General features: G+C 70.1%; 55 protein-coding genes and 1 pseudogene (1 of these 56 cut by a window edge). 41 read left to right on the top strand and 15 right to left on the bottom strand.

The window, feature by feature from the left end:
- Positions 1-12: 12 nt before the first annotated feature.
- From fliD to I6N91_RS06310, 3 genes are read left to right on the top strand one after another with little or no spacing between them, the layout of a single operon-like run.
- Complete coding sequence (fliD, locus tag I6N91_RS06320) at positions 13-1341, top strand: flagellar filament capping protein FliD (RefSeq protein WP_198811658.1); 1329 nt, start codon at positions 13-15, stop codon at positions 1339-1341.
- 2 nt (positions 1342-1343) lie between these two features.
- Entirely contained in the window at positions 1344-1772 is a 429-nt protein-coding gene (gene fliS, locus I6N91_RS06315; RefSeq protein WP_133404159.1) for a flagellar export chaperone FliS, read from the top strand.
- Complete coding sequence (locus I6N91_RS06310; protein WP_198811656.1) at positions 1762-2100, top strand: hypothetical protein; 339 nt, start codon at positions 1762-1764, stop codon at positions 2098-2100. The genes fliS and I6N91_RS06310 overlap by 11 nt, the downstream gene beginning before the upstream one ends.
- A gap of 86 nt (positions 2101-2186) precedes the next feature.
- On the opposite strand, the gene I6N91_RS06305 is transcribed toward I6N91_RS06310, so the two are convergent.
- The gene (locus I6N91_RS06305; RefSeq protein ID WP_198811654.1) at positions 2187-2495 is read right to left on the bottom strand and encodes an MmcQ/YjbR family DNA-binding protein; all 309 of its coding nucleotides are present in this window, start codon (positions 2493-2495) and stop codon (positions 2187-2189) included.
- 203 nt (positions 2496-2698) lie between these two features.
- Between I6N91_RS06305 and flgB the strand changes: the two genes are divergently transcribed.
- The 25 genes from flgB to csrA all read left to right on the top strand — a co-directional run bounded on the left by flgB (position 2699) and on the right by csrA (position 23692).
- On the top strand, positions 2699-3040 hold the full coding sequence (gene flgB / locus I6N91_RS06300; protein ID WP_159617569.1) for a flagellar basal body rod protein FlgB: 342 nt from the start codon (positions 2699-2701) through the stop codon (positions 3038-3040).
- A complete protein-coding gene (locus tag I6N91_RS06295) occupies positions 3040-3432 on the top strand; it encodes a flagellar basal body rod protein FlgC (RefSeq protein ID WP_198811652.1) in 393 nt (130 codons plus the stop codon). Before flgB ends, I6N91_RS06295 begins: the two co-directional genes overlap by 1 nt.
- Positions 3432-3737 (top strand): flagellar hook-basal body complex protein FliE, encoded by a 306-nt coding sequence (gene fliE, locus I6N91_RS06290; RefSeq protein ID WP_198811650.1) that lies wholly within the window; start codon positions 3432-3434, stop codon positions 3735-3737. The genes I6N91_RS06295 and fliE overlap by 1 nt, the downstream gene beginning before the upstream one ends.
- The gene (fliF, locus tag I6N91_RS06285) at positions 3737-5350 is read left to right on the top strand and encodes a flagellar basal-body MS-ring/collar protein FliF (protein WP_198811648.1); all 1614 of its coding nucleotides are present in this window, start codon (positions 3737-3739) and stop codon (positions 5348-5350) included. Before fliE ends, fliF begins: the two co-directional genes overlap by 1 nt.
- Complete coding sequence (fliG, locus tag I6N91_RS06280; protein ID WP_120164896.1) at positions 5347-6366, top strand: flagellar motor switch protein FliG; 1020 nt, start codon at positions 5347-5349, stop codon at positions 6364-6366. The genes fliF and fliG overlap by 4 nt, the downstream gene beginning before the upstream one ends.
- Complete coding sequence (locus tag I6N91_RS06275) at positions 6356-6964, top strand: FliH/SctL family protein (RefSeq protein WP_198811646.1); 609 nt, start codon at positions 6356-6358, stop codon at positions 6962-6964. The genes fliG and I6N91_RS06275 overlap by 11 nt, the downstream gene beginning before the upstream one ends.
- Entirely contained in the window at positions 6961-8295 is a 1335-nt protein-coding gene (locus I6N91_RS06270) for a FliI/YscN family ATPase (protein ID WP_198811644.1), read from the top strand. Before I6N91_RS06275 ends, I6N91_RS06270 begins: the two co-directional genes overlap by 4 nt.
- On the top strand, positions 8292-8723 hold the full coding sequence (locus I6N91_RS06265) for a hypothetical protein (RefSeq protein WP_198811642.1): 432 nt from the start codon (positions 8292-8294) through the stop codon (positions 8721-8723). Before I6N91_RS06270 ends, I6N91_RS06265 begins: the two co-directional genes overlap by 4 nt.
- On the top strand, positions 8720-9406 hold the full coding sequence (locus tag I6N91_RS06260; protein ID WP_198811640.1) for a C40 family peptidase: 687 nt from the start codon (positions 8720-8722) through the stop codon (positions 9404-9406). The genes I6N91_RS06265 and I6N91_RS06260 overlap by 4 nt, the downstream gene beginning before the upstream one ends.
- Entirely contained in the window at positions 9403-11118 is a 1716-nt protein-coding gene (locus I6N91_RS17355; RefSeq protein ID WP_198811638.1) for a flagellar hook-length control protein FliK, read from the top strand. Before I6N91_RS06260 ends, I6N91_RS17355 begins: the two co-directional genes overlap by 4 nt.
- 14 nt (positions 11119-11132) lie before the next feature.
- The gene (locus I6N91_RS06250) at positions 11133-11546 is read left to right on the top strand and encodes a flagellar hook assembly protein FlgD (protein WP_198811636.1); all 414 of its coding nucleotides are present in this window, start codon (positions 11133-11135) and stop codon (positions 11544-11546) included.
- A 41-nt stretch (positions 11547-11587) separates the two neighbouring features.
- On the top strand, positions 11588-12760 hold the full coding sequence (locus I6N91_RS06245) for a flagellar hook protein FlgE (protein ID WP_198811634.1): 1173 nt from the start codon (positions 11588-11590) through the stop codon (positions 12758-12760).
- 394 nt (positions 12761-13154) lie between these two features.
- The gene (locus I6N91_RS06240) at positions 13155-13502 is read left to right on the top strand and encodes a flagellar FlbD family protein (protein ID WP_198811632.1); all 348 of its coding nucleotides are present in this window, start codon (positions 13155-13157) and stop codon (positions 13500-13502) included.
- 4 nt (positions 13503-13506) lie between these two features.
- On the top strand, positions 13507-14313 hold the full coding sequence (locus I6N91_RS06235) for a motility protein A (protein WP_198811631.1): 807 nt from the start codon (positions 13507-13509) through the stop codon (positions 14311-14313).
- Complete coding sequence (locus tag I6N91_RS06230; RefSeq protein WP_307843260.1) at positions 14310-15113, top strand: flagellar motor protein MotB; 804 nt, start codon at positions 14310-14312, stop codon at positions 15111-15113. Before I6N91_RS06235 ends, I6N91_RS06230 begins: the two co-directional genes overlap by 4 nt.
- A 196-nt stretch (positions 15114-15309) precedes the next feature.
- On the top strand, positions 15310-16215 hold the full coding sequence (locus tag I6N91_RS06225; RefSeq protein ID WP_307843259.1) for a flagellar motor switch protein FliM: 906 nt from the start codon (positions 15310-15312) through the stop codon (positions 16213-16215).
- The gene (gene fliN / locus I6N91_RS06220) at positions 16212-16919 is read left to right on the top strand and encodes a flagellar motor switch protein FliN (protein WP_198811629.1); all 708 of its coding nucleotides are present in this window, start codon (positions 16212-16214) and stop codon (positions 16917-16919) included. Before I6N91_RS06225 ends, fliN begins: the two co-directional genes overlap by 4 nt.
- 2 nt (positions 16920-16921) lie before the next feature.
- The gene (locus tag I6N91_RS06215; RefSeq protein WP_120164883.1) at positions 16922-17329 is read left to right on the top strand and encodes a flagellar biosynthetic protein FliO; all 408 of its coding nucleotides are present in this window, start codon (positions 16922-16924) and stop codon (positions 17327-17329) included.
- A 218-nt stretch (positions 17330-17547) separates the two neighbouring features.
- Positions 17548-18276 (top strand): flagellar type III secretion system pore protein FliP, encoded by a 729-nt coding sequence (fliP, locus tag I6N91_RS06210; protein ID WP_233091560.1) that lies wholly within the window; start codon positions 17548-17550, stop codon positions 18274-18276.
- Between the two features lie 3 nt (positions 18277-18279).
- Positions 18280-18555 carry a flagellar biosynthesis protein FliQ gene (fliQ, locus tag I6N91_RS06205; protein ID WP_120164881.1) on the top strand — a complete coding sequence of 92 codons (276 nt, stop codon included), beginning with the start codon at positions 18280-18282 and terminating at the stop codon, positions 18553-18555.
- Entirely contained in the window at positions 18556-19314 is a 759-nt protein-coding gene (locus I6N91_RS06200) for a flagellar biosynthetic protein FliR (RefSeq protein WP_198811627.1), read from the top strand.
- Positions 19315-20412, top strand: a complete 1098-nt coding sequence (locus I6N91_RS06195; RefSeq protein WP_198811625.1) for an EscU/YscU/HrcU family type III secretion system export apparatus switch protein — start codon at positions 19315-19317, stop codon at positions 20410-20412. It abuts the gene before it with no gap.
- A 51-nt stretch (positions 20413-20463) separates the two neighbouring features.
- Positions 20464-22512, top strand: a complete 2049-nt coding sequence (locus I6N91_RS06190) for a flagellar biosynthesis protein FlhA (protein WP_198811623.1) — start codon at positions 20464-20466, stop codon at positions 22510-22512.
- Positions 22487-23428 (top strand): hypothetical protein, encoded by a 942-nt coding sequence (locus I6N91_RS06185; RefSeq protein ID WP_198811622.1) that lies wholly within the window; start codon positions 22487-22489, stop codon positions 23426-23428. The genes I6N91_RS06190 and I6N91_RS06185 overlap by 26 nt, the downstream gene beginning before the upstream one ends.
- A gap of 9 nt (positions 23429-23437) precedes the next feature.
- Positions 23438-23692: a carbon storage regulator CsrA gene (gene csrA, locus I6N91_RS06180; RefSeq protein ID WP_198811620.1), complete on the top strand. Its 255-nt coding sequence runs from the start codon at positions 23438-23440 to the stop codon at positions 23690-23692.
- A 61-nt stretch (positions 23693-23753) separates the two neighbouring features.
- Here csrA and I6N91_RS06175 read toward each other — a convergent pair whose 3' ends face one another.
- A complete protein-coding gene (locus I6N91_RS06175; protein ID WP_198811818.1) occupies positions 23754-24575 on the bottom strand; it encodes a sigma-70 family RNA polymerase sigma factor in 822 nt (273 codons plus the stop codon).
- 307 nt (positions 24576-24882) lie between these two features.
- Between I6N91_RS06175 and I6N91_RS06170 the strand changes: the two genes are divergently transcribed.
- Together I6N91_RS06170 and I6N91_RS06165 are read left to right on the top strand one after the other, a co-directional pair.
- A complete protein-coding gene (locus I6N91_RS06170; protein ID WP_198811618.1) occupies positions 24883-26604 on the top strand; it encodes an ABC transporter ATP-binding protein in 1722 nt (573 codons plus the stop codon).
- The gene (locus I6N91_RS06165) at positions 26597-28387 is read left to right on the top strand and encodes an ABC transporter ATP-binding protein (RefSeq protein WP_198811616.1); all 1791 of its coding nucleotides are present in this window, start codon (positions 26597-26599) and stop codon (positions 28385-28387) included. The genes I6N91_RS06170 and I6N91_RS06165 overlap by 8 nt, the downstream gene beginning before the upstream one ends.
- A 102-nt stretch (positions 28388-28489) precedes the next feature.
- Here the strand turns inward: I6N91_RS06165 and I6N91_RS06160 are convergent, their stop codons facing one another.
- From I6N91_RS06160 to I6N91_RS06150, 3 genes are all read right to left on the bottom strand, one after another.
- A complete protein-coding gene (locus I6N91_RS06160) occupies positions 28490-28981 on the bottom strand; it encodes a PTS sugar transporter subunit IIA (RefSeq protein WP_198811614.1) in 492 nt (163 codons plus the stop codon).
- Between the two features lie 69 nt (positions 28982-29050).
- Positions 29051-30775, bottom strand: coding sequence for a glycerol-3-phosphate dehydrogenase/oxidase (locus I6N91_RS06155; RefSeq protein ID WP_198811612.1), 1725 nt, complete (start codon positions 30773-30775; stop codon positions 29051-29053).
- A gap of 69 nt (positions 30776-30844) precedes the next feature.
- Entirely contained in the window at positions 30845-31984 is a 1140-nt protein-coding gene (locus I6N91_RS06150) for a GuaB3 family IMP dehydrogenase-related protein (protein ID WP_198811610.1), read from the bottom strand.
- 447 nt (positions 31985-32431) lie between these two features.
- Between I6N91_RS06150 and I6N91_RS06145 the strand changes: the two genes are divergently transcribed.
- Both I6N91_RS06145 and I6N91_RS06140 read left to right on the top strand, forming a co-directional pair.
- Positions 32432-34075: a ribonuclease J gene (locus I6N91_RS06145; RefSeq protein WP_198811816.1), complete on the top strand. Its 1644-nt coding sequence runs from the start codon at positions 32432-32434 to the stop codon at positions 34073-34075.
- A 282-nt stretch (positions 34076-34357) separates the two neighbouring features.
- Positions 34358-35212: a VanW family protein gene (locus I6N91_RS06140; protein WP_198811608.1), complete on the top strand. Its 855-nt coding sequence runs from the start codon at positions 34358-34360 to the stop codon at positions 35210-35212.
- 20 nt (positions 35213-35232) lie between these two features.
- On the opposite strand, the gene I6N91_RS06135 is transcribed toward I6N91_RS06140, so the two are convergent.
- Genes I6N91_RS06135 through ubiG form a run of 3 tightly spaced genes read right to left on the bottom strand, consistent with a single transcriptional unit; the run spans position 35233 to position 39597 of the window.
- A complete protein-coding gene (locus tag I6N91_RS06135; protein ID WP_198811606.1) occupies positions 35233-37050 on the bottom strand; it encodes an ABC transporter ATP-binding protein in 1818 nt (605 codons plus the stop codon).
- 27 nt (positions 37051-37077) lie between these two features.
- Complete coding sequence (locus tag I6N91_RS06130) at positions 37078-38787, bottom strand: nucleotide disphospho-sugar-binding domain-containing protein (RefSeq protein WP_198811604.1); 1710 nt, start codon at positions 38785-38787, stop codon at positions 37078-37080.
- A gap of 18 nt (positions 38788-38805) precedes the next feature.
- Positions 38806-39597 (bottom strand): bifunctional 2-polyprenyl-6-hydroxyphenol methylase/3-demethylubiquinol 3-O-methyltransferase UbiG, encoded by a 792-nt coding sequence (gene ubiG / locus I6N91_RS06125; RefSeq protein ID WP_198811602.1) that lies wholly within the window; start codon positions 39595-39597, stop codon positions 38806-38808.
- Positions 39598-39822: 225 nt separating this feature from the next.
- On the opposite strand from ubiG, the gene I6N91_RS06120 reads away from it, so the two are divergent.
- Entirely contained in the window at positions 39823-40668 is an 846-nt protein-coding gene (locus tag I6N91_RS06120; RefSeq protein WP_198811600.1) for a phosphatidylinositol-specific phospholipase C/glycerophosphodiester phosphodiesterase family protein, read from the top strand.
- A 147-nt stretch (positions 40669-40815) separates the two neighbouring features.
- The gene (locus I6N91_RS06115; protein ID WP_198811598.1) at positions 40816-41652 is read left to right on the top strand and encodes a PhzF family phenazine biosynthesis isomerase; all 837 of its coding nucleotides are present in this window, start codon (positions 40816-40818) and stop codon (positions 41650-41652) included.
- Between the two features lie 255 nt (positions 41653-41907).
- Here I6N91_RS06115 and guaB read toward each other — a convergent pair whose 3' ends face one another.
- The 4 genes from guaB to groES all read right to left on the bottom strand — a co-directional run bounded on the left by guaB (position 41908) and on the right by groES (position 47904).
- Positions 41908-43431: an IMP dehydrogenase gene (guaB, locus tag I6N91_RS06110; RefSeq protein ID WP_307843257.1), complete on the bottom strand. Its 1524-nt coding sequence runs from the start codon at positions 43429-43431 to the stop codon at positions 41908-41910.
- A 155-nt stretch (positions 43432-43586) separates the two neighbouring features.
- Positions 43587-45629: an acyltransferase family protein gene (locus I6N91_RS06105; RefSeq protein ID WP_307843256.1), complete on the bottom strand. Its 2043-nt coding sequence runs from the start codon at positions 45627-45629 to the stop codon at positions 43587-43589.
- 291 nt (positions 45630-45920) lie between these two features.
- A complete protein-coding gene (gene groL, locus I6N91_RS06100; RefSeq protein WP_198811596.1) occupies positions 45921-47534 on the bottom strand; it encodes a chaperonin GroEL in 1614 nt (537 codons plus the stop codon).
- Between the two features lie 73 nt (positions 47535-47607).
- Positions 47608-47904, bottom strand: coding sequence for a co-chaperone GroES (gene groES / locus I6N91_RS06095; protein WP_055768411.1), 297 nt, complete (start codon positions 47902-47904; stop codon positions 47608-47610).
- A gap of 243 nt (positions 47905-48147) precedes the next feature.
- Between groES and I6N91_RS06090 the strand changes: the two genes are divergently transcribed.
- Positions 48148-49395, top strand: coding sequence for a class I SAM-dependent methyltransferase (locus tag I6N91_RS06090; protein ID WP_198811594.1), 1248 nt, complete (start codon positions 48148-48150; stop codon positions 49393-49395).
- On the opposite strand, the gene I6N91_RS06085 is transcribed toward I6N91_RS06090, so the two are convergent.
- Positions 49392-50600: an MFS transporter gene (locus I6N91_RS06085; protein ID WP_198811592.1), complete on the bottom strand. Its 1209-nt coding sequence runs from the start codon at positions 50598-50600 to the stop codon at positions 49392-49394. The two genes, I6N91_RS06090 and I6N91_RS06085, sit on opposite strands and share 4 nt — an antisense overlap.
- Positions 50601-50839: 239 nt before the next feature.
- On the opposite strand from I6N91_RS06085, the gene I6N91_RS06080 reads away from it, so the two are divergent.
- Together I6N91_RS06080 and I6N91_RS06075 are read left to right on the top strand one after the other, a co-directional pair.
- Positions 50840-51634, top strand: a complete 795-nt coding sequence (locus I6N91_RS06080; protein ID WP_198811591.1) for an alpha/beta fold hydrolase — start codon at positions 50840-50842, stop codon at positions 51632-51634.
- A 226-nt stretch (positions 51635-51860) separates the two neighbouring features.
- The gene (locus tag I6N91_RS06075; RefSeq protein WP_198811589.1) at positions 51861-52550 is read left to right on the top strand and encodes an HAD family hydrolase; all 690 of its coding nucleotides are present in this window, start codon (positions 51861-51863) and stop codon (positions 52548-52550) included.
- A gap of 12 nt (positions 52551-52562) precedes the next feature.
- Here the strand turns inward: I6N91_RS06075 and I6N91_RS06070 are convergent, their stop codons facing one another.
- Positions 52563-53357: a shikimate 5-dehydrogenase gene (locus I6N91_RS06070; protein WP_198811811.1), complete on the bottom strand. Its 795-nt coding sequence runs from the start codon at positions 53355-53357 to the stop codon at positions 52563-52565.
- 156 nt (positions 53358-53513) lie between these two features.
- Between I6N91_RS06070 and I6N91_RS06065 the strand changes: the two genes are divergently transcribed.
- From I6N91_RS06065 to I6N91_RS06050, 4 genes are all read left to right on the top strand, one after another.
- Positions 53514-54653, top strand: a complete 1140-nt coding sequence (locus tag I6N91_RS06065) for a glutamate--cysteine ligase (protein WP_198811587.1) — start codon at positions 53514-53516, stop codon at positions 54651-54653.
- Between the two features lie 114 nt (positions 54654-54767).
- On the top strand, positions 54768-55007 hold the full coding sequence (locus tag I6N91_RS06060) for a hypothetical protein (RefSeq protein ID WP_198811586.1): 240 nt from the start codon (positions 54768-54770) through the stop codon (positions 55005-55007).
- 82 nt (positions 55008-55089) lie between these two features.
- Positions 55090-55611: a GNAT family N-acetyltransferase gene (locus I6N91_RS06055; RefSeq protein ID WP_198811584.1), complete on the top strand. Its 522-nt coding sequence runs from the start codon at positions 55090-55092 to the stop codon at positions 55609-55611.
- A complete protein-coding gene (locus I6N91_RS06050; RefSeq protein WP_198811582.1) occupies positions 55608-56387 on the top strand; it encodes an alpha/beta fold hydrolase in 780 nt (259 codons plus the stop codon). The genes I6N91_RS06055 and I6N91_RS06050 overlap by 4 nt, the downstream gene beginning before the upstream one ends.
- A gap of 160 nt (positions 56388-56547) precedes the next feature.
- On the opposite strand, the pseudogene I6N91_RS06045 reads toward I6N91_RS06050, so the two are convergent.
- Positions 56548-56792: pseudogene (locus tag I6N91_RS06045) on the bottom strand (DUF4386 family protein); its annotated part runs 64 nt beyond the window's last position; the annotation flags it as partial.

Genomic DNA, 56792 nt, shown 5'->3' with positions numbered 1-56792 from the left:
AGGAGAACACTCGTGGGACTTTCACTGGACGGGCTGGCCAGCGGGCTGGATACGACGGCGCTCATCAAGGCCATGATGGACATCGAACGCATCCCGCAGAACATCCTCTACAACAAATCGGTGCGCACCCAGGCCACCGTCGACGCCCTGAAGGCGCTCAACACCCGGGTCGCGGACCTCTCCGCGCTCTCGGCCGGCGCGGCCAAGCCGGGGGCCCTTTCCCTGTTCACCGCCACGTCCTCCTCGACCGCGGCGACGGCCGCCGCAGGCACCGGCGCCGCCGCAGGTTCGGTGGACTTCACGATCGACCGGCTCGCCACCAAGCAGAGCTCGGTCTCGGCCCCCCTCACCCAGTGGCCCGACACTTCCCTGACCATCACCGGCGCCAACGGCACCGCCGTCACCGTCACCGCCGCATCGACGAGCCTCGACGACGTCGTCAAGGCCGTCAACGCCTCAACCGCCAACGTCACCGCCACCAAGATCTCCACCGGTGACGGCAACTACCGGCTCCAGCTGACCTCCAAGGCCACCGGCGCGGCCGGCGCCTTCACCCTCTCCGGGACCGCGGGAACCTTCACCCAGATCCAGTCCGCCCAGGACGCGCAGATCACCCTGTGGAAGGGAACGGCCGCGGAACAGCCGGTCACCTCGGGCACCAACACCTTCGCGAACCTGCAGACCGGCCTCTCCGTCACCGTCGCGGCGGTCTCGGCCACGCCCGTCACCATCAGCGTCGCCCAGGACGCCGACGGCATCGCGGCCAAGGCCGAAGCCCTGGTCAAGGGCCTCAACGACGTGCTCGCCTACATCTCCAGCAAGCAGAAGACCTCGACCGCGCCCGACGCAAACGGCAAGCCGGTCACCACCCTCGGCGTGTTCACCACCGACAGTGCGGTCCGGAGCATCGGTCAGAGCCTGCTCACGGCGGCGTCGGCCCCCATCGGCGGTGTTTCGCCGTCCGAATACGGCATCAGCATCACCAAGAACGGCACCATGGAGTTCGACGCCGCCAAGTTCAAGGCCGCCCTGGCGAAGGACCCCGCGGCGGTGGACGCAGCCGTGCGCACCATCGGCTCGCGCCTCGAAGCGGCGGGGAAGACCGCGTCGGACAAGTACGGCGGCGTGATCGCCTCGAAGATCACCAGCGGCGAGGGCCAGGTCCGGGAACTCAACGACCAGGTGGCGAACTGGGACATCCGGCTCGCCTCGCGCGAGGCACGCCTGAAGAGCACCTACGCGGCGCTTGAAGTGGCGATGCAGGCAATGAACGCGCAGTCCAGCTGGCTCACCGCACAGCTCGCCACGCTGCCGACCCAGGGAAGTGACGGAAAGAAATGATGATGAACACCTCCACCGACCAGCGCCGGAAGTACCTGCGGGAATCGGTCCTCTCCGCGACACCGGCACGGCTGCTCACTATGCTCTACGACCGGCTCCTGCTCGATCTTGCCCGTGCCGAACAGGCTCAGGCGGCCGAGAACTGGCAGGCCGCGTCGGCGCAGCTGCTCCATGCGCAGGAGATCATCGCCGAGCTGTCCTCGTCCCTGAAGAAGGACGCGTGGGACGGAGCGGAGAACCTCTTCGGGCTCTACACCTACGTGTCGAACGCCTTGATGGCGGCCAACATGCACCGCGACATCAAGGCCACCCGGGAGTGCATCGCCCTGCTTGAGCCGCTGCGCGAGGCCTGGCACGAGGCATCGGCATCCCTGCCGGCCCAGAACTCGTGGGATCCGGCCCGATCCGCCGGGAGCCTCGGTGTGGCCTGACGCTGCGGGGGCCGAGGGGGCCGGCGCCCTGGGGCGAGCAGGCTGGACCGCGGCGCTGGCCCAGCTCGAGGACGTCGTCTTCGAGGCCCAGCGTGCCGCGTCCGACCCACAGCTTCCCGCTCCCGCCATCGCAGCCTGGGAACCACCGCAGGACCTGGGCCCGATTCCGGCTGACCTCCGCGAGCATGCCCGCCACGTGAACGAGGCCCAGCTGGCTGCCCTGTCCGCACTGGGTCAGGCCCGGGCCACCGTGTCCCGTCACCTCGGGGCCGTGGAGTCGGCCTCGGCCAATCTGGCCAGGACGGGAAGCCTCGACGTCACGGGCTGAGCCCTCGACGACCCGCATCCGCAACACGCCGGGAGCGGTCCGGCCAGGGGACGGCGGAGGCCGGCCCGCCTGGCGCCGGCCGCTGATCAGGAGGGCCTGCCTCCTCCGATCCGGTAGGACTCCTCGAGCAGCTCCTCCAGTTCGCGGACGTCAACGCGGGCGAGGCGGACCAGGACCAGTTCAGGCGAACGCCGGTGATGCGGCGTGATGTAGTACGTGTCCGGATCGGCCGCGAGCAGCGCATCGCGTTCCTGCGTCTTCACCGTCAGCACGCCCTCGGCCCACATCCGGGCGATCAGGGTGCGCGCGAACCAGGCCGGCTGGTTCCAGCTCGACCGTTCGGTGACTCCCGGCAGAGAAAGGCACTTGCGCCGCACGTCGTCCTCGGTTGCCACGTTTCCAAGGGTGTCAGGGACCGGGGGCGCCGTCCAGCGTCAGGGTTCCGGGTGCAGCTGCGTCGTGCCCGGGCGGAACCCGGATTCTTTCGCGAAGTTTCCTTACCGATCCGCAGCGGACGCCGATAGGTATTGGTGAGCAGCCGTTGCTCATACTCCCAGGCCGCCGACCGGTCTGCACCTCCACCTCAAGGCAGGCCGCCGTGTTCGAATCCATCACCTCCCTGGGACTTCACAGTGCGCTCGACGGGCTGGCGCTGCGCCAAAAGGCCATCGCCAGCAACATCGCCAACGTGAACACCCCCGGCTACACCGCCCGCCGCGTCAAGTTCGAAGAGGCCCTGACCGCCTCCGTCCGCGCCGGCAGCGGCGCGGCCCAGAGCGAGATGCAGCGGTCGCTGGAGCCGACGAAGCTGAACGGGAACAACGTGAACCTCGATACCGAAACCCTCTCGAACATCGACACGGTGCTGCGCTACCAGTTCGCGGCACGCGCCGTCGAAGGGACCTTCAACAATGTCCGCACGGCAATGAGGACCCACTGATGACCTTCGACGCGATCGGCATCGCCGGAACCTCCCTCACCGTGCACCGCAAGTGGCTCGACGCCGTTTCGGACAACCTCGCCAACATCAACACGGCCACCAGTACCGACGGCGCCGCCTTCCAGGCCCGCTACATCGTCGCGCAGGAGGGCGCCGGCGTCGGCGGGGTGTACGTCCGCGGGGCGGAGTTTGGCGACGCCGAGGGGCGGATGGTCCACGAACCCGACCACCCCCTGGCCGACGAGGACGGCTACGTCCGCTACCCCGACATCGACATGGGCGAACAGATGTCGATGCTCATCATGGCCCAGCGCGGCTACGAGGCCAACGCCGCCGTCGTCGACCGCGCCAAAACCACCTACGAAGCCGCACTGCAGATTGGAAGGTCCTGATGGCCCCCGCACCGCTGACCCCCGTCCAGGCGGTCACCGCCACGGGCTATGTGCCCGCCACCGCCCCGGCCCCCTCCACCGACGGGTCGGCCTTCGCCTCGGTCCTCACCGCGGCCGTAGACAACGTGCAGGCACTCTCGGGCGCATCCGACACCCTGTCGCTGAAGGCCGCCAGCGGGAACCTCGACGACATCCACGACGCCACCATCGCCTCCACGCGGGCCGCGGTGTCCCTTGAGCTCGTCGCCGCCGTCCGCAACAAGGGCGTCGACGCGTTCAACGAGATCATGCGGATGCAGGCCTGATGGCCTCCCTCCTGCCGGCCTCGATGTCGCGCGTGGCCGGGACTATGAAGGAATTCTCCCTGGCCCAGAAGACCCTGGCCCTGCTCGGCGTCGCCGTCCTCGTCCTCGGCTCCGTCCTGCTCACCTCCTGGCTCACCAAGCCCGCCTACACCCCCCTGTTCTCGGGGCTCCAGGCTGAGGACGCAAGCATCATCGTGGAGCAGCTGCGCACCGACGGGGTGCCCTACGAAATCACCAGCGGCGGCTCCACCATCCTCGTGCCCGAGGCGAACGTGTACGACCAGCGGCTGAAGGCCGCCTCCGCGGGGCTCCCTTCCGAATCTACCGGCGGCTACTCGCTGCTCGACGACATGGGCGTGACCTCCTCCGAGTTTCAGCAGTCCGTCACCTACAAGCGGGCCCTCGAAGGGGAACTCGCCGCCACCATCGAGGGGATGGAGGGCGTCAAGACCGCCTCCGTGCAGCTGGCCATTCCCGAGGCCACGGTGTTCACCAAGGAGAAGGCCGACCCCACCGCCTCGGTGTTCGTCGAGACCCGCAGCGCCGCCGAACTCAGCGACGACCAGGTGCAGGCCATCGTCCACCTGACCTCGGCCTCCCTCGAGGGGATGCAGGCCAAGAACGTGGCCGTCATTGACTCGCGCGGCACCGTCCTGTCTGCCGTGGGCGTCGGCGCCACCGGCTCCTCCGACAAGCAGGCCTCCAACTACGAACAGCGCGTCTCCGGCGCCGTCCAAGCGATGCTCGACCGGGTGGTCGGCCCGGGCAACGCGACGGTCGCCGTCGCCGCGGACATGAACAACGAGTCCGGGGAGCGGCTCGAGGAAACCTTCACCACCCCCGAGGACGCCCCGGCGCTCAACGAGTCCACGACCACCGAGACCTACACCGGAACCGGCGGCGGCGGAGCCGGTGTGCTGGGCCCTGACAATATCGCCGTGCCCGACGGCGGCAACGGCGACGGCACCTTCGACTCCGAAACCAGCACCCGCAACAACGCGCTCAACAAGACGACCGAGACAACCGCGATCCCCGCAGGCTCCCTCAACCGGCAGACCGTCTCGGTGGCCCTTGACGCCGAGGCCGCCCGCGGCCTCGACCTTGCCGCACTGACCGGGCTGGTGAACACAGCCGCCGGCATCGACGAAGAGCGCGGGGACGCCGTCGCTGTCGAGGTCCTGCCGTTCAACACCGCAGGAGCCGACGAGGCCGCCGCCGCCCTGGCCGAGGCCAAGGCCGCCGAGGCGGACGCCCGGAACGCCGAGCTGCTGCGCACCGGGTTCTACGCCATCGGCGCCGTGCTGCTGGTGCTCGTCCTCGTGATCGTCTTCGCCGTGCGGAACCGCCGCCAGCGCCGTGAGCTGATCGACCTGGGCGAGCGGCCGCTCGCGGCGCCGTTCGAGCTTGACCTGCCGGCCGTCACCCCGATCGAGCCGGCGCCCACGACGTCGTCGATCGGCGTGGTGCTGCCGTCGGCCCCGGCCCCGGTCGCGCCGGCCGAACCGGCCGCGGCCGAACTGGCCCGCAACGAGATCGAATCCCTCGCCGCCCGCGACCCGAAGAAGACGGCCGACTACCTGCGTGACCTGATGGACGAAAAGGTCCCGGTATGAGCGAAACGGATATCGACCTCACCGGCATCCAGAAGGCCGCCGTCATCCTGATGCAGATGTCCCAGGAGCGGGCGGTGCAGGTGATGCAGCACTTCACGGAAGCCGAGGCCGAGGACGTCGCCTCGGAGATCGTGAAGCTGCGCTCGGTGAACCCCGACACCGCCGAGAAGGTCATCATCGACTTCCACGAGGTGACGGTCCAGGGCAAGCGCCCCGCCCGGGGCGGGCGGGACTTCGCCGCCGGCCTGCTCCAGGCGTCCTTCGGGCAGGAGAAGGCCGCCGGGCTGATGACCCGGATGGCCTCCACCATGGCCGGGAAGTCCTTCGAGTTCCTCGCCAACGCCGAACCCGGCCAGCTGCTGGGCATCCTCGACGGCGAACTCCCCCAGACCATCGCCCTCGTGCTCGCCCACCTCCGGCCCGACACAGCGTCGGCGGTCCTGGCGGGCCTGGGCGAGTCCCAGCGCGCCGACGTCGCCCAGTGCCTCGCCACCATGGGCGCGGCGTCCCCCGAGGCGCTCACGATCGTCGCCGACATCCTCAAGCTCCGGGCCGGTGCGATCCTCGCGCCGCGGAAGACCTTTGAGGCCGTCGGCGGCATCCAGCCCCTTGTGGACATCATCAACCGCTCCGACGTCGCCATCGAGAAGGCCCTGCTCCAGGAGCTCGAGGAGCGCGACCCGGAACTGGCCGAGGAGGTGCGCTCCCGGATGCTCACCTTCGCCGACATCGTCAAGCTCGAACGCCGCGACATCCAGGCCATCCTGCGCGGCATCGATCCGGCGCTGCTCGCCGTGGCGATGCGCGGGGCCCCCGCCGCCGTCGTCGAGACCATCCAGAAGAACGTGTCCGAGCGCAACAAGGAAATGCTCCAGGCCGAGATGAACGCCACCGGGCCGGTGCGCGCCTCCCAGGTCGAGGAGGCCCGCGCCGACATCGTGCGCGCCATCCGCGCCCTCGAGGCAGAGGGCTCCATCACCGTGCGCCGCGGCGAGGAGGACGACCTTGTCTACTGAGCCGGCGTTCTCCCCTCTCGCCTACCCTTCGCTGCGCGATCCCGAGCGCGAACGCCTCGAGGCCGAAAGCCGCGTCCGCGGCCACGCCGCAGGCTACGCCGCCGGCCTCCGGGAGGCGGCGGTCCATGCCGCCGCGGCAGCGGAGCAGGCCGAGGAGGAACGGCTCGCTGCGGCCCGCTCGACGGCCGCGCGCATCGACGCGGCCCTCGCGGTGCTGCGCTCGGCGGCCTCCGCCCTCACCGCCGCCTCCGTCCCGGTGATCCACTCCGTCGAGGACGCCCTCACCGCTGCGGCGTTCGAGCTGGCCGAGGCGGTGATCGGCTACGAACTGGCCGACGGCGGGAACTCCACCCGGTCAATCGTGGCCCGGGCGCTGAACGCACCCCTGCCCTTCGCCGTCCACACCGTGCGGCTTCACCCGTCCGACCTGGCGCGGCTGACCGCGGCCGGGGTATGCCCGCCGGAGGTGCAGCTGGTCGCCGACCCCGCCCTGGCCGCGGGGGACGCCGTGGCCGAATACCCCGAGGGGTTCCTCGACGCGCGCATCGGCACCGCGGTCGCCCGGGTCCGCGCCGCCCTCGCCGGCGGTGCCGCATGAGTACGACGGCGTGGCGGCCACACGCCGGACGCTTCGCCACCGCAGTGCGCGTGGGCGCCCCCGAACAGGTCGGCACCGTCACCTCCGTCGTCGGGCTCGGCCTCGAGGTGTCCGGGCTGGCCGGCGCCGTCGGGGACCTGCTGACCGTCGGCGACGGCGGCCGGGAGGTCATCACCGAGGTCGTCGCCGCCGAGGGGCCCCGGCTGCGCTGCATGCCGCTCGCCCCGGTCAGCGGCCTCGGCACCGGCCTGCCCGTGCGCGCCGCCACGGCGGCCGTCCTCGTGCCCACCGGCGCCGGGCTCTTCGGCCGGGTGCTCGACGGGCTGGGCCGGCCCATCGACGGCCGCGGCCCGGTGGACGCCGACGGCTTCGTGGCACTCGACAAGGAATCCCCAAGCGCCATGGGACGGGCCCGGATCACCGACGTCCTCGCCACCGGCGTGCGCGCGGTCGACACCCTGACCACCATCGGCAAGGGCCAGCGGATGGGCCTGTTCGCCGGCTCCGGCGTCGGCAAGTCCTCGCTGCTGTCGATGATCGCCCGCGGCACCGACGCCGAGGTCTCGGTGATCGCGCTCGTCGGCGAGCGCGGCCGGGAGGTGCGCGAATTCCTTGAGGACGACCTGGGCGCCGAGGGCCTGGCCCGCTCCATCGTCGTCGTCGCGACCTCGGACGAACCCGCGCTGATGCGCCTGCGGGCGGCGTTCACGGCAACCCGCATCGCCGAATCCTTCCGCGACCGCGGGGCCGACGTCGTGCTGCTGATGGATTCTCTCACCCGGGTGGCCATGGCCCAGCGCGAGATCGGCCTGTCCGTCGGGGAGCCTCCCGCCACCCGCGGGTATCCGCCGTCCACCTTCTCCGTGCTCTCCCGGCTGCTCGAACGCGCCGGCACTGACACCTCGGGCTCGGTCACCGGCATGTACACGGTGCTGGTGGACGGCGACGACCACAACGAACCCATCGCCGACGCCGCACGCTCCATCCTCGACGGCCACCTCGTCCTCGACCGCCGGCTGGCCGTGGCCGGGCACTTCCCCTCGATCGACGTCCTCGGGTCGATCTCCCGCGTCGCCTCGAAGGTCAACCCGAAGGAATACAGCAGCCTCGCCCTGACCCTGCGGAAGGTCCTCGCCGCCCGGCGCCAGGCCCAGGACCTGATCGACGTCGGCGCCTACCGCAGCGGCTCCAACCCGCTCGTCGACGCGGCCCTGGCCAACGAAAACCAGATCAACGCCTTCCTTCAGCAGGGCATGGACGACCAGACGCCGACGGCGGATGCCTGGAACCGACTCGCCCTCCTCGCCCAATCCCTCGGAGGTATCCAATGACTCAGACCTTCCGGCTCGCCGGGCTGCTCCGCCTGCGCCAGCTCGAACAGGATGAAGCCGCCGGCGACCTCGCCGCGGCGAACGCACGGGTCGCCGAAACCGCCGACCGGCAGGCGAAGGCACGCACGGACCTCGAGACCACCGGGTCGGAGCCCACGAGCCCCGAGACCCTCGCGGCGATCGCCGCATCCCGGGCCGCGGCGCGCACCCTGCTCGCGGATCTTGAGACGCTCGAACGCACCCGCCGGGAATCGGCCGAGCAGGCACAGGCCGCGTTTTCCACTGCCCGGGCACGCTCGATCGGGCTGGAAAAACTCGAGGCGAAGCACACGGTGCGCGAGGCCGCGGCCGATCTGCGCGCCGAGCAGCTGTTCCTCGATGAACTCACCTCGTCGGCCCGGCATGCGGCGCGGGGGGCCGGGCGATGAGCATGGCCGCCGCCCTTGAGCGGATCCAGCAGATCCAGGGCACCCTCGGTACCCTCAATTCCTCAATGGGAGCCCCGGCCTCCGCCGAGGCCCCGGGCCGCACCGGGCAGGTCTCCCCCGCGGCGGCCGCGGAGGCGGCGGCCAACGCGTCAGTGTTCGCGGAGGCGCTGTCGAACGCCGGGGTAACCGCCGGTGGCACCGATGCGTCCGCGGTCCCCGGCGTGCCCGGCCTCGCCGGTCCGGCCGCTCCGGCCGCTCCGGCCGCGGGAGGCGCAGGCGGCGGGTCGGCGTCCTCGGTGGAGGCCGCGGCCCGGAAATACCTCGGCCTGCCCTACATCTGGGGCGGCAACGACCCGGCGGCCGGGCTCGACTGCTCAAGCTTCGTCCAGCACGTCTTCCGGGACCTCGGCTACGAGCTGCCCCGCACCACCTGGGACCAGGTCAACCAGGGCACGCCCGTGGCCTCGATGGCCGAGGCCCGCCCCGGGGACCTGCTGTTCACCTTCAACACCGGGCACGTGTCGATCTACCTGGGCAACGGCAAGGCCGTCGACGCCCCCCAGCCCGGCTCGACCATCCAGATCCGGGACGCGTGGGAGAACGACGGGAACGTCACGGCCATCCGGCGCATCCTTCCCGCCGGCTCCTCCTTCGGCGCGGCCGCCGCGGGAGCCGCACGATGAGCGGCTCGGCGCTGGGCCTGCGCGGGACGGCCGGGGCGTCCGCACCCGCGTCGGCCCCCGCGGCCCGGCCGCGCAGCGGATCGGATGCCGGCGAGGCCGGGGCCTTCGCCTCGGCCCTCGGCGAGGCGCTGGCCCGCCCTGCCGGGCGTCCGGGGTCCGCGTCCGACCGCAGTGCCGGGGCCGCCCATCCCTCGGACGACCGCAATGCCCAAGCCGACCGCAGTGCCACCGACCGCGCCGCGGGCGACCGCAGATCCGGACGTCCGGATCCTGCCGGAGCGCGCCGCCCGGCCGACTTCCCCGCACCTGCCGATCCCCGCACCGGCCCAACCGGCACAACGTCGGGTGAGGCAGTTGTGGGCGGACCCGGTGCGGGCCCGCAGGCGTCCGGCACGGTCGATGGCACCGCACAGACCGGTGCACCTGCCGGCGCGGCCGAACCCACCGACGGCACCTCCGGGCACACGGCACAGGACACCGCCGCGGCAGCCGAAACCGCCGGCACGGTAGCTGCCGACCCGGTTCCCGGCGGCGTCGGGCTCGGCGCCCCGGGTCTCGTATCCTCTGGCGGTTCCGCTCCGGAAGGGACCACGGCCACCGGAACCACCGGCACCGACACAGTTCTGTCTTCAGCCGGCACCCAGGCACCCGGCACGGACGGCCCGCCCACCGCGGGGACGACCGGAGGGGACACCGTGCCCTCCGCCCACCGCGGGGCGCCCATGGAGGTCCTGCCCGGTGCCGGGACGGCGGCCTCAGCAGGAACTCCATCCGGCCCGGCCGGGGCAGTTACCTCCGCACCCGCCGGTGCTGGAGCGGGCGCAGGGCCCGGGGTCCCGACGTCTGCAGCACCGCCACCGGTGCTGGCCGGGCAGGCACCCGCCACGGCATCCCCTGCCGCCGCGTCAGGAGCGGGCACCGCTTCCGGTGCACCTGCCGCTCAGCCGTCCGGTGCCCCCGGGCCGGTGCCGGCCGCAGGCCCGCAGCCCGTGGCTGCGGCCGGCGCCGCCATGCCTTCCGATCCCGCTGCGCCGGCCTCCGCCGGTGCGGCGTTCCACCCCGGCCCCGCGGAGGCCGACACCGCAGGTACCGCCACCGGCGCGTCCGCATCTGCTGCACCGGCCCCCGGCGCCCCCGCGCCCGCCGGCCAGGCTCCGGCCGCCCCGGCGGGACCCCCGCCGCACCTGCAGGGGCCGGTCCCGGGACTCCAACCTGGCGCCGGCGGCCTCCAGGCGCCGACGGTATCTCCAGTGCCGGGTGCCGGGACCACTGCTGCTCCCGCCCCGCCGCCGGCCGCCCTCGCCGCCCAGCTGTCCCGGCCGGTGACGGCCCTGGCGGGCAAGGCCCCGGGCGAGCACGTTCTGGTGCTGAAGGTCACCCCCGAGGACCTCGGCCCGGTGACGGTCCGCGCAATGATCGGTGCGGACAGCAGCGTCCGGGTCGAGCTCTTCGCTCCCACCGATGGAGGCAGGGACGCCCTGAAGGCGGTGCTCGCCGAGCTCAAGCGGGACCTGGCCGGCTCCGGCCTCAACGCCAGCCTCGACCTGTCCTCCCGCAACCAGCCCGGCGAACCGGGCGCGGAGGGCTCGCGGCGCGGTCCCTCCCAGCAGCACCCGGGCCGGTCCCCTGCAGGCCGGGACGACGACACCCCACAGCCCGACCGCCGCCCCCGCCTTTCCGACGACGCGCCTTCACTGAACGTGATGGCCTGAGAAATGGAGAACTCGTGCCGATCGACCCAGTAACAGCGCCGGCCCCGGGCGGGATGTACGCCACGGCGCCGTCCCGCGTGCCGCAGCAGCAGATGGACAGCAAGGTCTTCATGACCCTGCTCGTCACGCAGCTGCAGCACCAGGACCCCGGCTCCCCCATGGACACCAACGCCATGATCGGCCAGACCACGCAGCTGGCCATGATGGAGCGGCTCACCGAACTCTCCGCCCAGGGCGAGGAGGCCTTCGGCCTGCAGATGAGAGCGGCCGCGGCCGCGCTCATCGGCAAGAAGGTCAGCTATGCCAAGGAGGACGGCACGGAGGTCACCGGCATCGCGTCCTCGGTGTCCTTCGAAGGCGCCGTTCCCCGCGTCAAGGTCGGTGACGCGACGGTCCCCCTGGACCAGATCTCCGGCATCGTCTCCTAGCACCATCCACCCGCACTCCACCCCTTTCGGAAGGAAGCACCATGCTCCGCTCACTCTTCTCCGGCATCTCCGGCATGCGTTCCCACCAGACGATGCTCGATGTCACCGGCAACAACATCGCGAACGTCAACACCAACGGCTTCAAGGCCTCCTCCGTGCAGTTCCAGGACACCCTCTCGCAGCTGCAGCAGGCGGCCGGCGGCGGTGACGACAACCGTGGCGGCACCAACCCCGCCCAAATCGGCCTGGGCGTGCAGGTCGCCGGGATCTCGACCAACTTCGCCCAGGGCTCCGCCCAGGCCACCGGCAAGGCAACGGACCTGATGATCTCCGGCGACGGCTTCTTCGTCCTGAACTCCGGCGGCCAGCAGGTCTACAGCCGGGCCGGCTCCTTCGACGCCGACTTCGACGAGCGCGGGCGCCTGGTCACCCCCGACGGAGCCTTCCTCCAGGGCTGGCCCGCCGTCAACGGCGTCGTGCAGAAGGGCGGAGCCGTCAGCAACATCGTGCTGGGCCAGAACACCGCCCCGGCCGTGGCGACCAGCAGCGCGACCATCGACGGCAACCTGCCGGCCGAATCCGCCGTCGGGTCCTCCCTGGTGCGCGACGTGAAGGTCTACGACGCCTCGGGCAATGTACGCACCCTGTCCCTGACCTTCACCCGCACCGCCGGCGGATGGAACGTCAACGGCGCCGACGGCGCCGCCACGGGCACCACCGCCCTCACCTTCACGGACGGCAAGCTCACCGGAGGCGGTGCGCTGACGGTTGGCGGCGTCGACGTCGACCTCACCGGCGTGACCGGCTTCGCGGGCCTGAGCACGGTCAAGGTCTCGGCGCAGGACGGCCGCGCCGCTGGCACCCTCGAGTCCTTCGCCCTGGGCAAGGACGGAAGCATCACCGGGGCGTTCAGCAACGGCAGCCGGATCGTCATCGGCCAGATCGCCCTGGCCACCTTCACCAACCCCGGCGGGCTGGAGAAGGCCGGCGGTTCCACCTTCCGGGCCACCGCCAACTCCGGCAACCCGACGCTCGGCACCGCCGGCTCGCCCGGATTCGGCACCATCGCCAGCGGCTTCCTGGAGATGTCCAATGTGGACCTGTCGCAGGAGTTCACGAACCTCATCGTGGCCCAGCGCGGTTTCCAGTCGAACGCGCGCGTCATCACCACCTCCGACGAGGTCCTCCAGGAGCTGACGAACCTCAAGCGGTAGTCCCCGCACCCGCCGTCGGGATCCTTCCCGGCGGCGCCGCCGGCTTCCCGCCGAGACTGCAGGTAACCACGCTTCGGGGACGCGTATGCGTGGTGAGCTGCAGTTTCGGCGGAGGGCGGGGCGCACGCCAAAGGCTCCACCCCGCCATGTCCCGCCGAGACTGCAGACAACCACCCTTCGGGGCCGGGAAAGCGTGGTTAGGTGCCAAATCGGCGGGTGGGCTCCCGCAGGGCCGACCCGTGGAGGCGACCCGTGGAGGCTACCCGTGGAGGCGACGGCCGCCGTCCGGCCTGGCCAGGGCCCCTGCACCTTACGAAACCACCCCGGCTGCCGACTGTTACAAAGGAGCAGCCCGTCCGGGCCGCCGACACGAGAACGCGCGGAAACGGAACCCATGATTGTCCTGACCCGGCTGAACGGCACCGACCGGTTCGGCATCAACCCCGATCTCGTGGAGCGCATCCATGCCAGCCCCGACACCACGCTCGTCATGGTCAACGGGATGCGGCACATCGTCACCGAGTCCCTCGATGAGGTGATCACGCTCGTCGTCGAATTCCGCGCCCGGGTCCTCACCTACGCCCACCGCCTGGCCGACGCCGGCGACGCCGGGGGAAGCTTCACCGGGCCGGGAACCGGCACGGAGGCCCGCGCCGAGAGCGGGCGGGAACCGACGCACCTGAGCATTGTCCACCCGCACGACGTCCTGCCCGGTCCCGCCGGCCAGCGCCCCAGAAAGTAGCGCCATGGATCCCGCAACCCTGATCGGTCTCCTCCTCGCGTTCGGCTCCCTCTACGCCATGATCTTCATGGAGGGCGCCCACGTCAGCTCCCTGCTGCTGCCCGCCCCGATGATCCTGGTGCTCGGCGCCACCATTGCCATCGGCATCGCCAGCTCGACCATCAAGGACGTCGTCCAGGCGGTGAAGTCCCTGCCCAAGGCGTTCCGCGGACGCACCGACTCCCCGCAGGACAGCGTTGACCAGATCATCCGGTTTGCGGAGAAGGCCCGCGCCGACGGACTGCTGGCCCTTGAGGCCGAGGCGGCCGAAACCGACGACCCGTTCATGAAGAACGGCCTGCAGAACATCGCCGACGGCACCGACGGCGAGGACCTGCGCATCCTGCTCGAGGACGAAATCAGCACCCGCCGGAAGGCGAACCACGCCGTCTCCAAGTTCTTCAACAGCCTCGGCGGATACGCCCCCACCGTCGGAATCGTCGGCACGGTCGTGTCGCTGACCCACGTCCTGGAGAACCTCTCCAACCCCGAGGAACTCGGGCACATGATCGCCGCTGCCTTCGTGGCGACCCTGTGGGGCCTGCTCTCGGCCAACTTCATCTGGCTGCCGATCGGTGCACGCCTCGCCCGGCTGTCCGAACTCGAACTCGAACAGATGAACCTCCAGATGGAGGGACTGCTGGCCGTGCAGGAGGGAGCCCAGCCCATCCTCCTTGGCGAGCGCCTCACCGCCATGATTCCTCCGCACAAGCGGGGCGGGAAGCGGAAGGAAGGACCCCCCACCGCCTCCGACCTTGAGGCGGCCGCGTGAGCCGCAGGGGCCCGCGCCGCGGTTACCGCGCGAGCCAGCTTGAGGAGTTCCACGCCGACGAGCGCTGGGCCGTGTCCTACGCCGACATGGTCACCGTGCTGATGTGCCTATTCATCGTCCTGTTCGCCATGTCCTCGGTGGACGTGGCGAAGTTCGAGAAGCTCAAGAACTCCCTGGCCACCGGCTTCGGCGTCGAGAACGTCGGAAAGGTCGATACCGCGGAGGGCATCGTCCTGCCGCCGGAGCTGGCCGAGGAGGAGGGCGAAGACCTCACCGACCTCGAACTCGCCATCCAGGAGGTGGACGACCTCGAGGCCATCAAGGAGCGCATCACGGCCGCCCTGACGAAGGAGGGCCTCGAGGAGACCGTCCGCTTCACCCTCGACGAACGCGGCCTCACCGTCCGCATGGTCAGCTCCGAAACCTTCTTCAACCCCGACCGGGCGGAACTGACGGACGCTGCCCAGCGCGTGCTCGACGCGACGGCGCCGGAGCTGCGGACGACGACGCGGGAGGTCACCGTCGAAGGCCACACCGCCAAGCTCCCCGACGACCGCTACGTGCTCGACTGGGAACTGTCGACGGCGCGGGCGGTCAATGTCGTGCGGCACCTGGTCGAGCAGGGCGGGATCGAGAGCACCCGCATGGAGGCCAGCGGCTACGGCGAATCCCGGCCCCTGAACGAGGGCCGCACCGAGGCCGACCTGAAGCTCAACCGCCGGGTCGACATCGTCGTGCTCTCCGACCAGCCGGAGAGCGTCCGGTCCCTGATTCCCGAAGTGGCCGCACAGCGCCCCTGACGGCGTGTGCCCGCCCGCGGGCGGGCAGGTGTCCCGGCGCTCGCCTCGGCACGGCACGGCTCGGCACGGCTCGGCACGGCACGGCCCTGTTTGGCACGGCTTGGCGGAGGCGGCGGCGGGCCCCCGGCACGCGCCGGGGACCGATGAGTGGCGGCAACGGCTTACGGGCCGGGCCGGACCGCCGATAGTGATTATCGTGACCCCCTCCAACCTTCAGGAAACCCTCCTGCCCGAGCCCGCGCGCACGGTCGAGGTGTACGACTTCCGCCGGCCCACGACGCTCGCCCGCGAGCACAGCCGCGCCCTCGAAGTCGCCTTCGAGACATTCGCCCGGCAGTGGGGCACGCAGCTGACGGCGAAGGTCCGCGTTAAGGCGCAGGTCACCACCCACCAGGTCCTGATGCAGACCTACGACGAATACGCCGCGTCCCTGCCCGCGACCACGGCCATGGTGCTGTGCCGGCTCGAGGACTACGAGTCGCAGGCGGTCATCCAGTTCCCCACCTCCTCGGCCCTGGCCTGGGTGGGGCGCATGCTCGGCGGCAACGGCAGCCAGCCCGCGCCGGGCCGGAAGTTCACCCAGATCGAACAGGCCCTCGTGAAGCGGCTCATGGAAGACGCCCTCGAGGACCTGCGCTACTCCTTCGGCTCCCTGCTGCCGATGCCGCTGAGCTTCAACTCCATCCAGTACAACGCACAGTTCGCCCAGGCCGCCGCGCCTTCTGACCTGATGGTGGTCGCCACCTTCACCCTCCGGGTCGGGGAAAACACCGCCGAGGGGACCGTGGCCCTGCCGGCCGAAACCGTCCTGCCGCAGCTCGGGGCGACGAACCCGACGACGTCCCCCGAGAACGCCGCGGAGCTGCTGCGCCAGCAGATGGCGTGGGTCCCCGTTGAGGTGTCGGTGGGCCTGATGCCGGTGACCGTGAGGCCCGAGGCCATCCTCCGCCTCGCGGTGGGAGACCTGATTCCCCTGAACCATCCCGAACGGCGGCCCCTTGAGGTCCGCATCGCCGGACAGCGCATCGCCCGGGCCGGCCTGGGCCGGAACGGCGCCCGCCTGGCGGCCCAGATCGTCGATACCGAGGAGAACCCCGCATGACCGTTTCCGTTGCCACCCTCAAGGACTCCGCCGCCGAGGCGCTGGTCGGCCTGCTTCCCTCCGCAGCTCCGGTCAGCGCGGTTCCCGCCCCCGACCGCACCGCCGCAGCCGCCCGCGCGGCCGGCGCCGTCACCGCCGCCTACGTCGGGACCCGCTCGGCGGACCTCGCCGTCGTGCTCGAGGGCACCGGGTCCCTCGTCGCTGCCGCCGGCACCGACACCCCGCTTGTCTCCTTCAAGGACGTGCTGCGACCCGCCCTCGAGGCAGCAGCCGGAGTGCTCGGCGGTGGGGTGCTCGGCGAGGCCCTGATCGAGGACGCCTCGGCCCTGTTCGCCGACCCGGAGACGACGGTGTTCGAACTCACCTCCGGCGGCGGAACGGCGGGCTGGTTCGCCATCCGGGTCCGCGAGTACGGAACGCTCAACCCCACCCCGGTCTCCGGGGAGTCGGTGGTCGGCAAGCTCGGCCGCATCAACAACGTGGAGATGGCCCTGACCGTGGAGATCGGGCGGACCCGGATGTCCGTGCGCGACGTGCTCAACCTCGAGCCCGGCGGAGTGGTTGAGCTTGACCGATCGGCGGGCGCACCCGCGGATGTCCTGCTCAACGGGCGGTTGATCGCCCACGGCGAGGTCGTCGTGGTGGACCAAGACTTCGCCGTGCGCATCACCAAGATCCTCGACGTCGCAGAGGGCGTTAACTGACGATGGATTCACTCATCCTCATCCTGAGGGTGCTGCTCGCCCTGGGCGCCGTGCTGGTGGTCCTCGTGCTCGCGCACCGGTACGCCCGGCGTACGGTCGGCGCGGCGACCGGGGAGAAGCTGCTGACGGTCCTCGCCCGCCAGGGCGTCGGGTCCAAGGCCTCCGTCGTGGTCGTCGAGACCGGAGGCCAGCGCCTCCTGCTCGGCGTCACCGAGCAGTCGGTCACCGTGTTGTCCACCTCCGATGCCCCCGCCCCGGAGACCGCCGGGCAGGGCGCCGAGGCGTTTTCGCGCGTCCTGCACCAGGCCACCGCCGGCAAGCACCGCTCGGCGGCGCCCACCGGGTCCATCCTGTCGCCGGCGGCGCTGAAGCAGGTCCTCACCGCCGGCCTCGGCGGGCCGAAGGGGTGAGGTGCCTGCCGCCGCGCCGCGCCGCGCTCCGCTTCCCCCTCGCCCTGCTGACCTTCGCCGCAGGGGTCCTCCTGCTGCTCCTGCAGGCGCCCGCCGCCTCCGCCGTCCAGTTTCCCCCGCCGCAGCCGCCCGTGCCCGCGCCCGTGGTCCCCGCCCCGGCCGATCCGGCCCCGTTCCAGCCGACCCCCGGCGCCCCCGCGCCGGCCTCCCCCGATCCGCTGAACCCCACGGCACCGGTGGACCCGGCGCCTCCGGCCCCGCCCACCGACCCTGCCGCGCCGGACGGCGACGGGTCGGTGGTGATCAACGGCCCCAACGGCACCCCCTCCTCGGCCGTGGTGACGCTGCTGGGCATCACGCTGCTCACCGTCGCGCCGTCCCTGCTGCTGATGATGAGCTCATTCACGAAGATCTTCGTGGTGCTCGTGATGACGCGCAACGCCCTGTCGCTGCCCTCGATCCCGCCGAACCAGGTCATCGCCGGGCTGGCGCTGTTCCTTTCGTTCTTCATCATGGGCCCGGTGTTGGGGGACATCAACAGCGGCGCCGTGCAGCCCTACCTCGACGGCGACTTCACCTTCCAGGAGGCCTACACCGAGGCCGCCGGCCCGATCCAGCAGTGGATGCTCCAGTTCACCCGCGAGGAGGACATCGCCCTGATGACCCGGGCCGCCGGAATGGACAACCCGGCCACCCCCGAGGACGTGCCGCTGACCACCCTGATTCCGGCGTTCATGATCTCGGAGCTGCGGGCCGCGTTCATCATCGGCTTCGTCATCTTCATCCCCTTCCTGGTCATCGACCTCGTCGTGTCCTCGGCGCTGATGTCGATGGGCATGATGATGCTGCCCCCGGTGATCATCTCCCTGCCGTTCAAGATCCTGCTGTTCATCCTCGTCGACGGCTGGGGCCTGATCGTCACCGCACTCATCCGAAGCTACGCCTGAGCCATGGACACAAACGCCGTCCTCGATATCGGCCTCCAGGGCCTGTGGGTCTCCGCCAAGCTCGCCGCGCCGGTCCTGATCACCGCGCTCGCGGTGGGGTTCGGGATCTCCCTGCTGCAGTCGATCACCCAGATCCAGGAAGTCACCCTTTCCTTCGTCCCCAAGGCCGCCGCCGTGGGCGTCGTCCTGCTGATCTCCGGGCACTGGATGATCGCCGAGATGGTGTCCTTCACCCACGCCCTATTCGACAAGATCCCCTCCCTGCTCGAGGGAGGCTGAGTGGAACTGGCGCTGAACCTCGGCTGGCTTGAACCGGTGATGCTCGCCGGCGTGCGCATGGTGTCCTTCCTGGTCATCGCCCCGCCGTTTTCCTACACCGCGTTTCCGGCGCGCATCAAGGTGATGCTGGCCCTCGGCCTGGCCCTGGCCGTCTCCCCCGCCGTCACCCCCGGTTACACCGAACGGGGCACGGCGGCATTCTTCGGCGCGCTGGTGCTGGAGATCGGCGCCGGGGTGCTCATGGGCTTCCTCGTATACCTGGTGTTCGCCGCGATCCAGTCCGCCGGCGGACTGATCGACCTGATGAGCGGGTTCCAGATGGCCCAGGCCTTCGACCCGCATTCGCTGATCAACGGCGCCCAGTTCACCCGGCTGTTCCAGATGACCGCCCTGGCCCTGATGTTCTCCTCCGACGCCTACCAGCTGATCCTCGGCGGGCTGATTCGCAGCTTCACCGCCATCCCGCTCGGCGGCGGGGTCTTCCTCGCCGACCCGGTCGCGGCGATCATCACCGCGGTCACTGGGATGTTCCTGGCCGCGGTCCAGATCGCCGGCCCGCTGCTCGTCGTGTTCTTCCTCTCCGACGTCGGCCTCGGCCTGCTCAACCGGGTCGCGCCGGCCCTCAACGCATTCGCCCTCGGATTCCCGCTGAAGATCCTGCTGGCCCTCGTCCTGGGCTCCGTCGTCATGCTCGCCCTGCCGCGGGTCGTGTCCGCGCTCACCCAGGAGGCGCTGGCGCTGCTGGGAGGTGTGGGATAGATGGCCGACGATTCCTCCCAGGAACGGACCGAACAGGCCACCGACAAGCGGATGAAGGAGGTCCGCGACAAGGGGCAGCTGTCCAAGTCCTCCGACCTCACCGCCTGGCTGGGCATCGGCGCGGCCGCGGTGATGCTTCCCTCGACCATCTCCCGGGGCGCCGACGCGGCCGCCGACCAGCTCTTCAGCGTCCGCACCATCGCGGCGGCGCCGGAGCCCGGCATCGCCCTGGGCGTCCTCGGCGAGGCCCTGGCCTCGATGGCCGGAACGCTGCTCCCCATGCTGCTCGCCGTCGTCGGAGCGGTCCTGGCGGGGGCGGCCGGCCAGGGCGGGATCCAGTTCAAGAAGTTCCGCGGCAAGTTCGAGCAGTTCAACCTGGTCACCGGGGTCAAGAACACCTTCGGGATGCAGGCCCTGTGGAACGGGGTGAAGGCGCTGCTGAAGACCGCCGTCCTCGGAGCGGTGCTGTACTGGGTGGTCCAGGGGCTCATGCCCACGCTGATGAGCGCCGGCGGGATGTCGGTGGCCGCGCTGCTCACGGCCACCGGCGGCGGGGTCGCCGCGCTGCTGCGGTTCGCCATCCTCGCCGGGGTGGTGCTCGCCCTCGCCGACGTCTTCGTGGTGGGCCGGCGCAACCGGAAGAAGACCCGGATGACCCGCAAGGAGGTCAAGGACGAGAACAAGAGCACCGACGGCGACCCCCTGATCAAGTCCCAGCGGCGAGCCCGGCAGATGGCCCTGTCCCGGAACCGCATGATCGCCGCCGTCGGCGGAGCGGACGTCGTCCTGGTCAATCCCACCCACGTGGCCGTCGCCCTCAAGTACGAGGCCGGGGTCTCTGCGCCGCGGGTCGTCGCCAAGGGGGCCGGCCCGGTGGCCCTGAAGATCCGTGAGAAGGCCGAACAGGAGAAGGTCCCGCTGGTGCAGGACATTCCGCTGGCCCGGGCGCTGCACGGGGCCTGCGAACTGGGCCAGGAGATCCCCGCCGAGTTCTACGCCGCCGTCGCCGGGGTTCTGGCCTTCGTCCTGCGGCTGAAGCAGCGCGGCAGCGCAGCGGGCATCCACCGGGCCTTCCGGAAGGGGTCCTTCCTTGACTGAGACCCCCGCCTCCAACCACTTCCCCCGAGTCCTCCCCCGAAGGAGCGCACCATGAATTCCAAGCTCGCCCGCCTCGCGGTGCCGATCGGCGTGGTCGGCATCATCATGCTGCTCATCGTGCCCGTTCCCGCAGGCCTGCTCGACTTCCTGATCGCCGCGAACATCCTGCTGGCGCTGGTGGTGCTGCTGACCTCGATGTTCGTCCAGAAGCCGCTGGACTTCTCGGTGTTCCCCTCGCTGCTGCTGGTGGCCACGCTGTTCCGCCTCGGACTGAACGTCGCCTCGACCCGCCTGATCCTCGGGGAGGCCCACGCCGGGAAGATCATCGAGGCGTTCGGGCAGGTCACCGTAGGCGGGAACATCATCATCGGCAGCGTGATCTTCCTGATCCTCGTGGTCATCCAGTTCCTCGTCGTCACCAAGGGCGCCGAGCGGGTCGCGGAAGTCGGCGCGCGCTTCACCCTCGATGCGATGCCCGGCAAGCAGATGGCCATCGACGCCGACCTCAACGCCGGCCTGGTCACCGACGAACAGGCCAAGGAACGCCGCGCCGAGGTCTCCGCCGAAGCCGACTTCTACGGAGCCATGGACGGGGCCTCGAAGTTCGTGAAGGGCGATGCGATCGCCGGCATCGTCATCCTGATCATCAACCTGGTGGGCGGGGTCGCCATCGGCATGGCCATGCACGGCATGCCCGCCGGGGAGGCGCTGCGCACCTACGCCATCCTCACCATCGGCGACGGCCTGGTCACCCAGATCCCGGCGCTGCTGATGGCGGTGGCCACGGGCATGATCGTGACCCGCTCCAACGCCGAGGCCGACATGGGCACCACCGCCTCAAACCAGGTCTCCCAGTCCCGCAACGCCCTGCTGATCGCCGGCACCGCGGCCGTGGCCCTGGCCCTGATCCCAGGCATGCCGAAACTGCCGTTCCTGCTCATCGGCGGGGCGCTGATCTTCGCCTCGCGGAAGATCAAGGCCACCGAGACCGCCGCCGCGGCCGCGGCCCAGCGGGAGGCGGCGGCCGCCGTCGAACCGGCCCCGGAGTCGCCCGAGGAGCTCATCCGCAGGCTCCGCGTCCAGCCCCTGGAGATCCTGCTCGCGGCGGACCTGGTGGACACCGTCACCGGCGCCTCGGACGACCTCCTGGCCCGGGTGCGCAGCCTGCGCCAGAAGATCGGCATGGACCTCGGGTTCGTGCTGCCGCCGGTCAACGCCCGCGACAGCATCGACCTGCCGCCGGGAACCTACGCCATCCGCATCGGCGGCGTGGAGGCCGGCCGCGGGGAGGCCCCGGCGGGCAAGGTGCTCGCCCTGGGCGATGCGCTCGACGCCCTGCCCGGGACCGCGACCATGGAACCGGTGTTCGGGCTGCCGGGCAAATGGGTGCCGGCCGGCATGGCGCACAGCGCCCAGATGACCGGGGCGACGGTCATCGACCGGGTGTCGGTGCTCATCACCCACCTCTCCTCGATCGTCACGGCCAATGCGGCGCGCCTGCTGACCCGCGAGGACGTCCGGCTCCTCACCGAAAGCGTCAAGGAGGCAAGCCCGTCGGCGGTGGACGAACTGGTCCCCGGGCTGCTCTCCCTCGCCGAGGTCCAGCGGGTCCTGCAGGGCCTGCTCGAGGAGCACGTTCCCATCAACGACCTGCCGCGCATCTTCGAGGCGCTCACCCTTCGGGCCAAGGTCTCAACGGACCCCGAGGGGCTGATCGAGGCGGCCCGGCGCGCCCTGGGGCCGGCGCTGGCGGTGCGCCATCTCAGCGGCGGCCAGCTGAGCGTGGTCATGATCGAGCCGGGCCTCGAACAGTCGATGCTTGAGGGCCTGCGCCCGGCCGAGGGCGGCAGCCAGATCCTCCTCGACGCCAACCGCATCGAGGCGGTCCTGGCCTCCCTCCACGCCACCGTGGCGGCGGCCGGGCAGCAGGGCCACGAGCCCGTCCTGGTCTGCGCGCCGCTGATCCGCCCCGCGGTGCGCCGGCTGGTCTCCGCCCGGGTGGGGGGACTGCCGGTATTGTCCTATCAGGAGGCCCAGGCGGCCAACGTGCCCATCGAGACGATAGGAGTGGTCCGTGGCGCTGAACCGGTTTCACCTTAGCGGCCCGTCGATCGAGGCACTCCGCCGGCAGGTCCGGGCCGAGTACGGCCCCGAGGCCGTGATTGTGCGGGCCGAGGCCGTCACGGTGGGCGGGCTGGGAGGATTCCTGGCCCGGCACCACTACGAGGTCACGGTCGAACTGCCCGACGCCGCCGCCCCGTCGACCGATCCTCTCCCGGTGGTCAAGCGCACCGGCATCGCCGCCCTGCTGGCGGACGCGGATACCGCCGAGGCGGCCCTCAACGCCGTGCCGGTGTCAACGGAATCCGGCGAGTTCTCCTCCTTTCTGAAGGACCTGGAGTCAGCCGTCGACCCCGCCGCGGGTGCCCCGGGGGCCGCTGGCGCCACTGCCGCCGGGGGCGCCCACCGGTCGCCGCGGCCCCTGGACGGGCCGGGCGACCTCATCGTCGTGGCCGGGCCCGGCCGGGACGCCCTCGAGGCGGGACGCTCCCTGCTGGCACCGGCGGCTCCGGCGGCCCTGCTGACGGCCGGGGCGCTGCGGGTCGAGGGACTGGCCCACGTGGCGGACCGGCGCGCGGCCACCGAGGCGCGGGCCGCCGGGGTGCTCGCCGGGGCGCCGGTGGTCGTCGCCTTCGGGCTGGGCTACCCCTCCGAGGCCTTTGTCCATCTGCCCGCGCTGGCCCTCGTGGGATTCGACCAGCTGTGGCTGGCCGTGGATGCCACCCGCAAACACGGGGACACGGTGTCGTGGGTTGAGGCCGTCGAGGCCGTGGCCGAACCCGACGCCGTTGCGGCCTTTTCCCGCCGGGACACCACCACCCCCGAAACGGTCCAGGCGCTGCGCTTTCCGGTCAGCTGGGTGGACGACGCCCCGGAGGTTCCGGCCAGGCCTGCGGGCCCGTCTCCGGCCGCCCACCAGACCACAGTTTTCCCTCCGACGCGGATTCAAAGATAGGCTTTCACTGTGCTGGTACTAACGCGGAAATTCAACGAGAAGATTCATATCGGCGAGGATATCGTCATTACCATTCTCGAATCGCGCGGTGATGGCATCAAGATTGGGATCGAGGCGCCGCGGGGCGTTAAGATCCAGCGCGGCGAGATTCTCCAGGCCGTGATCGAAGCGAATCTTTCGGCCAATGTCTCCGATGCGGATGCCGAATTCCAGCTCAAGGCGCTGCTGGGCCGCAGGGACCCTGAACCGGACGCCGGCTCCTAGACTTCTGGACCCCTAGACTTTTGGACCCCAAGGCCCGGGAGTTCCGGCGTGCGCCGGGGCCTCAGGCGGAAACGGGCGCCATGGCGGCCAGGCGCACCGGGGCGCTCAGGGTGGATCCACCCCGGGTCCGGGCCGCGAGGGAACTGAGGTAGGCGGTGCGCCGGGCGGGGGCGACGCGCGACTCCGGCGCGGGTGCGGCGCCGTCGGAGTCGGAATACACCGCAGCCATCCCGTCGCGCAGCAGCCGGATGGCCTCGGCCCGCTGCTGGGACACCGCCGAGTGGGTGGACCCGAACTCCTCGGCCAGGTCCTTGACCGGGCGGTCCTCGAAGTACGTCTGCTCGATGACGTAGCGCATTTTCTCGGGCAGCGCCTCTACCGCCGCCCGCAGAACCTGGGCCTGCTCGGAGACCAGCAGGGATTCCTCGGGGGTGGCCATGACGGCGGTGAGCGATTCCGGTGCGTTCTCGTCGAGGGTCGAAACGGTGCGTGAGGCGTCGGCCAAGGTCGCGGCCACCGCGTCGCGCCCGACGCCCAGCACCTCTGCGATCTCGGCGACCGTGGGGTTGCGCTGCAGCGCCCCGGTGAGCAGTTCGGACACCGCGAGGGTCTCCTTGATCCGCCGGCGGGTGTCCCGGCTGGCCCAGTCGGAGGCCCTCATGTCGTCGGCGAAGGCGCCAAGGATGCGCCGCCGGGCGAAGGTGCCGAACCGCACGCCGTAGGAAGGGTCGAAGGACTGGGCGGCGGAGACGAGCGCGAGGGCGCCGGCACCGGCGAGGTCCTCGCGTGAGAGGTGCGGGGACCGAGCGCAGATTTCCGAGACAAGATATCCAACCAGCGGAAGATTCTCCACAATCATCTTGTTGCGTTCTTCACGGTTCAACTCGGACATCCCCTCATAAACACGATTTGCAATCCGCGCCGGTGGCTGTGGATTTTCGCCGGCCGGACTCCGGTTCCCCGGAGGCAATGGCCGGAAAACTTCCCGGTTTTCCAACAGTAAGACCACGTTTAGGGCCGAAATAGCGAGGTGCAAAAACAGCGTGGAATTCCTACTGAAATACTGCGCCGATCCTGCGGATATCCAGAGCATCGCCGGAGGGAGCGTGGGAGCCGCCCGTTTCCGCCCCCGCCGAAGCGATTGGGAAACCTCTATCAATGGGATGGAAACCGGTCTAGGATGACTGTTCGTGCGCTCCTTTCCCTACCCCGATTCGGGCCCTCCGGACCTCCGCTCCCCCACCCGGTTCCTGGTGTGGCTTGCGTCGAAGCAGAAGGCGACGCTGGCCGCCGGTGCCCTGCTCGGCGCGGTGTGGATGGTGGCGCAGGCCCTCATGCCCTTCTTCCTCGGCCGGGCCGTGGACCGCGGCATCCTGGCCGGGAACGGCCGCGCCCTCGCGGTCGAGGTCCTGATCCTGCTGGGGCTGATGGTGGTGCAGGCTGCGGCCGACACCTTCGGGCACCGCGTGGCCGTCAGCAACTGGCTCCAGGCCTCCTTCAAGTCGGTCCAACTGGTCGGACACCACGTCACCCGCACCGGTGACGCGCTGCCGAACACCCTCTCCACCGGAGAGGTTGTTTCGACCGCCGCGTCGGACACCTTCCGGCTTGGGGAGATCTTCGACGTCTCGGCCCGGCTGGCCGGCGCCTTCGCGGCCTGGCTCGTGGTCAGCGCCCTGATCTTCGGCACCTCCCCCGAGCTGGGGCTCCTGGTGCTGGTTGGCGTTCCGGCGTGCTGCGCCCTGCTGCTGTTCGTGGTGCGCCCGCTGCAGGCCCGCCAGCGCGAGCAGCGGGCCGACTCGGGGAAGATGACGGCGGTGGGGGCCGACACCGTCGCCGGGCTGCGGGTACTGCGCGGCATCGGCGGCGAGCACATCTTCGTCCGCCGCTACCGCGCCCGGTCCGCGGCGACCCGCGATTCGGGCATCCGCGTCGCCCGTTCCCTCGCCGACCTCGAGGCGTCCCAGGTGTTCATCGCCGGCACCTTCAGTGTGGTGTTCACCTGGGTCGGTGCCGGCCTGGTGATCGACGGCACCATCTCGCCCGGTGAGCTCGTGGCGCTCTACGGTTTCTCGGTGTTCCTCGTGACCCCGATCCGCACCGCGGCCGACGCCGTGTCGCGGACCATCCGCGCCCAGGTCGGGGCCCGGAAGATCCTCGCCGTGCTCCGGGTGGAACCCTTGGTCTCCGACGCTCCCGCACCAGTGCCGCCGCCGGCGCCCGGTGCCGCTCTGCTGGACACAGCGAGCGGGCTGGTTCTTGAGCCGGGCCGGATCACGGCACTGGTCTCGGCGGACCCCGCCGGCGCGGCCGCCGTCGCCACCCGGCTCGGACGCTTCGACGACGCCGCGGCCGGCGCGGACGGCGTCCGCTGGGGCGGGGTGGGCCTGGGCGCGGTGACGCTGGCGGAGATTCGCCGCCGCATCGTCGTCAGCGAGGCGGCGCCCCAACTCTTCACCGGTTCCCTGCGGTCCCAGCTTGACCCGCAGCAGCGCCATGACGACGCCGCCATTCTCGACGCACTGCAGGCCGCCAGCGCCCTGGACATCCTGGACGGGGTGGAGGACGGCCTCGACACCGCGGTGACCGAGCGCGGCCGCGGGTTCTCCGGCGGCCAGCGCCAGCGCATTGTGCTGGCCCGGGCGCTGCTCACCCGTGCGGAGACCCTGATCCTCATCGAGCCCACGAGCGCCGTCGATGCCCACACCGAGTCCCGGATCGCCGCCGGCTTCCGCAGGGAGCGGAGCCGCCCCGGCCTCACCACGCTGGTGGTGACCGCGAGTCCCCTGCTCCTGGGCATCGTTGACTCGGTGGTCTTCCTCGAGGACGGCAGGGTCAGCGCGGACGGCGCCCACCGCGACCTGATGGCAGGCAATCCGAACTACCGAAACGTTGTGATCCGCAGTGAGTGATACAGCAACCCGCACCGGCCCGGACGCCGGGCAGCGCGGCGGGGAACCGGACCGCCTCCCGGTGGCCGGCGCCCGTGCCGTGCGCGCCGAGGCCGCCCGCCTGATCCGCCACCACCGCCGCGGCCTGGCGGCCGTCGTGGCACTGTACGTCGGCTCAGCCGTGGCCGGGCTCGCCGGCCCATTGCTGCTGGGCGTCGTCGTGGACGCCGTCCTCGCCGGCACCACCCGGGAGTTCGTCACCTGGGTCTCGCTGGCGATGCTCGGTTCCCTGCTCCTGCAGTCCCTCCTGCGCCGGTTCGCCGTGCGGTCCGGCATGGTGTTCGGCGAACGGGTCTTCGCCCGGCTGCGGGAGGACTTTATGGAGCAGGTCACCGCGCTGCCGCTGTCGACCGTGGAGAAGGCTGGCACCGGCGACCTGGTGGCGCGCACCACGAACGACATCGACGCCGTCTCGCACACGGTGCGGTTCGGGGTGCCGCAGGTCGTGGTGTCGGCGGTGACCATCGTGCTGACGCTGGCGGCCGCCGTCGTCGCCTCCCCGCTGCTGTCGGTGGCCCTGCTGACGGGCCTTCCCCTGCTCTACCCGGTGACGCGGTGGTACCTGTCCCGCTCCTCGGCCGGGTACCAGAGGGAACGGGAGACCTACGCGGTGATCAACGGCGCCGTGACCGAAACCATCGAGGGGGCGCGGACCGTGGATGCGCTCGGCCTGGGCGGTGCACGCAGGGCCACCATCGACGGCGCCCTGGCCGACAGTTACCGCGCAGAGCGCTACACGCTGTGGCTGCGCAGCGTCCTGTTCCCTGCGGCGGACATCGCGTTCTGGCTGCCCGTCGCCGGGGTGCTGGTGTGGGGCGGCTGGCTGGCGTCGCTCGATGTCGTGACCCCCGGGGCCGTCGCGGCGGTGGCCCTGCTGGCCGTGCGCCTCATCGATCCCGTCGACCTGCTCATCATGTGGACCGACGAGATCCAGGTCGGGGCCGCGTCGCTGGCCCGGATCATCGGAGTGAAGGAAGTGCCTCCCGATCGCACGGCGACGGCCGAAGCGCCGGCGAACGAGGACATCCGCGTCTGCGGGGCCACCTACGCCTACCGGCCCGGCCACAACGTGCTCCACGGCGTGGACCTGACCCTGCGGCGCGGGGAACGCCTGGCGGTCGTCGGGCCCTCGGGCGCCGGCAAGTCCACGCTAGGCCGCCTGATCGCCGGGATCCACCCGCCCACCTCAGGGTCGGTGACCGTCGGCGGAGTGCCGCTGGTGGACCGCCCCCTCGACGACCTGCGCCGAGAGGTCGCCCTGGTCACCCAGGAGCACCATGTCTTTGTCGGCTCGGTCGCCGACAATGTGCGGCTGGGGCGCGCCGATGCCTCCGAAGCGGAGATCGCCGGCGCGCTGGAGTCGGTGGGCGCGCTGTCCTGGGCCGCCGCACTGCCGGAGGGGATCGACACCGAGGTCGGCTCCGGCGCCCACGAGCTGACCCCGGCCCAGGCGCAGGAGCTGGCCCTGGCCCGGCTGATCCTGGCCGACCCGCACACCCTGGTCCTCGACGAGGCCACCTCGCTCATCGACCCGCAGTCCGCGCGGGACCTCGAGCGCTCGCTCAGCGTCGTCCTTGAGGGCCGGACGGTGATCGCCATCGCCCACCGCCTGCACACCGCCCACGACGCCGACCGGGTGGCGGTGGTCGAGGACGGCAACATCACCGAGCTCGGCTCCCACGAGGAACTGCTGGCCCTCGACGGCGCCTACGCCTCGCTGTGGCGCTCCTGGCGCACCGAGTAGCGGGCGCTGCGGCACCGGCTCCGGCGCCTGGGCACCGGCGTCCGGGCGCGGTGGGTGGCCGATGCCGGTGGGTGGCCGATGCCGGTGGGTGGCCCGGCGCCCTCAGTGGTCGAAGAACACCAGCGAGGAGTTGATCAGTTCCGCAATGACCTCGGCGTCGTGGGCCCGCCGCAGGGAGTCCCGGAAGTTCTCCTTGAACAGGCTGCGGGCGATGGTGGCGAGCACCTCCAGGTGCTCGGAGAAGGACGAGGCGGGGGTGGCGATGAGCAGCACCAGGGTGGCGGGGCCGTCGACCGCGCCGAAATCGAGGCTGTGCCCGTACTTGGTGACGCCGACCCCGATGGAGGTCTGGCAGACATACTCGCTGCGCGCGTGCGGCAGCCCGACCCCGCCGGGCAGGCCGGTGGCCATCTGGTGCTCCCGGGAGTTGACCTGTCCAAGGAACGCGTCGAGGTCTGTGATCCTGCCCGCGGCGTACATGCGGGCGGCCAACTGCGCGCTGGCGTCCTCCTTGGACTCGGCCTCCATTTCGAGGATCACCAGGTCCGGCGTTGTCAGCCCGGCCTCGTGCAGCTCCAGGGACAGCTCACTCAATTTGTGCCTCTCATCGTGCCCGCGGCCGCCGATGCCCTGCGGTGTTCTTACCGCGGCCGCGGCCGCTCCCTAGCTTACCGGGACGATGTCCTCCGCACCCATGCGGGCGCTGTCCGCCGACTCGTCGTCGGGCTGTTCCTGGCTGAGCCGCTCCGCCTGGACGCGGGCGAGGTAGTGCTTCACCTCGCGGTTGACCTGCTGCTCGCTCCAGCCCAGGAGCGGCCCCATCAGCTCGGCGACGACCGGCGCCGCGGAGACGCCGCGGTCCCAGGACTCGATGGAGATCCGGGTGCGGCGGGTGAGGATGTCCTCGATGTGACGCGCCCCCTCGTGGGTGACGGCGAAGACCGCCTCGGCGGCGAGGTAGTCGTCGGCGCCGGGCAGCGGCTCACCCAGCGCAGGGTCGGCCTTGATCAACTCAAGGACGGAGTCGGCCTGGGTGCCGTAGCGCTGGAGCAGGTGCTCCACCCGGGCCACATGGATCCCCGCGGCCTCGGCCATCCTCGCCCGCATGTTCCACGCGGCCTTGTACCCCTCCGCGCCGAGCAGGGGAACGGAGTCGGTGCAGCTTTCGGGAACGCGCTCGTCGAGGGCGCGGGAGGCCTCGTCGACGGCGTCCTTGGCCATCACCCGGTAGGTGGTCCACTTGCCGCCGGCGACGACGACGAGCCCGGGCACCGGGTGGGCGACGATGTGCTCACGGGACAGCTTCGCGGTGGAGTCGCTCTCCCCGGCCAGCAGGGGGCGCAGGCCGGCGTAGACGCCCTCGACGTCCTCGCGGGTCAGCGGGCGGTTCAGCACCCTGTTCACATGCTCGAGGATGTAGTCGATGTCCTGCGACGACGCCGCCGGGTGTGCCTTGTCGAGATCCCACTTGGTGTCGGTGGTGCCGATGATCCAGTGGCGTCCCCAGGGGATGACGAACAGGACCGACTTCTCGGTGCGCAGGATCAGGCCCACGGTTGACTGGAACCGGTCGCGCGGCACCACGAGGTGGATGCCCTTGGAGGCCCGGACCTTGAGCTGCCCGCGGTCGGTGACCATGGCCTGCGTCTCGTCGGTCCACACACCGGTGGCGTTGACCACCTGCTTGGCGCGGATGCTGAACTCCTCCCCGGTCTCCTGGTCCCTGACCTGGGCGCCGACCACCCGCTCGCCCTCGCGCAGGAAGTTCACGACCGTGACCCGGTTGGCCGCCTGGGCCCCGTAGTGCGCGGCGGTGCGGATCATGTTCACCACGTACCGGGCGTCGTCGACCTGGGCGTCGTAGTAGCGGATGGAGCCAACCATCGCGTCTTTCTTCAGGCTGGGCGCCGCGCGCAGCGTGCCGCGCCGGGTGAGGTGCTTGTGGAACGGCACCCCGCGGGAGTGCCCGCCGCCGAGGCTCAGGGCGTCGTAGAGGGCGATGCCGGCCCCGACATAGGGGCGTTCGACGAAGCGCTTGCCCAGCGGATAGAGGAACGGCACCGGTTTCACCAGGTGCGGGGCGATCCGCTGGATCAGCAGCCCGCGTTCCTTCAGTGCCTCCTGCACCAGGGCGAAATCGAGCATCTCGAGGTAGCGCAGCCCGCCGTGGATCAGCTTCGAGGAACGGGAGGAGGTCCCCGAGGCCCAGTCACGGGCCTCGACGATGCCGGTGGTCAGTCCGCGCGTCACCGCATCGAGGGCCGAGCCCACGCCCACCACCCCGCCGCCGACGATCAGGATGTCGAGTTCTCCGCCCGGCCGGCTGGTGGCCTTCAGCGCCTCAAGCGCCTCGCTGCGGTACTGGGGACTGAGTGCGCCTGCTGCCATGGCCGTAACCCTCCGGAACGTTGAGTTCTGCGTACCCCAACTTTAGGCACTCAACCGCCCGGAACGCACTCAATCGTTCGAAACATAGGGCGAAAGGACAACCTCCACCCGCTGGAACTCCTTGAGATCCGAGTATCCCGTGGTCGCCATGGCCCGGCGCAGGGCCCCGATCAGGTTCGAGGTGCCGTTGGTGTGGTGGGAGGGGCCCCACAGCACTTCCTTCAGCGGGCCGACGGTTCCAAGGTTGAACCGGTCGCCGCGGGGAAGCTCGGCGTGGTGGGCCTCCTGGCCCCAGTGCCAGCCCTTCCCAGGTGCCTCCTCGGCGCGGGCCAGCGCCGAGCCGAGCATGACGGCGTCGGCGCCCATGGCGATGGCCTTGACGATGTCGCCGCTGGCGCCCATGCCGCCGTCGGCGATGACGTGCACGTAGCGTCCGCCGGATTCGTCCATGTAGTCCCGGCGGGCCGCGGCCACATCGGAGATGGCCGAGGCGAGCGGGGAGTGGATGCCGAGGGCCCGCCGCGTCGTCGTCGTCGCCCCTCCCCCGAAGCCCACGAGGACCCCGGCGGCACCGGTGCGCATCAGGTGCAGGGCCGGAGTGTAGCCGGCGGCGCCGCCGACGATCACCGGGACGTCGAGCTCGTAGATGAACTGCTTGAGGTTCAGCGGTGCCTCGTTCTTCGACACGTGCTCGGCGGAGACGGTGGTGCCGCGGATGACGAAGATGTCGACGCCGGCGGCGAGGACGGTCTTGTAGAACTGCTGGGTGCGCTGGGGGGTCAGCGACCCGGCGACGGTCACGCCGGCCTCGCGGATCTCGGCCAGCCGGCTCGTGATGAGGTCGGCCTGGATGGGGGCCGCATAGATCTCCTGCAGGCGCGCGGTGGCGGCGGGGCTGAAGTTTTCGGTGCTGAGCCCGGCGATCTCATCGAGCACCGGCTGCGGATCCTCGTAGCGGGTCCACAGGCCCTCCAGGTTGAGCACGCCGAGCCCGCCGAGCCGACCCAGGGCGATCGCGGTCGCCGGCGACATCACCGAGTCCATGGGCGCCGCGATGACGGGCATCTCGAACTGGTAGGCATCGATCTGCCAGCTCACCGACACATCGAGCGGGTCGCGGGTGCGCCGGGAGGGCACCACGGCAACATCATCGAGGGAGTATGCCCTGCGTCCACGCTTGGCCCGGCCAATTTCAATCTCGTAAGTCACTGCTCTAGGTTATCCCAGCCCCGCACGGCACCCTCATCAGGGCATATTCTCCGGCTTCCGGTCCGCTCCCGCGCCCCCGCCGGGCCGACCCAATTAGCCCTCCTACCCCCGCACGGAATAGAGTTGCACAAAGGAACACTGCTGGAAAACACCGGCCGGGCAGCAGAACTGCGGGCGCCGGCACCCCGCACCGCAACGAAGCGGGCGGTTTCCCTCGGCCATTCGACCCGGCGCAGCCACCGGGCCCCGGAGGTTCGCACCGCTCCACCCGGTGGAACAGCACCGGACGGTCCCCGCGGACTGCGCGGATTTATTTTTGAGCATCACCCTTCGAGCACGACCATTCCACGCGGCGGCCCGCCCGCCGCGACATCGACGAGAGAATACCAATTCGTGAATAAAACACCCGCCGCACTGAAAACTCCCCCGACACTCGCCAAGGGCGCAATGCGCATCGTGGCCCTGGGCGGAATCGGTGAAATCGGCAGAAACATGACCGTCTTCGAATTCGGCGGAAAGCTGCTGATCGTTGACTGCGGCGTCCTGTTCCCCGAGGACCACCAGCCCGGCGTCAACGTGATCCTGCCCGACTTCTCCTACATCCGCGAACGCATCAACGATGTCGTCGCCGTCGTGCTCACCCACGGCCACGAGGACCACATCGGCGGCGTTCCGTACCTCCTGCGCGAACGCGCCGACATCCCCCTCGTCGGCTCCCAGCTGACGCTGGCCTTCATCGAGGCCAAGCTCAAGGAGCACCGCATCACCCCCAAGACCATTCAGGTCAAGGAAGGCGACCGCCGCACCATGAGCGGGTTCGACCTCGAGTTCGTCGCCGTGAACCACTCGATCCCCGACAGCCTCGCCGTCGCGATCCGCACTGCAGCCGGCATGGTGCTGCACACCGGTGACTTCAAGATGGACCAGTTCCCGCTTGACCGCCGCATCACCGACCTCGGCGCCTTCGCACGCCTGGGCGCCGAGGGCGTGGACCTGTTCCTCACCGACTCCACCAACGCCGACGTGCCGGGCTTCACCACCTCGGAGAAGGACCTCGCCCCCGCGATCGACGCCGTGTTCCGCACCGCACCGCGCCGCATCATCGTCTCAAGCTTCGCGAGCCACATCCACCGCATCCAGCAGATCATCGACACCGCCCACCAGCACCGCCGCAAGGTGGCCTTCGTGGGCCGCTCGATGGTCCGCAACATGACCATCGCCGCGGATCTGGGCTACCTCAAGATTCCGCAGGGCCTGCTCGTCGACTTCAAGAAGCTCGAGCGCAGCGACGACCACAAGGTCGTGCTGATCTGCACCGGCTCCCAGGGCGAGCCGCTGGCGGCCCTGTCCCGGATGGCCAACAACGACCACGCCATCAAGATCAGCGAGGGCGACACCGTCCTGCTGGCCAGCTCGCTCATCCCGGGCAATGAGAATGCCATCTACGGCATCATCAACGCCCTGACCGAGATCGGCGCCAACGTTGTGCACAAGGGCAACGCAAAGGTGCACGTCTCCGGCCACGCCAGCGCCGGCGAGCTCGCCTACTGCTACAACATCGTCAAGCCGCGCAACGTCATGCCGGTGCACGGCGAATGGCGCCACCTGCGCGCCAACTCCGAGATCGCCGTCGCGACGGGCGTGGAGCCACGCAACGTGATCATCGCCCAGGACGGCGTCACCGTCGACCTCCAGCGCGGACGCGCCACCGTCTCGGGCAAGGTGCCCGCCGGGCTCGTGTTCGTCGACGGCGCGAGCGTCGGAGGCATCACCGAGGAGACCCTGCGCGAGCGCCGCCGCCTCGCAGAGGAAGGCTCGGTGACGGTCCTGGCCATCATCGACGCCGAGACCGGCACCATGACCGAGCCCCCGGAGTTCTTCATCCAGGGCTTCTCATGCGACCCGGCCGACCTCGACAAGGCGGGCACCGCCGTCGAGAAGGCCCTCGCCGACGGGCCCTCAGGCCGGCAGGGCGGGCGCGGGGCCCGCACCCTGGATCCGGAGGCCGTCATCGAGCGCGCCACCGCGAACTGGATGCGGCGCTTCTACAACCGCACCCCGGTGATCACCGCGATCGTCGTCGACGCGTAGCCGCACGATCCCCGGACAGCACTGATTTCCAGTAAGCACTGATTTCCGGTAACACTGATTTTCGGTAACCACCGGTCCCCGGTCCCGCGCCTCCTTCGCACTGGGCCGGGGATCGGCATTTAACCGGGCAGCCTCGACGGCGCGGGGTTTGCACAGGCCCTGCGGAGCCCCGGCGCTTCCGACGGGAACCCCGGCGCTTCGTTGAACGGCACTCCCTCGATGCGGAAATTTCCCCGCCCGTGGATACACTTCGGTTGGATTTAGTTCAGCTGGGGGAAATAAGTGGCAAGAAAACTTTTCGGCGAAATATCGCCGTTGACCTACCGCATCGCCATGGAGCGGATGATCTTCCTGCGGCATCTGCGGAATTTCCGGCAGCGGACGGAGATCGCCTCCACCCGTTCGACGGAGTCGCTGCCCGTCACCGTCTATAAGCACAACTCGCTGATCCGGCGCCGGCTGGGGAACGTAGAGACCGAACTCCAGGACAACAAGGCGGTCAGCCTGGGCCTCACGGCCCCGAAAATCGACGGGATTGTCATCGCCCCCGGCGAGCGCTTTTCCTTCTGGAGCCTCGCCGGCCGGTGCTCGGCGAAGGAGGGCTACAAGGAGGGTCTGACCATCAGCAACGGCAAACCCACCCGCGGCATCGGCGGGGGAATGTGCCAGTTCACCAACCTGCTCCACTGGATGGTCCTCCACAGCCCGCTCACCGTCGTCGAGCACCACCACCACAACGGACTTGACCTGTTCCCGGACTACAACCGCCAGATCCCCTGGGGCACCGGCACCTCGATCGCCTTCAACTACCTCGACTACCAGGTCGAAAACCGGACTCCCTACACCTTCCAGTTCCGGACCTGGACGTCGGAGGAGTACCTCAGCGGAGAACTGCGGGCAGACCGGGAGCTGCCCATGAAGTTCCACATCCGCGAACGCGACGCCTACTTCTATGAGGCCGGGAACGAGGTGTACCGGCACAACAAGGTGTACCGGATTGAACGCGACAAGCGGACCGGACTGGAGGTCTCCGAGGAGCTGATCCTCGAGAACGAGGGCCGGGTCGCCTACGACCGGTCACTGATCCGGGCGGAGATCCTTCCGGCGCGCCCGGCCGGGCACGCCGTCGCCCGCTGACGTGCCCCGCTGGGAAGGGTCTACGGCACGGTGGGCTGGAGCTGGCTCTCGAACATCCGGTAGTAGCGTCCGCGCAGCTCCACGAGCTCCCGGTGGGTGCCGGACTCCACCACCCGCCCGTCCTCGAGCATGTAGACCACATCGGCCTTCTCGATCGTGGCGAGCCGGTGGCTGATGGCGACGATGGTCCGTGAGCGGTCCTCGAAGAGCCGGGTGAAGATGCGGTGCTCGGCCAGCGCGTCGATCGCCGAGGTGGGTTCGTCCATCACGATGAAGGGCGCGTCCCGGTAGAAGTTGCGTGCCATGGCCAGCCGCTGCCACTGCCCGCCCGAGAGCCCGCTGCCCTTGCGCCCCCGCGGGTCCTCCATCCAGTTGCTCACGTGGTTCTCGAAGCCGTTCGGGAGCCGGCGGATGAAGTCCGCGGCCTCCGCGTCGGCGGCCGCGCGTTCGATCCGGTCCTCCTCCCGGGGCGAGGCGACGTCGCCGAAGTAGATGTTGTTTCCCGCCGTCGCGAACTCGTACTTCAGGAAGTCCTGGGACATCACCGCAAGGTAGCGGTGCCAGGAGGGGGTTCCGACCGTGTCCAGATCGCGCCCGTCGAGCAGGACCGCGCCGGAACTTGGCCGGTAGAGCCCGGCCAGGATCCGGATGAGGGTCGACTTTCCCGCACCGTTCTCGCCCACGATGGCGATGTGCCGCCCGCGCTCGATACTCAGGGAGATCCCCTTGAGTACCTCCAGGTCGCTGCCGGCGTAGGTGAAGCGGATGTCCTTCAGGTCGATCCGCGAGGGCGGCCCGGACAGGGGTTCTCCGGTGGCCTCGGGGACCGGCAGCTCCATGAACTGCTCGTAGTCCTTGAGGTTCGACAGGTCCTCGTCGATGGAGCTCAGCGAGCTCACCAGCTCGTTCGCGGTACCGAGGGCCCGGCTGACGATCTGCTGGATGTAAAGGAACTGGCCCACCGGCTGGGCGCGGGCGATGATCTGTCCGACCACCCACAGCAGCGCGATCACCTCCGCGCCGTACTGCAGGGCGTCGGCGAGCAGCTGCTTCGGAATGTAGCGGCGCTGGAAGTCGAGCCGGCGCAGCTCGTCGGCCTCGCGCAGGCGCGAGCGCAGCTGCATGAGGTACTCCACCACCCCATAAAGGCGGATCTCGGCGATGTACTGCGGGCGCATGATGTTCGTTTCGATCATGCGCCGCTGCCGGCGGGAGTCCACCTGCGTGTTCCAGTGCGCCATCTGCTCCCGGGAGAGGCGGAACTGCAGGTACACGCTCGGCACGATGGCGACCAGCACGATCAGCGCCACCCACCAGCTCACCAGCAGCAGGGCACCGATGGCGAGGATCACCGAAACGAACTGGGTGAAAATGGCGGCGATGCGGTCCAGCACCCGCGGGTAGGAGTCGGAGAAACGCCGCGCCCGATCGTAGAGGTCCACGGTTTCCTTGTCGTCGTAGCGCCAGAACTCCAGCGCCAGGAACCTCTCGTACATCGAGTCGCCCACGATGGCGCCGACCCGGAAACTGAGCACCTGCTGGATGTACCGGTCGATGCTGGTGAAGGCACCCCAGAACAGGCCAAGTGCCGCCGTCACCACCACGTAGACGACGGCGCGCCCGCCCGCGTCGGGGTCTCCCGCATACGCCTCGGCGAGCGCCGTCGTGGTGAGCGCGGCGAAGTAGGTGGTGACCAGCGGGAGCACCGCCCCGATCAGGGACCCGAGGACCTTCATGGCGACGGCGCCCGGGGAGGCTTTGGCGCTCAGGGCAAGGATCCGGCCGACGGCGCGGGCGTACGGAATCAGGGGCAGGCGCGAGACGGAGCGCTCAGCCACGGCGCGTGCACCCGCCGCCGGCCGGGGCTACCTCCCGGCGGTCCGGAAGCCCAGGGCCGCCATGAGCGCCGCGAGCAGGGCCGCCGCCGCCGTCAGGGGCGCCACGCCGTCGTCGGGCCGCCGCCAGCTGGCCCGGACCGACCGCTCCGCGGGATACCCGCCCGTCATGATGGCTCCGAGGATGCCGAGTGTCCTGGCCGCTCGGCGGCTGGGCCCGCGGAGCAGGGCCGCGGTGCAGGCCGCCTGGAGCACGAGCATTCCACCGGGCGCCGAAAGGTTGGTACCCGTTAACCACTGGTCACGCTCGATGGTGTCCGTTGAGCCACGGAGAAATCCTATGTCGTAGGCCGTGCGTTTCCTCAACGCCCGGCGCAATCCTGCGACGCCGAGGGCCAGCTGGACCGCTGAGACAAGGGCCAGCCCCTTCCGGCCCCCGCCCGACGGGCCGCGGCCCCGGGGCGGCCCGGCCTGGGTGGACTCGAGTTCGCGGGCGATCATCGGCAGGGCGTCATAGCGTTCGTACTCCGAGGCCAGCCGTCCTGCCGCATCCCTGTAGGAGGGGTCGGACAGGACCTGCCGGACGGCCTTCCGGATCGCCCGAGGCGACGGCGAGCCGGTGCGCAGGTTGATCCCCACCCCGGCCCAGGCCACTCGGGCCGCAACCTCGGGCTTGTCCTCGCGGTCCCCGGCGACGATCACCGGCAGTCCCTCCGCCAGCGCGCGCTGGGTTCCGCCGTATCCGCCGTTGGTGATCATCACATCCACCAGGGGCAGCAGGTGCTCGTGCGGAAGGAAATCGGCGACGCGGGCATTCGGCGGCACGTCGCCGGGCGGAAGGGGCGTACCTCCGGTGGTGGCGACCACCAGGACATCCAGGTCCGCCAGGGCCCGGAGCGTGGGCAGGATGAGCCGGCCCGGGTCCTTATTGTCGATGGTGCCCTGGGTGACGTGGATGACCGGGCGCCCGCCCTGCAGCTCGTCCCACCAGGACGGCGGGGTGAAATCATCGCTTCCGGCAGGAAGGACAGGGCCCACGAAGCGCACGCTGGCCGGAAGGTCGCTGCGGGGGTATTCGAAGCCGGGGCAGGTGAACTGCAGGAACCGGTCAGCGAGGGAGGCCGCGTCCAGGAAGTGCACGGGCAGGGGCACCCCGGCGGTGGCCTTCATCTGCCGGTTCGCCGCCCGGTGCGGGGGCCGGAAGACGACTCTCTGCATCAGGGTGTTGAGCAGCACGTTGCGGAGCACCCCGGCCTTCGTGGGCAGGGGCGGCAGGCCGGGGCCGAAGGGGGCGGTGTCCCTGCTGGAGAAGGCGAGGGGGATGATCCCACTGAAGAGGATCGGCGGGCGCGGTTCCGTGCGCAGCAGCGGGACGACGGCGCCCGTGAAGCCGGATTCGGCCAGGACGGCGTCGGTGGGGGTCCGGTCGAGCTCCTCCCGCAGGGCGCGGTACTGGTGGGGCAGGGCCTTGATGAAGACTTCCGCCATGTCGAAGCGGAGCCGGTCCAGTCCCTTCTTCCCGGCGCGCCCCGGGAAGGAGCGGTCAAGGTCCCGGTCGTCGAAGTCGCAGGCCTCCGGCAGCGGCAGGAACCTGAGGCCGGCACCGGTGACGGTGTCCTCGAACCGGGCTCCGGTGAGCATGCCCACCTGGTGCCCCTGCCCGCGCAGGTACCGGCCGATCTCGACCAGGGGCACCACGTGCCCATAGATCGGGGAGCTGCAGAGAAGATACGTTGCCATCGGTGCCTCCCGGCGCTCTTAGGTCCCGGCCGCTGCCGGCTTGCGGGCGTAGCCCATATAGGAAACCCGGGTGTTCTTGACCCTGCCGAAATCGAGCCGCCGGCTGAGCTCCCCATAGCTGATCCTGCCCCTGCGGGCGTCGTAGAAGCTTTTGAGCACCACCGGCGTCCGGGCCCGGGGCGCCAGCCCGGCGATCTCCTCGATGACGAGGCCCCTGCGGGAGAGCTGGTCGGTCAGCTCGTCCGGCGTGATGAACATATCCCACTCGTGCAGGGTGGCGTCGGTGACCTTCGTGAGGGACCAGTCCTGCATGACCTTGATGCCCAGGAACCTGCTGGTCCGCGTGCGGTTGATGGTGTCGAACAGGTAGAGGCCTCCCGGTCGAAGGACCCGTGCGCTCTCCTCAAGGACGCGCGGCAGGTCCGTGACGTGTTCGAGCACATCGCAGCAGTAGACGACGTCGAACGTTGAACTGCCGACCGGCAGCTCCTCCCCCGCGCCCACGACATACCGGATGTTCAGCCCGGCCTGTCCTGCGTGCTTCCGGGCGGCTGAGATTGCCACCTCGGACGGGTCCACACCGGTGACCGAGAAGCCCAGCCGGGCGAACTCCTCGGCCAGGAAGCCGCAGCCGCAGCCGACGTCCAACGCCGTTCGACCGGCGTAGGTGCCGAACAGCAGCGTCCGCAGCACCTCCCGGAAGTAGGCCATCCGTCCCGGGGTGCAGCTGCCATGGAGGATGTTCAGAACGTTGTCCTCGTCCCACCAGGTCTCGCCGAGGCGGTTGTAGATGTCGTTGTCGATGGCCATGGCCCCTCCTCCGCGTGGAAGGGCCCGCGCGCGCCGCTGCCTGCCCTGCGCATATTTTGCTCCCAGGACCGCACGTTCGACAGGGCCCTTGGACCCGATTGCTTCCGCACGGGGGGTGTCTTCCTGGAGTTCACCGGGGAGTCAACTGTGCGCGGCCTGCCGACCATTCAGGGTCCCTAGCGTGAAGGGGCCCCGGGCCCCGGGGCCTCAACCGAAAGGACTCCAATGTTCCTGAGAAGGACAGCCACGCTGGCGGCAGCCCTCACCGCCCTCAGCACCCTGGGCACCGCACCGGCCCCGGCGGCACAGCACGGCGTCGATCTGGGCGACCCCCACGCCGCGGCCCACGCCCACAACGACTACGAACACGACCGCCCGCTCCTGGACGCGCTGGAGCACGGTTTCACGAGTGTCGAAGCGGACGTCTGGCTCGTCGACGGCGAACTCCTCGTTGCGCACGACCGCGAGGATGTCCGGGCGGGGGCCACCTTGGAGAGCCTGTACCTGGAGCCCCTCGACGCGCTCGTCAAGGGGCATGGAGGCAGCGTGTACCCGGGGTGGGAGGGGCAGTTCCAGCTGCTGATCGACATCAAGAGCGAGGCGGGCCCGACCTACGCCGCCATTGAGGAGGAGCTCGCCGAGCACCGCACGATACTCACCCGCTACACGCACGGGAAGACCAAAGCGGGGGCCGTGGCCGCGGTGATCAGCGGCAACCGGCCGCTGTCCGTCATGAGCGCCGCCGAACAGCGCTTCGGCTTCTACGACGGGCGGGCGTCGGATCTTGGCGGCGCCCTTCCCTCCGAACTCATGCCGCTGATCAGCAACAACTGGCAGCAGCTCTTCTCCTGGCGGGGTGTGGGCGACATGCCGGCGGCCGAGCGGGAAAAGCTGACGGCCTACGTCGCGGCCGCCCACGCACAGGGGGCGCGGGTCCGCTTCTGGGCGACTCCGGACCTGCCCGGACCGGCCCGCGAGGCCGTGTGGGCCGAACTGCTCGCAGCCGGCGTCGACCACATCAACACCGACGACCTGGCGGCCCTGGAGCGGTTCCTCGCCGAAAGGGGGTAGGCCGGTGCGCGGCGCCTCCTCCGACGGGGAGCCGCCGCGCAGCACCATCCCACCCCACCGGTTGACCTGGGGCCGGTACCGCGCCCTGCCCCGCCGGGCGGGCCGCGGTCCTCCCCCGGGACACGGGCCGTGGGGCAAAGTAGTGCCATGGAGATTCTTAGATACGCCGCCTTCACGAGCGACCCCGACGGCGGGAACCCTGCCGGCGTCGTGCTCGACGCCACCGGACTGGACGAGAGCCAAATGCAGCGCATCGCCGCCGACGTCGGATATTCAGAAACGGCCTTTGTTTGGCCCGGGGACGGGCGGAACTACACCCTTCGGTACTTCAGTCCCCTGGCGGAGGTGCCGTTCTGCGGCCACGCGACCATCGCCACGGCCGTTGCGCTGGCGGAGCGGATCGGTCCCGGAGACCTGATGTTCGGCACCCCAGTGGGTGACATCGCCGTCTCGACGGCCGGAACGTCCTCCGGCCACCGGGCCACCCTCGTCAGTGCACCAACGCGCAGCCGGGCTGCCTCCGCCGAGGAGACCGCCGGAGCCCTCGCCGCACTCGGGTGGGCACCCGAGGATCTCGATCCGGCGCTTCCAGCCCAGGTGGCCTTCGCCGGCAACGAGCATCTGGTGCTGGCGGCCCGCTCCCGTGCGCGCCTGGCGGATCTCGCCTATGACTTCGAGGCCCTCAAGGAACTGATGACCGAGCGGGGCTGGACCACGCTGCAGCTGATCTGGCGCGAGGACTCCAGCACCTTCCACTCCCGCAACCCCTTCCCCGTCGGTGGAGTGGTGGAGGACCCGGCCACCGGCGCCGCCGCGGCAGCTCTGGGCGGCTACCTGCGGGAGCTGGGACTCATCACCGCGCCGCAGCGGATCACGATCCTCCAGGGCCAGGACATGGGACGGCCGAGCACCCTCGAGATCGACGTCTCCCCTACCGATGCGCGCGTTTCGGTCAGCGGCAGTGCGGTGCCAATTCCCGAATGAGGCCGGGCGGCGTCGGCGAGCCGTCATCGGTGAGACCCCGCCGAAACTGCAGCTCACCACGCTATCCACCATGCAAAGCGTGGTTATCTGCACACTCGACGGGAGGAGGACGGCCGGGAGCGTGGCTATCTGCACACTCGACGAAGACGGACGGCCGGGGTGCGGGCTGCCCCGGCCCCTGAACACGAAGAGGCCCCCGCACCCCTGGTGGGTGGCGGGGGCCTACTGCGCGAAACGCCCGAGTGGGTCGGAAAACTACTTCGAACCGTAGTTCGGGGCCTCAACCGTCATCTGGATGTCGTGCGGGTGAGACTCCTTAAGCCCGGCCGCCGTGATGCGCACGAACTTGCCCTTGGCCTTGAGCTCGGGGATGGTGCGCGCTCCGGTGTAGAACATCGTCTGGCGCAGGCCGCCCACGAGCTGGTACGCCACCGAGGCCAGCGGCCCGCGGTACGCGACGCGGCCCTCGACGCCCTCGGGGATGAGCTTGTCGTCCCCGCTGACATCGGCCTGGAAGTAGCGGTCCTTGGAGTAGGAGGTGTTCTTCCCGCGGGTCTGCATGGCGCCGAGCGAGCCCATGCCGCGGTAGGTCTTGTACTGCTTGCCGTTCACGAAGATCAGTTCACCGGGGGCCTCGGCCGATCCGGCCAGGAGCGAGCCCAACATGACCGTGTCGGCACCGGCCACCAGAGCCTTGCCGATGTCGCCCGAGTACTGCAGGCCGCCGTCGGCGATGAGGGGCACACCGGCGGGAATGGCGGCCTTGGCGGATTCATAGATGGCGGTGACCTGGGGCACCCCGACGCCGGCGACGACGCGGGTGGTGCAGATTGAGCCGGGCCCGACGCCGACCTTGATGCCGTCGGCACCGGCGTCGATCAGGGCCTGGGCGCCGGCACGGGTGGCCGCCTGCCCTGCGATGATGTCGACGTGCGCCAGGGACTTCTCGGCCTTGAGCCGGGCGACCATCTCCAGGACCCCGGCGCTGTGGCCATTGGCGGTGTCAACGAAGAGGGCGTCCACGCCGGCGTCCACGAGGGCCATCGCGCGCTCCCAGCCGTCGCCGAAGAAACCGATGGCGGCACCGACCCGGAGGCGCCCGTCGTCGTCCTTGGTCGCCAGCGGGTACTGCTCGGCCTTGGTGAAGTCCTTGACGGTGATGAGTCCGCGGAGGATCCCTTCGTCGTCGACGAGGGGAAGCTTCTCGATCTTGTTCGTCCCCAGCAGCGCAATGGCCTCGTCGCCGCTGATGCCGACGCGGCCGGTGATCAGCGGCATCTTGGTCATGACCTCACGCACCAGGCGGTGCGGGTAATCCTGCTCCGAGACGAAGCGGGTGTCGCGGTTGGTGACAATGCCGAGGAGGTGGCCGAAGTCGTCGACGACCGGAAGACCCGAGACGCGGTACTGCCCGCACAGCTCATCGAGCTGGGCGAGTGTGGCGTCAGGTCCGATGGTCAGCGGGTTGGTGATCATGCCCGACTCGCTGCGCTTCACCCGGTCAACCTGCTCGGCCTGGTCGGCGATCGAGAGGTTGCGGTGGATCACGCCGAGGCCGCCCTGGCGGGCCATGGCAACGGCCATGCGCGCCTCGGTCACGGTGTCCATGGCGGCGGAGAGCAGCGGCGTCTGGACGGAAATCCGCTTGGAAACCCGTGAGGAGGTGTCGGCTTCGGACGGGATGACGTCGGTGTGGCCGGGAAGCAGCAGCACGTCGTCGTAGGTGAGGCCAATGAATCCGAAGGGGTCGTGGGGTTCGTTCTGCTCAGACAGGGTCACTACTGGTCCTCTTTCGGGGTGTCACCGCGGGTGGGGGTGCCATCGGCGGCTCTGCCGTCCGGCTCTTAACCATTCTAAAACCAATCCCTGCCGAGCCCTATTCCCCGGCGGGCATGACGGCATCCACCCTGGCGCAGCGGAGCCCGGGCGGCGGCTCACCACCCGGTGAGGGCGAGGAACCGCTCGTTGAAGACCGGCTGGATCGTCTTGACGTAGGTCCTGGTGAGGTGGTCGCGGTCCTTGTAGACGAGCACATTCCCGATCAGGCCCGGGCAGGAGGTGTCGGCGCAGACCTGGTCGGTCAGGTCCAGCACGCCGATCCCGGGGTTGTCCCGGGCGACCTGCTCGAGCGGGGACACCGGGGCGAGCAGCTCGGAGCGGCGCAGGGCGCAGGCGTCGGGGTCACCGCTGTTGAGCTCGACGCACTTGGCCATATCGAACTCGAACCGCGGGGTGTCACGCAGGGCCACGACCTCGATGCCCCGGTCAAGGAAGGGCTGCATCCCGGCGGCGTAGCCGTCCGGGACGGTTTCCGCGGGCGAGCTCCAGTCCGTCTTGGACCCGACCGTCAGCACGGCGTCCGGCTCTAGGTCCAGGGCGTAGTCGAGGGCCGCGGCGTTGTGCGCATTGCACTCCGGGCTCATGGTGGGTGATTCCGCCCCGAACCGGCAGGCGGGCTTGTGTACCAGGACGGCGTTCCAGTTGTGCTCGGTGGCCAGGGCGCCCACCGCGGTCAGCCACACCTGGGCGTGGGAGTCGCCGAGGATCAGTATGGTGCGCTCCGGCGACTCGGCGTTGCCGGCCTGGGAGCAGAATTCGATCCGGGGGTCGGTGGGGGCCAGTGCGCCTTCGCAGGGGCCGTCGTACTCGGCCCATTCGTCGCCCAGGGCGCTGGCGAGCGGAAGGACCACGGCGTCCTCTGCCCCGCGGTACTCGAACCCGGGGGCCAGCGCCCGCGCGCCGGGGTTGTCGTCCGCCGTCTGCATCCGGGCGGCGTTTTCCTGGGCCTGGACCTGTAGCTCCCACCCCGACAGGGGCACGGCGACGACGGCCAGCGCCGCGGCCACGACGAGCCCGGTGCGGCGCCTGCGCAGCGTGGGCCACGACCAGGACCGTACGGGCACCTCGACGAACCGGGTGGTGGCGAACGCGAGAAGCAGCGACGCGGTGATCACGAGGGCACCGTCGAGCAGTCCGGCCTCGGGCTTGCGGGCAGTCAGGAGCCAGAAGACGAGGATCGGCCAGTGCCACAGGTACAGGGCGTAGGAGTTGTCCCCGAGGCGCACCAGGGGCGCCGCGCTCAGCAGGCGATCGACACCGAAGCGGCTCCCGGTGCGGCCGGCGGCGAGGATGCAGGCCGCGGCCAGGGTCGGCCAGAGGGCGATCCAGCCGGGGAACTGCTGCTGCACCTGCAGCAGCAGCCCGCAGCTGAGCATGGCGGCCAGCCCGACCCAGCCGAGCACCACCCGGGTACGTATTCCGAACCGGGCATATGGCAGCAGGAGCGCGATCAGGGAGCCCAGCGCGAACTCCCACAGCCGGGACCGGGTGTCGAAGTACGCGGCCGCCTGGTGGTGGGTGGTCTGCCAGACGGAGAAGGCGAGCGACAGGGCGAAGACCGCCGAGAAGACGGCGATGAGGACGGTGCGGTAGCGCCGCCGGGCGGCCCGCGCCGCGAGGGCGGAGACGGCGAACAGCAGCGGCCACAGCAGGAACACCTGGCCCTGGATGGAGAGGGACCAGAAGTGCTGCAGGGGGCTGGCGTTGCTGTCGTCCTGGGCGTAGTAGTCGACGGCGTTGGCGGCAAGTTCCCAGTTCTGCACATACAGCAGGGACGCCCACGTCTGGTCGAAGATCCCCGGCCACCGGGAGGGCGGGGCCAGCACGGCCGTGGCGGCCAGGACGGCCACCAGGACGACGGCGGCGGCGGGCAGGAGGCGCCGGAAGAGGCCCAGCCAGTACCGCAGCAGCTGCAGCGGCCGGCCCGACTCGACCTTGCCGACGAAGGAGAACGTGAGCAGGAAGGCGGAGATCAGCAGGAACACGTCGACGCCGCCGGAGACCCGGCCGAGCCACACGTGGTAGAGCACCACCATGACGACGGCGAGGGCCCTCAGGCCCTGCACCTCGGGACGCCGCTGGCGCGCCGCGGAGGCCGCGGGGAGGTTCTCCTCCGGCGCGGTTCTCGTTACACCCACATCGACCCTTTCGCTTGCCTAACGGCGCCGCGGAGCGCCCGGTGTGCCGCAGGCAGCGACGGCACAAAGCTCCAGTTTACCGTTTCGTGATCTGGAGGGGCTCCGGGACCCCTGCAGCCGCTGCCGCGGGCTTCGGCCGGACGCCGGCCGGGAGCAACCGGGCCTACGTGCCGGCGGGCGGGCCGCAGACGTTGAATGGCGCCCGTTAAGCGAAGCACCCCGGCCGGTGGACCCGGCCGGGGTGCTTGCTGCCTGCCTGCGGGGCCCGTGGCGGGCCCTGCCGTGCGGGGACTAGTGGCTGTGGCCGTGGCCGGCCTCTTCGTCCTCAGCGGGCTTCTCGACGACGAGCGTCTCGGTCGTCAGGACCAGGGCGGCGATCGAGGCTGCGTTGCGCAGCGCCGAGCGGGTCACCTTGACCGGGTCGATGATGCCGGCGTCGATCAGGTTTTCGTACTCACCGGTCATGGCGTTGAAGCCGTGCCCGTCTTCGAGTTCGGAGACCTTCGCCACGACGACATAGCCCTCGTGGCCGGCGTTCTCGGCGATCCAGCGCAGCGGCTGCGCCAGGGCGCGGCGCACCAGGCCGACGGCGGTTGCGGCGTCGCCCTCGAGGGCGAGGACGCTGCTGTCGGTGTCCAGGGCCTTGCCGGCCTGGACGAGTGCGGAACCGCCGCCTGCGACGATGCCCTCATCGAGTGCGGCGCGCGTCGCGGAGACGGCGTCTTCGATGCGGTGCTTCTTTTCCTTCAGCTCAACCTCGGTGGCGGCACCGACCTTGATGACACCCACACCGCCGGAGAGCTTCGCGAGGCGCTCCTGGAGCTTCTCGCGGTCCCAGTCGGAGTCGGTGCGCTCGACCTCGGCGCGGATCTGCGCCACACGGTCGGCGACGTCGGAGGCTTCGCCCGCGCCGTCGACGATGGTGGTGGCGTCCTTGGTGACCGTGATGCGGCGGGCGGAGCCCAGCACCTCGAGGCCGACCTGGTCCAGCTTCAGGCCCAGATCGGGGGAAACGACCTGCGCACCGGTGAGGGTGGCGATGTCCTGCATCATGGCCTTGCGGCGGTCGCCGAAGCCGGGCGCCTTGACGGCGACGGCGTTCAGGGTGCCGCGGATCTTGTTCACCACGAGGGTGGACAGCGCTTCGCCTTCGATGTCTTCGGCGATGATGAACAGCGGCTTGCCGGCCTGGAGGGCCTTCTCCAGCAGGGGAAGGAATTCAGCCAGGGAGGAGATCTTGCCGGAGTTGATCAGGATCAGCGCGTCCTCGAGGACGGCTTCCTGGCGCTCGGCGTCGGTCACGAAGTACGGGGAGAGGTAACCCTTGTCGAACTGCATGCCTTCGGTGAGGACGAGCTCGGTCACGGTCGAGGAGGATTCCTCGATGGTGATGACGCCGTCCTTGCCGACCTTGTCGAAGGCCTCGGCGAGCAGGTCGCCGACCTCGGTGCTCTGGGCGGAGATGGCCGCGACGCTGGCGGTCTGGTGGCCGACAACCTCCTTGGCGTTCTCCAGCAGGCGCGCGGCGACGGCCTCGACCGAGACCTCGATGCCGTGCTTGAGCTGTCCCGGAGCGGCGCCGGCGGCAACGTTGCGCAGGCCTTCCTTGACCAGGGCCTGTGCGAGCACGGTGGCCGTGGTGGTGCCGTCACCGGCGACGTCGTTGGTCTTCGTCGCGACTTCCTTGGCCAGCTGGGCGCCGAGGTTCTCGTAGGGGTCGTCGAGTTCGACCTCACGGGCGATGGTGACGCCGTCGTTCGTGATCGTGGGCGCTCCCCACTTCTTGTCCAGCACGACGTTGCGTCCGCGCGGGCCAAGGGTCACCTTGACGGTGTTTGCAAGCTTGTCGACGCCGGCCTCGAGTGCGCGTCGGGCTGCATCGTTGAACTCCAACTGCTTTGCCATGGTTTGTTCCTTTCAGGCTGGTGCAGTGAGAAGACCCCGGCCAGTACTGGCCGGGGTCTTCATCGGAAAAAGCCTACTTAACGACGACCGCCAGGACGTCGCGCGCCGAGAGCACCAGGTACTCCTGGCCGCCGTGCTTGACCTCGGTTCCGCCGTACTTCGAGTAGATGACGATGTCGCCTTCAGCGACATCGACGGGAACGCGGTTGCCGTTGTCGTCGACACGGCCCGGTCCTACTGCTACAACTTCGCCCTCCTGGGGCTTTTCCTTAGCGGTATCCGGGATGACCAGACCGGAAGCAGTTGTCTGCTCGGCTTCCAGCGGGCGGACAACAATACGATCCTCAAGAGGCTTAATAGAGACCGACACTCGGGCTCTCCTTTGCGTTCGTTACTAATGGAATGTAGGCCCTCGGTGGGCGCTGACCGTCGTCGCGGTGCCGGCCGGCGCTTCCTCGGGATTAGCACCCTCCTACTGAGAGTGCCAACCCTGACTTTATGCACTGGTTAGCACTCGGTCAAGGCGAGTGCCAGATCGCGCGGGTTTCCGGGACCGTGCTCCGCGCCCCGGAGCACGGAGCGGACCGCCGGGTACGTCGCCTAGGGTTGGATCATGGCTTCCGAGAACCCCGTCACCGACTCCATCGCACCGATCCTCACGCCCCAGGGCTGGGAGCTGCTGAACTCGCTGGGTCCATACTCGGAGGCCGGCAGCCTGCAGCTGAGCGAGCAGCTGCGCCGGGCTGGCCACGCCCCCGAGGTCGTGGCAGCGGCCCTGACCCAGTGCCGCCTGCGGGCCAAGGCCCACGCGAAGTTCGGCGGTTTCGCGGACCGGATGGTGTTCACCTCCGCGGGGCTGGAGCAGGCGACGCGGCTGCGGGTCGCGGCCCACCACGCGCAGCGGTTCGTGGCCGCGGACTTGGTGCGGGTGGCCGACCTGGGCTGCGGGATCGGCGCGGATTCGATGGCGCTGGCCACCCTGGAGCGGGAAGTGACCGCCGTCGAGCTCGACGAGACCACCGCTGCCGCCGCGACCATGAACCTGCTCCCCTGGCCGAACGCGTCGGTGCTGAACGCCGATGCGTCGGCCGTGGATGTGACGAAGTACGACGGCGTCTGGCTGGATCCGGCCCGCCGCAGCACCACCTCCTCGGGCACCACCCGCATCTTCGACCCCGAGGCGTTCTCTCCCCCGCTGTCCTTCGTCGAGGACCTCGCCGCCCGCGGCACGCCCGTGGGGGTGAAGCTGGGCCCCGGCATCCCGCACGAGGCGGTACCGGCGGACTGCGAGGCCCAGTGGGTCTCCGTGGACGGCGACGTGACCGAGGCGGCCCTGTGGTTCAACGCGCTGCGCCGGCCCGGGGTGCGCCGCGCCGCCCTCGTGCTCAGCGCCCACGGCGCGGCGGAGCTGACCAGCGCCGAGGACTTCGGCGCCGGTCCGGAGGCCCCCGTCGGCCCACCGGAGGGCTACCTGTACGAGCCGGACGGAGCCGTCATTCGGGCGGGCCTCGTCGCCGACGTCGCGGAGCGGCTCGGCGGGCACCTTCTCGATCCCCGGATCGCGTACATCTGCGCACCGGAGCTCCACGAGACGCCGTTCGCCCGCCCCTACCGGATCGTGGAGACCCGCCCCTTCAATATCAAGGCCCTCAAGCAGTGGGTGCGCGCCGAAGGCATCGGCGTCCTCGACATCAAGAAGCGCGGAACCTCGGTCACCCCGGAGGAGGTGCGGCGGCAGCTGCTCAGCGGCTCCGGGAAGGCCCGGAAAAAGGCCACGCTGGTTCTGACCCGGATCGGCGATGACCGCGTGGCCATCGTCGTCGAGCCCGTCCCGGCGCACCCGGCCCCGGCGGCCGGCTAGGCCCCGAGCCTGCGGGTGCGCACCACTCCGAGCAGCACACCGCCCAGGAGGGCGGCCGCGCCGCCGGCGATCAGCGCCGCCCGGACGTCGAAACTGTTGACGAGCACCCCGCCCACCGCCGCGCCGAGGCCGATGGCCAGCTGGAAGGCGGCGACGGTGACCCCGGAGACCGATTCGAGGCTCTCCGGGTGCGCCCGCGCCATCCAGGACTGGATGAGGGTGGGGATGGCGCCGAAGCCGAGTCCCCAGAGCACGATGGCCGCAACAGCGACCGGGAGGCTGACGCCCAGGGTGGCCCACAGGATGGTCGCGATGCCCACTGCCGCCCCCATGACGACGACGGAGCGGTGGAGTGCGCCGTCGGCGGCAGGGCCGCTGGCGAGGTTGCCCACGAACGAGGCGATGCCGAAGGCGGCCAGCGCCAGGGCGAACCCCTCGGCGGTGAGCCCGGCGACAAGGTCTCCGGCGAGGCGGATGTAGGTGAAGCCGGCGAAGTGTCCGCCGGCGATGAGGAACATGCCGACCATTCCGACGATCACCAGCGGCGACCGGAGGGTCGCCAGGAAGGCCCGGCCCGGAGAGGGTTCGGGGGCGACCGGCGGAAGCCAGGCCGCGGCCAGGACGAGGCCCACAACGCTCGCCGCGGCCGCCAGCAGGAACAGCACGCGCCAGCCCCACAGTTCGCCGAGCACCAGCCCCAGGGGAACGGCGAGGATGGTGGCCAGGGAGACGCCGACGTTGACGACCATCATGCCGCGGCCGATCCTTTCGCGGCTGACGAGGGCGGCGACGACGGCGATGGCCAGGGCCCAGAAACCTCCGACCGACACCCCAAGCAGGAGCCGCGCGGTGAGCAGCACCGCGAAGGACGGGGCCAGGGCGACCAGGAGGTTGGACACCGTTGCCAGGACCACGAGCCCGATCAGTGCGATCCGGCGGTCAAGCCGCGGCAGCACCAGCGCGATGGCGGGACCGGTGACCGCCGCGGCGACGGCGGTGGCGGTCACTGCCTGGCCCGCGAGGCCCTCGGAGATGCCAAGATCCGAGGACATGCGGGAGAGCAGGCTCGCCGGGAGGAATTCGCTCGTCACGAGCGCAAAGAGGATAACGGACAGGGACGCCACACCCCACCAGGGTGACCGGGCGCGGGGCGGACTGGAGGGCGGTGAGGCGGCGTTCTGCGCGGTGGCTGTGCTGGAGTTCATGAAGGCTCTTCTCGGGTTGGAAATGTTCAGTAGGGAACGTTCATTTCGGGATATCGGCCGCACTGCCGCTTGTCAGTTATTGAACAACCATTCAAGAACTCGAAGAATTCCCCGCCCGCCGATCCCTACAGGACGGCCGCCCCGCGGGCCAGCCGCAGAATTCCACCGCCGCGGGGACTGGCTCAGTAGATTCGCCGAGGCTTCTCCCGCAGACGGGTTCGGTTCCGTACCCTGAGGGAATGGAATCCGAAGTCCGGAATCTTAGGCTCCGCACGGGCATCACGGTGCCGTGTCTCGTCCAGGGTGACGCCGATGCACGACCGGTGCTGCTCCTTCATGCATGGGCTGAATCCCGGCGAAGTTTCGACCGCCTTTTACCCGGCCTGGCCGACTTCAGGGTCTATGCCCCCGACCTCCGCGGGCAGGGCGACGCGGATAAACCGCAGGAGGGCTATTCGCTGGCGGAACAGGCCGAGGACGCCGCAGCAATTCTCCAGGCCCTCCATGTGCAAAGGGCATGCGTCGTCGGCTCCTCAAGCGGAGGCTACGTGGCCCAGCAGTTGGCGGTCGGGTACCCCGAGTGCATCGCGGCGCTTGTGCTCGTTGGCTCTCCCCTGAGCCTTCGAGATCGGCCCCCATTCGCCGACGAAGTCGACGGCCTCACGGACCCTGTCCAGCAGGACTGGGTACGGGCTTCGATATCCTGGTTCCCCCTGCTGCATCCGGTTCCCACCTGGTTCATTGAGGACCGGGTGCGCGACGGCGCCAGAATGCCGGCGCATGCCTGGAAGCGCATCCTGAATGGCTTGCGTGCGGCCACGCCGCCCACCGAGTCGGGAAGCATCGATGCGCCCACGCTGATCCTGTGGGGCGACCGGGACGGCGTGCTGCCACGCAGGGACCAGGAAGCCTTGGCGGCTCGCATAACGGGTGCCGTTCTGAAGGTTTATCCCGATGTGGGGCACCTGGTCCTGTGGGAGTGCCCGGATCAGGTCGCCGGCGATATGAGGGCGTTCCTGGATTCTCCCGGTTGACTCCGGGTGCGGCCGGGCCCGTGCGCGACGATTTCGCCACCCCGAGTCAAGACGGCCGCTCCACGGACGCGGATGCGACATCGCAGAATTCGCCGTCCGGCCTGTCCGCCCCGTCCAGCCGTTCCGTACAGGACGGCCGCCCCGCGGGCCAGCCGCAGAATTCCTTCGGCCGCGGGTCCGCGCTTACTAGACTCGGGGAAACCCCCGGACAGCTAAGGTGGCAGCCATGACCCCCCAGCCAGCATCACCGCGCCGCGGTGTCCTCGTCGACGTCGACGGCACCCTCGTCGATTCGAACTACCAGCACACGATCGCCTGGTGGCAGGCGTTCCGCCGCTTCGGGCACGACGTGCCGATGGCGGAGATCCACCGGGCGATCGGCATGGGCGGCGACAAACTCGTCGCGCACCTGCTCGGTGAGGACCGCGATGCCTCCCTCGACGGGGAACTCGACGCGACGCACGGCGCTGTGTTCTCGACCTACTGGCCCTCACTGCGCGCGTTCGACGGGGCCGGCGACCTGCTGGGCCGCTGCTTCGACGAGGGCCTCGTCGTGGTCCTCGCCTCCTCCGCCTCAGGAAAGGAACTCGAGGTGCTCCGCAGCGTCATCGACGCCGACGCCGCCATCACCGGCGCCACGAGTTCCTCGGACGCCGAGAACAGCAAGCCCTCCCCCGACATCCTGCAGGCGGCCCTCGAGGCCGGCGGCCTGGAAGCGGGCAACACGGTGTTCGTCGGCGATTCGGTCTGGGACGTGTTCTCGGCGACGGAGCTGGACATCCCCACCATCGGCATCACCACCGGGGGCACGAGCGAGGCCGAACTGCGCGAGGCCGGGGCCGCCGAGGTGTACAAGGACGTTCGCATGCTCCTGGAGAACTTCACCGACAGCCCCCTGGCGAGGCTGCTTGCCTGAGCACCCGCCGGGTCAGCCCTGCCGGGAGAATTCCCCTGCGGCGGCCACCTGCTCCGGGGAGGGCCGCACGCCGGTGTAGAGCACGAACTGCTCCTCCGCCTGCAGCGCGATTACCTCGGCGCCGGTGATCACGGGCGTGCCCGCGGCGCGGGCCGCACGGATCAGCGGAGTCTCCGAGGGCAGCGCGACGACGTCGAAGACCACCGAGGCCGCCCCGATCGCGGCTGCCGGGAAGGAGACCTCGTCCGCGTCCGGGCCCGCCATCCCGACCGGGGTGACGTTGATCAGCAGCCCTGCGGTCGAGGAGCCGACGTCCTGCTGCCAGGCGAACCCGTACAGCCCGGCCAGCGCCCGGCCGGCCTCCTCGTTCCGCGCCACGACGGTCACGTCCTGGAATCCGGAGTCGCGCACCGCCGCCACAACCGCCTTGGCCATGCCCCCGGAGCCGCGCACCAACACCGAGTGGTCCGTGGACACCTTGCGGCCGGCCAGCAGCCGGGCCACGGCGAGGTAATCGGTGTTGTACGCGGTGAGCACGCCGTCGTCGTTGACGATGGTGTTGACCGAATCGATCGCCGTCGCCGAGGGGTCCATGCGGTCAACGAGGGCGATGACGTCCTCCTTGAAGGGCATGGATATGGCACAGCCGCGGATCCCCAGCGCGCGCACGCCGCCGATCGCCGCGGGCAGGTCCGTGGTGGTGAACGCCTTGTAGATGAAGTTCAGCCCCAGCTCGTCGTACAGGTAGTTGTGGAACCGGGTCCCGATATTGCTGGGGCGCGCGGCGAGGGAGATGCACAGGGTCATGTCTTTATTGAGGATCGGCACGTGCCCATTGTTCCATCGGATCGCCGCGCGCGCTGGTGCGGGCCCTGCACTACGATTGGCTCAGTTCTCATTCGCGATGACGCGCTGCCGAGGCGAAAAACCAGCACAAGTCCGGTACCGGTCAGGAGCCAGCCCATGAAGATCGATTTTGCACGCTCAGCCCAGTCCACCCTGGGCGTTGAGTGGGAGCTGGCTTTGGTCGACAGGCACAGCGGGGAGCTGGTGTCGGCGGCCGAGGAGGTCCTGCGGGGCGTCACCGCCAACCACCCCGAACTCCAGGACGACGAGGAACACCCGCATATCAAGCAGGAGCTGCTGCTGAACACCGTCGAACTCGTCACCGGCGTCTGCACGACCGTGGCCGAGGCGAAGGCGGACCTGAGCAGGTCCCTGGCCGCGGTGCGGGAGGTCACCGATCCGATGGGCGTTGAGCTGTTCTCCGCCGGGTCCCACCCCTTCAGTGCTCCGCGCTCCCAGCCCGTCTCGGACAAGGAACGCTACTTCAAGCTGATCGACCGCACCCAGTGGTGGGGCCGCCAGATGGTGATCTACGGCGTGCACGTCCATGTCGGGCTCGACTCGCGGGACAAGGCCCTCCCGGTGCTGGACGGGCTCATCAACTACTTCCCCCACTTCCAGGCGCTCTCGGCCTCCTCCCCCTTCTGGGGCGGGGAGGACACCGGGTATGCCTCCCAGCGGGCGCTGATGTTCCAGCAGCTTCCCACCGCCGGGCTGCCCTTCCAGTTCCCGGATTGGGAGGCGTACGAGGCGTACGTCTCGGACATGTTCACCACGGGGGTCATCGATTCGGTGAGCGAGATCCGCTGGGACGTCCGCCCGGTCGGCAACCTCGGCACCGTCGAGATGCGCGTCTGCGACGGGCTCTCCACCCTGCAGGACGTCGGAGCGGTGGCCGCGCTGACCCAGTGCCTCGTCGACGAGTTCTCCACCCAGCTCGACGCCGGACGGACCATCCCCACGATGCCTCCGTGGCATGTGCAGGAGAACAAGTGGCGGGCCGCCCGGTACGGCCTCGACGCCATCATCATCCTCGATGCCTCCGGCAAGGAACAGCTCGTCACCGAGCACCTCACGGAGGTGCTCAACCGGCTGGAACCGGTCGCCGCGAAGCTGGGCTGCAGCGACGAACTGGCCGACGTCGAGACGATCCTGACCCGGGGCGCCGGGTACCAGCGCCAGCGCCGGGTCGCCGAGGAAAACGGCGGCAACCTGCGCGCCGTCGTGATGGACATGGTCGACCAGCTGCGCCTGTAACGCCCGGTCGGCGGGTGCTTCGGCGGGCCCACCACCCGGCGGGATTGTCCGTGACAGGCACGGAGTGAGCTCGACATCTTCAGCGACGCGGACTTCGCAACAGAAGTTTGTTCCATGCCCAGCCGCAGAAACCCGCCCTGCACATCTGCTGTACGTCTCCTGAGTACGGCCTTCGTCGTTCCTCGGCAGGGCAGTGTCCCCCTGGATACCAACCCGACGATCCTGCAGAGCGCCGGGGGCGCCCCAGGGGCGCGCACGACCCTGACGGCCGAAACCAGTGAAGGTACTGTCGACCTCCTCGTGCCGGTGGTCGACGGCACCCTTGACCCGTACCGGCCCTATCTGCCGAGCTGACACCGCCGATCCTGCCCCCACTCCTGCCCGTGAGGATCGGCCGTGATCTGGTGCCCGGGGAGCCTGCGTGAAAGGATCAGCCATGCAGATCACCCTTTCCCTCATGCCCGCGGAACGGCTCGGCCGCTGGCTGGCCGCCAGCATGAGCGCCTACATCGGCGAGCGGATGCGGTCCGGGGAGACACCCGGGCAGGCACGGGCCAACGCCGAGCGTTCGCTCCAGGTGTTCTTCCCCGCCGGACGCCCCGCGCCCGGCCATCGTGTCTATCACCTGATGGCGGATGGATCGCCCGTGGGGTACCTCTGGGTCGGGCCAACGGAATCGGAAGAGGCTGCGTGGTGGGTGTACGACATCGAGGTTGAGGAGACGTTTCGGCACCGGGGCGTGGGCCGGCAGGCCATGCTGCTGGCCGAGGAGGAGGCCCGCCGCGGCGGTGCGACCTCCCTCGGGCTCAACGTCTTCGGGCACAACCAGCCCGCGCAGCGGCTCTACGAACAGCTCGGCTATACGACCACTGCCATCCAGATGAAGAAGCAGCTGTCCGGCCAGGACGCACCGGCTGGCGCGGATCCGTTAGTGAAGACGGAAGGAACCCATCGATGAGCGACGTGCACTCCTCCGACGGAACCCGCATCGGATACGAAACCCAGGGGACGGGCCCGGCGGTCATCCTCATCGACGGTGCCATGTGCCACAGGGGCGCGGGGCCGATGCGCGCCCTCGCGCCCGGGCTGGCGCCGACGCGCACCGTCGTGCTGTACGACCGCCGGGGCCGCGGCGCCAGCAGCGACACCCTCCCCTATGCCGTGGACCGGGAGATCGAGGACATCGCGGCCTTGATCTCCGCGGTCGGCGCTCCGGCCGCCCTCCTTGGCATGTCCTCAGGTGGGGCGCTGGCCGCTCTCGCGGCCGCCCGCCTCGGCGGGGAGGTCACCGACCTGATCGTGTATGAGGTGCCCTTCATGCCCGAGCCCGCCCGGCCGGCTGCCCTCTCCTATACGGCGGAACTGGGCTCGGCGTTAAGTGCCGGGGACCGCGACGGCGCGGTGACTGCATTCCTGACCCGGGTCGGTGTGCCCGGCAACGCGGTGGAGCACATGAAATCTTCGCCCGCCTGGGAGGGGATGACCGCCATCGCCCCCACCCTCGGATACGACGACGCCGTCATGGGCGACAGCAGTATCCCGGCCGAGCTGGCCTCCATCACCGCCCGCACCCTGTCCCTGGCCGGTGGCGCCTCTCCGGATTTCTTGCAGTGGGGTGCCCGCGGCATCGCGGAGCTGGTTCCCGGGGCGGAATTCGATCTCCTCGACCGCCAGGGCCACGACGTCGACCCGGCCCGGCTCGCCGAGCGCGTCAGCGACTTCCTCGACCCGTGACTCCGCCTCTAACCCCCCGGGGCCCTGTGCCGCTCAGGAGGCGGGCGGATCCCGGTCCGGGTCGGCGTCCTCTTCCTCGAGCTGGCTGGTGATCAGGTCCACCCGGGCTCCGCGCGCGGCGGCGCACCGATGTCCGGGAGCTGGCGCTGGAGCCCGGGAGCTAGGGCACCGCGACCTTGTCCGCAGGCACCGCCGCCGGGGTGGTCAGCGGGGACTTCTCGGCGAGGAGCCAGATCCCGAAGAAGAGTTCGAAGAGCCCTCCCGGGACGGTGAAGACCATGCCGAGCCCGGCGAAGCCCAGGAGTTCGAGCACCGCTCCGGCGGCGGAGACCGCGTAGCCGGCCAGTCCCCAGACCGCGAAGAACCGCGGTATCAGGCGCTTGCGCAGCAACAGGGAGCAGAGGA

Source organism: Arthrobacter sp. MSA 4-2 (assembly GCF_016405885.1).
Lineage (GTDB): Bacteria > Actinomycetota > Actinomycetes > Actinomycetales > Micrococcaceae > Arthrobacter_D.
This window is presented reverse-complemented; position numbering and strand designations above follow the sequence as displayed.

Excerpts from the sequence above, each read along its gene's own strand:
- fliS (WP_133404159.1), top strand. The coding sequence starts at position 1,344 with ATGAACACCTCCACCGACCAGCGCCGGAAGTACCTGCGGGAATCGGTC.
- I6N91_RS06295 (WP_198811652.1), top strand. The coding sequence starts at position 3,040 with ATGACCTTCGACGCGATCGGCATCGCCGGAACCTCCCTCACCGTGCAC.
- fliE (WP_198811650.1), top strand. The coding sequence starts at position 3,432 with ATGGCCCCCGCACCGCTGACCCCCGTCCAGGCGGTCACCGCCACGGGC.
- fliF (WP_198811648.1), top strand. The coding sequence starts at position 3,737 with ATGGCCTCCCTCCTGCCGGCCTCGATGTCGCGCGTGGCCGGGACTATG.
- fliG (WP_120164896.1), top strand. The coding sequence starts at position 5,347 with ATGAGCGAAACGGATATCGACCTCACCGGCATCCAGAAGGCCGCCGTC.
- I6N91_RS06270 (WP_198811644.1), top strand. The coding sequence starts at position 6,961 with ATGAGTACGACGGCGTGGCGGCCACACGCCGGACGCTTCGCCACCGCA.
- I6N91_RS06265 (WP_198811642.1), top strand. The coding sequence starts at position 8,292 with ATGACTCAGACCTTCCGGCTCGCCGGGCTGCTCCGCCTGCGCCAGCTC.
- I6N91_RS06260 (WP_198811640.1), top strand. The coding sequence starts at position 8,720 with ATGAGCATGGCCGCCGCCCTTGAGCGGATCCAGCAGATCCAGGGCACC.
- I6N91_RS17355 (WP_198811638.1), top strand. The coding sequence starts at position 9,403 with ATGAGCGGCTCGGCGCTGGGCCTGCGCGGGACGGCCGGGGCGTCCGCA.
- I6N91_RS06245 (WP_198811634.1), top strand. The coding sequence starts at position 11,588 with ATGCTCCGCTCACTCTTCTCCGGCATCTCCGGCATGCGTTCCCACCAG.
- I6N91_RS06240 (WP_198811632.1), top strand. The coding sequence starts at position 13,155 with ATGATTGTCCTGACCCGGCTGAACGGCACCGACCGGTTCGGCATCAAC.
- I6N91_RS06235 (WP_198811631.1), top strand. The coding sequence starts at position 13,507 with ATGGATCCCGCAACCCTGATCGGTCTCCTCCTCGCGTTCGGCTCCCTC.
- fliN (WP_198811629.1), top strand. The coding sequence starts at position 16,212 with ATGACCGTTTCCGTTGCCACCCTCAAGGACTCCGCCGCCGAGGCGCTG.
- I6N91_RS06215 (WP_120164883.1), top strand. The coding sequence starts at position 16,922 with ATGGATTCACTCATCCTCATCCTGAGGGTGCTGCTCGCCCTGGGCGCC.
- fliQ (WP_120164881.1), top strand. The coding sequence starts at position 18,280 with ATGGACACAAACGCCGTCCTCGATATCGGCCTCCAGGGCCTGTGGGTC.
- I6N91_RS06195 (WP_198811625.1), top strand. The coding sequence starts at position 19,315 with ATGGCCGACGATTCCTCCCAGGAACGGACCGAACAGGCCACCGACAAG.
- I6N91_RS06190 (WP_198811623.1), top strand. The coding sequence starts at position 20,464 with ATGAATTCCAAGCTCGCCCGCCTCGCGGTGCCGATCGGCGTGGTCGGC.
- I6N91_RS06155 (WP_198811612.1), bottom strand. The coding sequence starts at position 30,775 with ATGGCAGCAGGCGCACTCAGTCCCCAGTACCGCAGCGAGGCGCTTGAG.
- I6N91_RS06145 (WP_198811816.1), top strand. The coding sequence starts at position 32,432 with ATGCGCATCGTGGCCCTGGGCGGAATCGGTGAAATCGGCAGAAACATG.
- I6N91_RS06130 (WP_198811604.1), bottom strand. The coding sequence starts at position 38,787 with ATGGCAACGTATCTTCTCTGCAGCTCCCCGATCTATGGGCACGTGGTG.
- ubiG (WP_198811602.1), bottom strand. The coding sequence starts at position 39,597 with ATGGCCATCGACAACGACATCTACAACCGCCTCGGCGAGACCTGGTGG.
- I6N91_RS06120 (WP_198811600.1), top strand. The coding sequence starts at position 39,823 with ATGTTCCTGAGAAGGACAGCCACGCTGGCGGCAGCCCTCACCGCCCTC.
- I6N91_RS06115 (WP_198811598.1), top strand. The coding sequence starts at position 40,816 with ATGGAGATTCTTAGATACGCCGCCTTCACGAGCGACCCCGACGGCGGG.
- groL (WP_198811596.1), bottom strand. The coding sequence starts at position 47,534 with ATGGCAAAGCAGTTGGAGTTCAACGATGCAGCCCGACGCGCACTCGAG.
- I6N91_RS06090 (WP_198811594.1), top strand. The coding sequence starts at position 48,148 with ATGGCTTCCGAGAACCCCGTCACCGACTCCATCGCACCGATCCTCACG.
- I6N91_RS06085 (WP_198811592.1), bottom strand. The coding sequence starts at position 50,600 with ATGAACTCCAGCACAGCCACCGCGCAGAACGCCGCCTCACCGCCCTCC.
- I6N91_RS06080 (WP_198811591.1), top strand. The coding sequence starts at position 50,840 with ATGGAATCCGAAGTCCGGAATCTTAGGCTCCGCACGGGCATCACGGTG.
- I6N91_RS06075 (WP_198811589.1), top strand. The coding sequence starts at position 51,861 with ATGACCCCCCAGCCAGCATCACCGCGCCGCGGTGTCCTCGTCGACGTC.
- I6N91_RS06070 (WP_198811811.1), bottom strand. The coding sequence starts at position 53,357 with ATGACCCTGTGCATCTCCCTCGCCGCGCGCCCCAGCAATATCGGGACC.
- I6N91_RS06065 (WP_198811587.1), top strand. The coding sequence starts at position 53,514 with ATGAAGATCGATTTTGCACGCTCAGCCCAGTCCACCCTGGGCGTTGAG.
- I6N91_RS06060 (WP_198811586.1), top strand. The coding sequence starts at position 54,768 with ATGCCCAGCCGCAGAAACCCGCCCTGCACATCTGCTGTACGTCTCCTG.
- I6N91_RS06055 (WP_198811584.1), top strand. The coding sequence starts at position 55,090 with ATGCAGATCACCCTTTCCCTCATGCCCGCGGAACGGCTCGGCCGCTGG.
- I6N91_RS06050 (WP_198811582.1), top strand. The coding sequence starts at position 55,608 with ATGAGCGACGTGCACTCCTCCGACGGAACCCGCATCGGATACGAAACC.